The organism is Paraburkholderia sediminicola (assembly GCF_046027825.1).
Taxonomy (GTDB): domain Bacteria; phylum Pseudomonadota; class Gammaproteobacteria; order Burkholderiales; family Burkholderiaceae; genus Paraburkholderia; species Paraburkholderia sediminicola_D.
Map to the genome: position 1 here is coordinate 56,863 of NZ_JAQQDU010000023.1, position 48,767 is coordinate 105,629.

Here is a 48,767-nt window from a genome sequence, read left to right on the forward strand (position 1 = left end):
GCAAGGACCAGTTGATTCTCGGCATGACGATCATCAGCGACATGAAAAAGGACGGCGACGGCTGGGATCACGGGCAGATTCTCGACCCGGAAAACGGCAAGGTCTACAAGTGCAAGATGCACCTGGAAGAAGGTGGGAACAAGCTGGTGGTGCGTGGTTACATCGGCGTTTCGCTGCTGGGCCGCTCGCAGACGTGGGTTCGTCAGCAATAGTGAGCGCCTCGTTCAGGCGCCGATGCCTGACACGCTAAGGTAACGTTCCATCAGAGCCACACATGCTGCCCGGATGGAACCAGAAGAAACGGCCGACGACCACCATTGTCCGGCCGTTTTTTTGTTTGCGTCTGGCTGGTTGGCGTTGTCATGCAGCGTGCTTGAAGGGCGACGTATACGCGAACGGCGAAGACGGTAACGGCTTGACCGATGCCGGGCTATACGCCGCAGGTGCCGTGGCCGGAACCTTTTCTGCGTCAACGCTCTTCTGTTGCGCGCTCACATGCGTGCGCATGCGCCCTTCCATCATGCTACAGAGTTCTTCGCTCGCCTCGCCGAACAACTGATCCATGACGCGCTTGAGCACGCCGGATTCATACCACGCCTTGAAGCGGCGATGGCAGGTTTGATACGATGGATATTTGCGCGGCATGGCGGACCAGGTCGCGCCGCTATACATCACCCACAGCACGCCGTTGAGCACCGAGCGCGTATTGGCGAGCGGCCTGCCACGCAGTTCGGAGCGCGGACGCAGTTCAGGGAGCAACGGTGCAATGCGTTGCCATTCTTCATCATTGATATCACGGTACGGATTCATGGTTTCTCCTTTGTCAGAACCATGACAAAGAAGATATCCAGGCGCCCGCCGACGGAATATAAGACCAATCCGAATCTTGAAAATACGACTTCGGACACCGCCTCTTTGCTAAGCGGACCGTGATCTATCGCAAAAGCATCGGCGGCCGCATCACGCGACGACTTAAGTCAGCGACGTATCGACGATCCGGCGCGGTGAGTCCAGATATTCCTGCGATTGCATCTCGACGATGCGCGACACCGTGCGCGTGAATTCGTTGGCCATTGGCCCTTCGAGATACAGTTGCTCGGGCGGCACCGCGGCCGACATCAGCAGCTTGACCTTGTGGTCGTAGAACACGTCGATCAGCCACGTAAAGCGGCGCGCCTCCGAGGCCATGCGCACCGACATCTGCGGCACGCCGGACAGGATCACCGCGTGAAAACGGCTCGCCAGTTCCAGGTAGTCGTTCTGCGAGCGCGGACCGCCGCAGAGCGTCGCAAAATCGAACCATACGACGCCGTCAGCGCGCCGCAGTGCCTTCAGCTCCCGCTTTTCGATACGCAGGATAGGGCTCTCATCGGGAACCGCTGCAAGGCGCGAAAACGCGTCGCGCAACGCTTTGTCCGACGCCGCGCCGAGCGGCGTGTGATACACCTCGACCTGGGCCAGCGTGCGTTGCCGGTAATCGATACCCGCATCGACGTTGATCACGTCGAGCTTCGACTTGATCAGTTCGATTGCCGGCAACATACGGTCGCGATGCAGACCGTCCGGATACAGCGTGTCCGGATCGTAGTTGGAGGTCATCACGAACTGCACGCCGTTCTCGAACAGTTTGTCGAGCAGACGGTACAGGATCATCGCGTCGGCGATATCCGACACGTGGAATTCGTCGAAACAGATCAGCCGGTAGCGCTTGGCGATACGGCGCGCGAGTTCGTCGAGCGGATCAGCCGTGCCTTTCAGATCTTCCAGTTCGCGATGCACCTCACGCATGAACTCGTGGAAATGCAGCCGCGTTTTACGCTGCACCGGCACGATCATGTAGAAGCTGTCCATCAGGAAGCTCTTGCCCCGCCCTACGCCGCCCCACATGTACACGCCGCGCGGCAGGTCCGGGTGGATGATCAGCTTCTTGAACGCATTCGAGCGGCGCGATTTGTACTCGACCCACTCGTCATAGCACCGCTGCAGACGGTCAACTGCCGCGCGTTGCGCCGGGTCCGATTGATAACCCCGCGTCTGCAGTTCTTTTTCGTAGTATTCGGTGACGTTCATTGTGTTGCTGCAAAAAGAAAGGCGGGAGGGAGTGAACCCGCCCGCCTTTGTGGTGATGCCAGAGTTGCGTTCAGCCAGGCGTGCGCGTGATTACATGTTCAGCGCGCGCTTGTCCACGGCGAGCGCCGCTTCGCGCATGACTTCCGACAGCGACGGGTGCGGATGGCAAATACGGCCAATGTCTTCCGACGCCGCCTTGAATTCCATCGCCACCACGGCTTCCGCGATCAGGTCCGATGCGTTCGCCGAGATGATGTGCACGCCGAGCAGTTCGTCGGTCTTTGCGTCAGCGATCATCTTGACGAAACCATCCGCCTTGTTGATACCGAGCGCGCGGCCGTTCGCCATGAACGGGAACTGGCCCGTCTTGACTTCGCGGCCTTCGGCCTTCAGTTGCTGCTCGGTCTTGCCGACCCACGCGATTTCCGGTTCGGTGTAGATAACCCACGGAATGCAGTTGTAGTCGATATGCGGCTTCTGACCGTCGATGATTTCGGCCACCATCACGCCTTCGTCTTCAGCCTTGTGCGCGAGCATCGGACCACGCACCACGTCGCCGATTGCGTACACGTTCGGCACAACCGTCGCGCAGTGGTCGTCAACGTCGATGAAGCCACGCTCGTTGGCCTTCAGGCCGATTGCTTCGAGACCGAGGTTGTCGGTGTTCGGCACGCGGCCGATCGACACGATCAGGCGGTCGGCTTCGAGCGTTTGCGCGTTGCCGTCCTTGTCCGTGTAATTGATCGTGACGCTCTTGTCGGTCGTCGTCACTTCGCCGACCTTCACGCCGACGTGGATGTCCAGACCTTGCTTCTTGAACTGCTTGGCGGCTTCTTTCGCCAGCGCCTGGTCAGCCGCGCCGAGGAATTCCGGCAGCGCTTCGAGCACGGTCACGTCCGAGCCCAGACGGCGCCACACCGAGCCGAGTTCCAGACCGATCACGCCCGCGCCGATCACGGCGAGCTTCTTCGGCACGGAGTCGAACGTCAGTGCGCCTTCGTTGTCGGCAACGATCTTGTTGTCGACCGGAACGGCGGGCAGATGGCGCGCCTTCGAACCCGTTGCGATGATGACGTTCTTCGCCGTCACGACTTCGGTTTCGCCTTCGCCGCTCACTTCGATCTGCACGCCGGCGTCCGTCTTGCCGGTGAACTTGCCATGGCCCTTGAGCCACGTGATCTTGTTCTTGCGGAACAGGAATTCGATACCCTTGGTCATCTTCTCGACGATGCCTTCCTTGCGGGCCAGCATCTTCGAAATATCGACCGACACGTTTTCCACGGAGATGCCGTGGTCAGCAAGGTGGTGTGACGCGTTTTCAAATTCTTCCGACGACGCGAGCAGCGCCTTCGACGGAATGCAACCCACGTTCAGGCACGTGCCGCCGAGCTTCAGCGCGCCGGCCGGGTTCTTCCATTTTTCGATACATGCGACCGTCTTGCCGAGCTGCGCTGCGCGGATAGCGGCGATATAACCGCCGGGGCCGGCGCCGATCACGACGACGTCAAATTCTTTGGACATGACAATCCTTTTGATGACGGAACGACGCGCGACCACGCTTCGTGGCGCGCGTCGTTCCAGTACTGCGGAATGCTAAAGACGTGCTGCTTATATGGCGTCGACTTGCGCGATGACAAGCCGGCGCCAGCCGAGCCAGTGCTTACAGGTCGAGCAACAGGCGCGCCGGGTCTTCCAGCGCATCCTTCATCGCGACCAGCGACAGCACCGCTTCGCGACCGTCGATGATCCGGTGGTCGTACGACAGCGCCAGGTAGTTCATCGGACGGATCACGATCTGGCCGTTTTCGACCACAGCGCGTTCCTTCGTGGCGTGCACGCCCAGAATCGCGGATTGCGGCGGGTTGATAATCGGGGTCGACAGCATCGAACCGAACACACCACCGTTCGAGATCGAGAACGTACCGCCCGTCATTTCTTCGATCGACAGCTTGCCGTCCTTAGCCTTCTGGCCGAATTCCGCAATCTTCTTTTCGATTTCGGCGAGGCTGAGCTGATCTGCGTTACGCAGGATCGGCACCACCAGGCCACGCGGCGAACCGACCGCGATACCGATGTCGAAGTAGCCGTGATAGACGATGTCGTTACCGTCGATCGACGCGTTCACGAGCGGGAATTTCTTCAGCGCGTGGACAGCCGCCTTCACGAAGAACGACATGAAGCCCAGCTTCACGCCATGTTCCTTTTCGAACTTGTCTTTGTACTTGTTGCGCAGGTCCATCACCGGCGCCATGTTCACTTCGTTGAACGTGGTGAGGATGGCGTTGGTTTGCTGCGACTCGAGCAGACGCTCGGCGATACGCGCACGCAGACGCGACATCGGTACGCGCTGTTCCGGGCGGTCCTTCAGCCATTGGTCGGCCGATGCCGGCGCCTTGACGTCCGGCAGCGACGGCTTGGCAGCCTTCGGTGCGGCAGCCGGTGCCGGTGCAGCAGCCTTGGCGGCCGGTGCGCCCGCGGTCAGCACGTCACCCTTGGTGATGCGGCCGTCGCGGCCCGTGCCGGCGACGTCGCCCGCGCCCAGGCCCTTCTCGGCCATCAGCTTGCCGGCAGCCGGCGAAGCAGCGGTGTTCGCACCCGTTGCGGATGCAGCCTGAGCGGCCGGTGCCGGTGCCGGCGCGGCAACGGGAGCCGGCTTCACTTCGGCTTCGACAGCAGCAGCGCCTGCCGTGCCTTCGGTGTCGATCTTGGCGATCACCTGATCCGCGACGACGATATCGCCGTCGTTCGCGATCACTTGTGCAAGCACGCCGGCGGAGGGTGCCGGCACTTCGAGCACGACCTTGTCGGTCTCGATTTCGATGAGAATTTCGTCTTGAGCAACAGCCTCGCCGGGCTTCTTCTTCCACTGCAGCATGGTGGCTTCCGAGACCGACTCGGACAGCTGGGGAACCTTGACTTCAACAATAGCCATTATGAATATCCTGAATACGTATCGGGTGACGGCGCGCGATCCACGGACCCGCGACGACCGCCTGCGAACCTCGAATGCCGTGAATGATCTTTCAGACGCGGCACGGGAAAGCGCCTTGCGCTTTCCCGGTTCTAATATTTATTTAGCGATCGACGCGCTCTTGAGGCGGCCGAAAGCGCCTTCGATCAGCGCCTTCTGCTGCTCGTAGTGCTTCGCGTAGTAGCCGACTGCCGGCGAGGCCGAAGCCGGACGTCCGCTGTACGCCAGCTTCTGCCCTTCCTTCATGCCTTCCTTCAGGTGGTGCTCGATGTAGAACCACGGGCCCTGATTCTGCGGCTCGTCCTGCACCCAGACCACTTCGGTCGCGTTGTCGTACTTCTTCATTTCCGCTTCGAACTGCTTATGCGCGAACGGATAGAGCTGTTCGATACGGATGATCGCGACGTCGTTCGACTTCGATTCACGGCGATGCGCCAGCAGGTCGTAGTACACGCGCCCCGAGCAGGCCACCACGCGTTTGACCTTCTTCGGCTCGATCGCTTCGTCGATTTCGCCGAGGATCGGCTGGAACGCGCCCTTCGCCAGTTCGGACAGATCCGACACGGCTTCCTTGTGGCGCAGCAGCGACTTCGGCGTAGCGACGATCAGCGGCTTCCTGAACAGGCGGATCATCTGACGGCGCAACAGGTGGAAAATCTGCGCCGGCGTGGTCGGTTGAACGACCTGCATATTGTGATCTGCGCACAGTTGCAGGAAACGCTCGATACGTGCCGACGAGTGCTCCGGACCTTGACCTTCGTAGCCGTGCGGCAGCAGCATCGTGAGACCCGACACGCGGCCCCACTTCACTTCGCCCGACGAGATGAACTGGTCGATCACGACTTGCGCGCCGTTCACGAAGTCGCCGAACTGCGCTTCCCACGCGACGAACGTATTCGGTTCAGCGGTCGAGTAACCGTATTCGAAGCCCAGCACCGCTTCTTCCGACAACACCGAGTCGATCACCGTGAACTTCGCCTGACCTTCGGCGATGTTCTGCAGCGGCACGTAGGTGCCGTCGTTCCAGCGTTCGCGGTTCTGATCGTGCAGCACCGCGTGGCGGTGCGTGAACGTGCCGCGGCCCGAGTCCTGACCGGTCAGGCGCACTGCATAGCCCGATGCGACCAGCGACGCGAATGCCAGATGCTCGCCCATGCCCCAGTCGAGCTTCGCTTCACCACGGCCCATCGCGCGACGGTCGTTGATGACGCGCTCAACCAGCGGGTGAACCTTGAAGTTTTCCGGGATCGTGGTGACGCGCTCAGCGAGACGCTTCAACTCAGCCAGCGGCACTGCCGTGTCAGCTGCGTCGGTCCACTTACGGTTCAGGAACGGAACCCAATCCACCGCGTACTTGCTCTTGTAGTTCGAGAGCACCGGGTCGACCGTGTGATGGCCTTCGTCCATTGCCTTGCGGTACGCCTTGACGTATTCGTCTGCATCAGCCGCCGTGATCACGCCTTGCTGCACCAGCTTCTCAGCGTACAGTGCGCGCGTGCCCGGGTGCTTCGCAATCGTCTTGTACATCAGCGGCTGCGTGACAGCCGGCGTGTCCTGCTCGTTGTGACCCAGCTTGCGGAAACAGACGATGTCGACGACGACGTCCTTGTGGAACTGCATCCGGAAGTCGATAGCCAGCTGCGTAGCCAGCACAACCGCTTCAGGATCGTCACCGTTCACGTGCAGTACCGGCGCCTCGATCATCTTGACGACGTCCGAGCAGTACAACGTGGAGCGCGAGTCGCGCGGGTCCGACGTCGTGAAACCGATCTGGTTGTTGATGACGATGTGCAGCGTGCCGTGCGTGCCGTAACCGCGCGTTTGCGCGAGGTTCAGCGTTTCCATCACGACGCCCTGGCCCGCGAAGGCCGCGTCGCCGTGGATCTGCACCGGCAGCACTTGCAGGCCGCTGTCGTCGCCGCGGCGATCCATACGGGCCTTGGCCGAGCCTTCGACCACCGGGTTGACGATTTCGAGGTGCGACGGGTTGAACGCAAGCGACAGGTGAACCGGGCCGCCTTCGGTCGAAACGTCCGACGAGAAACCCTTGTGGTACTTCACGTCGCCAGCCGGCAGGTCGTCGACGTGCTTGCCTTCGAATTCGGCAAACAGGTCAGCCGGCATCTTGCCAAGCGTATTGACCAGCACGTTCAGACGGCCGCGGTGGGCCATGCCGATGACGATTTCCTGAACGCCGTTTGCGCCGCCGTGACGCACGACTTCGTCCATCGACGCGATGAAGCTTTCGCCGCCTTCGAGCGAGAAGCGTTTCTGGCCGACGTACTTGGTGTGCAGGAAGCGCTCGAGGCCTTCAGAGGCCGTCAGGCGATTCAGGATGTGCTTTTTCTTTTCATTGGAGAAGTTCGGCGTCGAACGGATCGACTCGAGCTTCTCTTTCCACCAGCGCTTCTGTTCCGGATCGCTGATGTACATGTACTCGGCGCCGATCGTGCCGCAGTACGTATCACGCAGGGCCTGGACGATCTCGCGCAGCGAAGCACGCTCGAATCCGAAATACAGATTCGTTGCGCTGAACTCCTGGTCCATGTCGGCTTCAGTGAAGTCGTAGAACGCGGGTTCAAGTTCGGGGATAGCGGGACGTTCGCGACGCTTCAGGGGATCGAGATTGGCCCATTGCGAGCCGAGGAAGCGATATGCGCCGATGAGGGACTGCACATAGACTTGCTTGCGGGAGGTAGCGAGATCTTCGCCGCCAGCCGCCGTGCGCGGGATAAAGGCATTAGCCTTGGCCCGTTGCGCAAACGATTCGACGATCGGGCCATGGGCCACGTCGTTGGCATTGCTGCCATCCGATGCAGGGACGTTCTGCAACGCGTCGAAATAGCTGCGCCAGTTCTCGGGCACTGACGCCGGATTATCGAGATACGCTTCGTACATTTCTTCTACGTACGGAGCATTGCCGCCGAACAGATAAGAGTTCGACTGGAATTGCTTCATCATTTTTACGCTCACCTTTCTTCGAGTTTCTCGAGAAATAGCGGGTTACAGAACCTTCCGCGACACGGCCTGACCGTTTAGCGGATTGCGCGAATCAAGTCTTGCTTGGAAGGACCTAAAACTTTGCACCCCGGGAGCATATCACAGAACGGATAGTGCAGATAGCAGACGGATTGCCGCTCAAGCCCATGGCGACGGGCTTTCAGCGACATTACCGCTACTCGCAACAGTCTTCTGCGGAAAACGGGGACAAACACCTGCAATCGGCCCGCCAACCGCGAACAACGGCGTGCAATGCAATTCGCACGACCCATACGGCCCACTCGACTGGTGGCTCAGAAACGGCAAAAGCCACCCGAAGGTGGCTTTTGCCTTGCCATCAACCTGGATGCCAGGCGGATGCTTAGTCCACTGCGCCCTTACGGCTGGCGCTGCGGCGCTCGTGCTCCTTCAGGTAACGCTTGCGCAGACGGATGGATTTCGGCGTGACTTCGACCAGTTCGTCGTCGTCGATGAATTCAACCGCGTATTCCAGCGACATCTGGATCGGCGGCACGAGGCGCACCGCTTCGTCCGTACCCGACGAACGCACGTTGGTCAGTTGCTTGCCCTTGATCGGGTTCACGACCAGGTCGTTGTCACGGCTGTGAATGCCGATGATCATGCCTTCGTACAGCGGCTCGCCCGGCGACACGAACATACGGCCGCGATCCTGCAGCTTCCACAGTGCGTACGCCACTGCCGCGCCGTCGTCCTGCGAAATCAGCACGCCGTTACGACGCTCGCCGACACCACCTTCCCGGACCGGCTGATACGAGTCAAACGTGTGGCTCATCAGGCCCGTACCGCGCGTCAGCGTCAGGAATTCGCCCTGGAAACCGATCAGCCCACGCGCCGAAATACGATACTCGAGACGCGTACGGCCGCGGCCGTCCGACGCCATGTCGAGCATTTCGCCCTTACGGCGGCCCAGCTCTTCCATCACACCACCCTGATGGCCATCTTCCATGTCGACCGTCAGGTTTTCGTACGGCTCGTGCTTCACGCCGTCGACTTCCGTCATCACCACGCGCGGACGCGACACGGCCAGCTCGTAGCCTTCACGGCGCATGTTTTCGACCAGAATGGTCAGGTGCAACTCGCCGCGGCCTGCCACTTCGAACGTGGTTTCGTCGCCCGTTTCTTTCACGCGCAGCGCCACGTTGTGGTTCAGTTCCTTCATCAGGCGGTCGCGAATCTGACGGCTCGTGACGAACTTGCCTTCGCGGCCGGCCAGCGGCGACGAATTGACGAGGAAGTTCATCGTCAGGGTCGGTTCGTCGACGGTGATCATGGGCAGCGCGTCCGGCTGTTCCGGTGCGCAGATGGTCACGCCAATACCGATTTCTTCGATACCGTTGATCAGCACGATGTCGCCGGCTTCAGCCGAGTCAACCTGCACGCGCTCCAGACCCTTGAACGACAGCACCTGGTTGATCTTGCGGTTCAGGATCGCGCCATCGGGGCCCGAACGCACGGCGACGGACATGCCCGGCTTGATCGTGCCACGCGTAATGCGGCCCACGCCGATACGGCCGACGTACGACGAGTAATCCAGCGAAGTGATCTGCAGTTGCAGCGGCGCTGCCGGATCAGCCGGGCGAACCGGCACGTGTTGCAGCACGGCTTCGAACAGCGGACGCATGTCGCCTTCGCGCACGTCCGGCGCCAGGCCGGCGTAGCCGTTCAGACCCGATGCGTAGACGATCGGGAAGTCGAGTTGCTCGTCCGTTGCACCCAGCTTGTCGAACAGGTCGAAGGTCTGGTTGATCACCCAGTCGATCCGCGCGCCAGGCCGGTCAACCTTGTTGATCACAACGATCGGCTTGAGACCGAGCGCCAGCGCCTTCTTGGTCACGAAGCGCGTTTGCGGCATCGGGCCTTCGACTGCGTCGACCAGCAACAGCACCGAGTCGACCATCGACAGCACGCGCTCCACTTCACCGCCGAAGTCGGCGTGGCCCGGGGTGTCGACGATGTTGATGTGCGTGCCTTCGTACTCGACCGCGCAGTTCTTCGAAAGAATCGTGATGCCACGTTCCTTTTCGATGTCGTTCGAGTCCATCACGCGCTCGACAACCTGCTGGTTATCGCGGAACGTGGCCGTCTGGCGGAGGAGCTGGTCGACGAGCGTGGTCTTGCCGTGGTCGACGTGGGCGATGATGGCGATATTGCGTAGGGCGCGAGTCATAGGAACCTGGAGACAGTTGAGTGCGCCAGCAGCAGCATTTGTGTACGAAGCCAACAAAGCCCAAAGCGCACTTTTGGGAACCCAACATTATAGCACGCCCAAATGAAGCTTTCTGGTATTCCCTGATGGGCCTACCCTCTTTCATGTGAAGGCCCGTAGGAAGAAAGCCCGCCAAACGTCAGCAATACCCTACGCAAACCCGCGCACATTGTGCCTTGAGCAGAAAAAGTTCCTTGCCTAAGCTGTAATAACGCTTGCCGCGTCAATCAACCGCTGCCTATAATCCTGCCTAGTCAACCATTGCATTCGCACGAGAATCATGACGGATCCGTCCTCAATCCCGGACTCAGACATCAGCGAGTACCAGCTAGGCGAAAGCGTTGGCTATCTGATCTCACGAGTGAAATCGACCCTGTCCAACCTGGTCACCCAACGCAGCATGGCGGAGCTGGGCATCACCAGCCAGCAAGGCAGCATCCTGTTCATGGTGGCGAGCGGCAAGTGCCTGCTGGCAGCCGAACTGGCGCGCGAATACGGCATTGACGCAAGCGCCGTCACGCGCCTCGTCGATCGACTGGAAAAGCGCGGCCTGCTGACAAGAGTGCGCAGCAACGAAGACCGGCGGGTCGTACGGCTCGCGCTGACACCGGAAGGTCATGCGATCGCGGCCAAAATGCCCGCCATTTTCAACGGTGTGCTGGACAGCCTGCTGGGCGGATTCACCCCGGAAGAAGTGGGCTTCCTGAAGAGCATGCTGCGTCGCGTACTCGTCAATTCCGGCGAACAACCACCGGGGCTAACCCGTGATGCAGCAAGCAATTTTGACAGCAAATCGTAATAAATTGCTTGCAGTGTCCATCATTACATTCCACTCAAAGAGTCGAGCGATGAAATCCCTTTCCCTGTCCGCGCCCGCGCTTTCGAGCCGGGCCGCTGTCGCCGCTGCGGTGACGGCGCTCGCCCTCACGGGGTGCGCGAACTACTTCGGTATGAAGAGCGACAAGCAGATCTCGTCGCCGGCTCAGTACGAAGCCACCCAGAGCCTGCCCAGCCAGGGCGGCCAGTGGCCGTCGCTCGACTGGGCCAACCAGTTCGGTGACCCGCAACTGCCGAAGCTGATCGCGGAAGCGCTGGAAGGCAGCCCCTCGATCGCGCAGGCGCAGGCACGCCTCGCCAAGGCTTCGTCGTACATTGAAAGCTCGCGCTCGGCGCTGTACCCGAAGATCAACGGCAGCTACTCATGGATTCGCGAGCTGTTCTCGGCTAACGCGCTCTACCCGCCTCCGTACGGCGGCACCTGGTATAGCGAAAACAACGTGCTGGCCAGCGCATCGTGGGATCTGGACCTGTGGGGCAAGAACCGCCAGCGCCTCGGTCAGGCCGTGTCGCAGGAAAAGGCCGCGGAAGCCGACATGCAGCAGGCGCGCGTGACGCTCGCCGCATCGGTGGCGAGCACCTATAACCAGCTCGCCCAGTTGTACGCATTCCGCGACATCGCCGCGCGCGAAATCGCCAACCGCCAGGACATCGGCCGCATCACCAACGGCCGCGTCGCCGCCGGGCTCGATACCAACGTCGAACGGCAAACCGCGAACGGCAACATCGCGACCAGCCAGGCGAACCTGACCGATCTCGACGGCCAGATCACCGTGGTGCGCTATCAGTTGGGCGCGCTGCTCGGCAAAGGTCCGGATCGTGGCCTGCAGATCGCCAAGCCGGTTCTGACCACCGGCGACACCGTTGCGCTGCCGAACAACTTGCCGGCCGACCTCGTGGCCCGCCGCGCGGACATCGTCGCCGCGCGCTGGCAGGTCGAGGCCGCGATGCACGACGTCAAGGAAGCGAAGGCTGAGTTCTTCCCGGACATCAACCTCGCCGCCGGTTTCGGTTTCGACGCGTTCGGCTGGGGCCGCTTCTTCAAGTCGGGCAGTCGTCAGGTGCAATTCGGCCCGGCGATTCACCTGCCGATCTTCGACGCCGGCGCGCTGCACTCACAGTTGAAGGGCCGCTTTGCCGATTTCGACCTCGATGTGGCGAACTACGACCAGACGCTGATCAATGCCCTCTCGGATGTCGCGACGCAAGTGTCTTCGATCCGTTCGATCGACCAGCAATCGGGCGATGCCCAGCGTGCGCTCGACGCGTCGACCAAGGCCTATCAGTTGGCGGTGATCCGCTACAAGGCCGGCCTGTCGGAACAACTGCAGGTGCTGACCGCCGACCAGAACCGCCTTGCTGCCGAACAGACGGTGACGAGCCTGAAGATGCGCCGCCGCGATCTGCAGATTGGCCTCATCAAGGCGCTCGGTGGCGGTTTCGACGCCACGCAGACCGGCCTCGTGGTGCCGACCGATGCCCCGGCATCGGCCACCGCCGCGACCGCCGCTGCAAACTGAGTGCACAAGCGAACGCACAAGCCGAACCCGCAGCGAAGCCACACTGAATCCGCACGAACATCCGAATAAACGACGACGCTTGAGAGAACCCGGAGCACATCAATGAGCACCCCCCAGCAGCCCGCTGCCCCCGCACAATCGGCGAACAACGGCAAACGCAAGCGCATGATGACGTTGCTCGTCATCGTGATCCTGATCGCCGCGGTCGCCTACGGTCTTTACTACTTCCTCGTCGCGCGCTTCCATGAAGACACCGACGACGCATATGTGAACGGCAACGTCGTGCAGATCACGCCGCAAGTCACCGGCACGGTCATCGCCGTGAACGCGGACGACACGCAAACCGTCAAGGCCGGCGACCCGGTCGTCGTGCTCGATCCGGCCGACGCGCGCGTCGCGCTCGAACAGGCCGAAGCGAATCTTGCGCAGACGGTTCGCCAGGTGCGCGGCCTGTTCGCCGACGACAACCAGTATCAGGCGCAAGTTGCCCAGCGCCAGTCCGACCTGTCGCGCGCGCAGGACGACCTGAAGCGGCGCATGGCGGTCGCGCAAACCGGCGCCGTGTCGCTGGAAGAAATCTCGCACGCCCGCGACGCCGTGAAGAGCGCACAAGCGTCGGTCGACGCCGCCGAGCAACAACTGGCATCGAACCGCGCGCTGACCGCGAACACCACGATCGCGAATCACCCGAACGTGCAGGCTGCCGCCGCGAAAGTCCGCGACGCTTACCTGAACAACGCACGTAACAACCTGCCGGCGCCGGTCACGGGCTACGTCGCGAAGCGCTCGGTGCAGGTCGGCCAGCGCGTCTCGCCGGGCACCCCGCTGATGGCCATCGTGCCGCTGGGCGGCGTATGGGTCGATGCGAACTTCAAGGAAGTGCAGCTGAAGTACATGCATATCGGCCAGCCGGTCGAACTGACCGCCGATGTGTACGGTTCGTCAGTGGTGTACCACGGCAAGGTCGTCGGCTTCTCGGCGGGCACGGGTTCGGCGTTCTCGCTGCTGCCCGCGCAGAACGCGACCGGCAACTGGATCAAGGTGGTGCAGCGTCTGCCGGTGCGGATCGCGCTCGACCCGCAGGAACTTGAAAAGCATCCGCTGCGCATCGGCCTGTCGATGCAAGCTGACGTCAGCATCAAGGATCAAAGCGGCGGCCAGCTCGGCGAAGCACCGAACACGGTCTACGAGACCAACGTGTTCGAGAAGTATGGCGACCAGGCCGACGCTGAAATCGCTCGCATCATTTCGGAAAATGCAGGTCCGAACGGCGGCTCGCAGAAGTCGGCTCAAGCCGGCGCGGCCAAGCCCGCCGCGAAGCTGATGTAAGCGGCGCGACGATTCATAAAAGAAGGCTTTTTTAATGGCTCAGGCTCAGGCGCAAGTCCCTCATCCGCCGCTCGAGGGCGCGCAGCTGGTGATCGGCACCATCGCGGTGTCGCTCGCCGTGTTCATGAATGTGCTCGACACCTCGATTGCGAACGTGTCGATCCCGTCAATTTCGGGCGACCTCGGGGTGTCGGCTGACCAGGGCACGTGGGTGATCACGTCGTTCGCGGTGGCGAACGCGATCTCCGTGCCACTGACCGGCTGGCTCACTGACCGTGTCGGCCAGGTGCGCCTGTTCATGGCGTCGATCATTCTGTTCGTGATCTCGTCATGGATGTGCGGTCTCGCGCCCACCCTGCCGTTCCTGCTTGCCTCGCGCGTGCTGCAAGGCGCCGTGGCCGGTCCGATGATTCCGCTGTCGCAAACCCTGCTGCTCGCCAGTTATCCACGCGCCAAGGCGCCGATGGCGCTATCGATGTGGGCGATGACCACACTGATTGCGCCCGTGGCCGGGCCGATTCTGGGCGGATGGATCTCAGACAACATCTCGTGGCCGTGGATTTTCTACGTCAACATTCCAGTCGGCGCGATCGCCGCAGGAGCGACGTGGATGATCTTCCGCAAGCGCGATTCGGTTATCAAGAAGGCACCGATCGACGGCGTCGGTCTCGGGCTGCTGATCCTCTGGGTCGGCTCGCTGCAGGTGATGCTCGACAAGGGCAAGGACCTCGACTGGTTCTCGTCGACCACCATTGTCGTGCTGGCGCTGACAGCGGTGATTTCGCTCGCGTTCTTTATCGTCTGGGAATTGACGGCCGATCATCCGGTGGTCGATCTGTCGCTCTTCAGGCGACGTAATTTCACGAGCGGCACGGTTGCGTTGTCGATCGGCTATGGGCTCTACTTCGGCAACCTCGTGTTGTTGCCGCTGTGGCTGCAAACCGACATCGGTTACACGGCCACCGAAGCAGGTCTCGTGATGGCGCCGGTGGGCCTGTTCGCCGTGCTGCTGTCGCCGATCACCGGCAAGATTTTGCCGCGCACCGATCCGCGCTATATCTCGACCTTGTCGTTCCTCGTGTTCGCCTTGTGTTTCTGGATGCGCTCGCGCTATACGACCGGCGTCGATACTTATTCGCTGCTGGTGCCGACGCTGATTCAAGGCATCGGCATGGCCGGGTTCTTCATCCCGCTGGTGTCGATCACGCTGTCGGGTTTGCCTGGCAACCGGATTCCGGCTGCGTCAGGCTTGTCGAATTTCGTGCGGATCATGTGCGGCGGGATTGGCACGTCGATCTTCCAGACCGCGTGGGATCACCGCACCATCATGCATCATGCGCAACTAGCCGAACAGGCGAGCGCGTACAACCCGGTGTTCGATCAGTCGATCCGACAGATGGGTGCGGCGGGCTACAGTCAGCCGCAGGCGTATGGTCTGTTCAATACGATGGCGACGCAGCAGGCCGCGCAGTTAGGCGTGAACGATCTGTTCTTTGTATCGGCGGGCATCTTTGTCGCACTGATCGCGCTGATCTGGATGGCAAAGCCGGAACGCGCCGGGGGTGATGCGGGTGCGGCGGCCGCGGCAGCGCATTGACGGTTTAGCTTCCGTCCGCGATGCGGGCTGTAGGTGGGAAAAAAGGCGGGACCGCTGTCGAGCGGTCCCGCCTTTTTCGTTGTTGCTGCTGATGTTTCTGCCTAGCTCTCTGCGGTGACGACCAGCCGCTCGGGCGCCAATACGCCCTCGCCTTGCTTCGCGACCCCAAGCAGACGCCCTTCTGCTGCATACACGCGCACTCGAGGCGCATTCACTGCGTCGCCGGTGATCGTCAACTCGGAGAGCTTCAGACGTTGACCGTGCAGGAAGCGACGGGTCGCGTCTTCGTCCAGGGTGATGAGCGGGAATGTGGACAGCAATGCGTCGACCGGTTGCAGCCACGTATCACGTTCGGTCTCCGTCGCATCGGACAACGCGTCGAGCGTCACCGCATGCTCCAGCGTCAGTGCGCCGACGCCGGTACGCCGCAGCGCAACCAGATGCGCACCACAACCGAGTGCTTCGCCGATATCCTCGGCGAGCGTGCGCACATACGTGCCTTTGCTGCACGTCACGCGAAACGTCACATCGGGCAACGCAGAGGCCAGCATGTCGAGCGCGTGAATCGTCACCTGACGCCCTTCCCGCTCCACCGTTTGACCTGCGCGCGCATATTCGTATAGCGGTTTGCCGTCGCGCTTGAGCGCCGAATACATCGGCGGGACTTGAATGATGTCGCCGAGAAACGTCTGCATGGCCGCCTGAACGGCAGCCTGATCGCACGTCACCTCGCGCGTGTCGATTGCTTCGCCTTCGGCGTCGCCGGTGGTCGTGCGGATACCGAGGCGCATGGTCGCCTCATAGGTCTTGTCGGCTTCGAGCAGATCTTGCGAAAACTTGGTGGCTTCGCCGAAACAGAGCGGCAAGAGACCCGTGGCAAGTGGATCGAGCGTGCCGGTATGGCCCGCCTTTTTAGCCAGATAGAGACGCTTCGCGCGAATCAGCGCGTCGTTGCTCGACAGGCCGAGCGGCTTGTCGAGCAGCAGTACGCCGTCGAGCGCGCGACGCGGCACGCGGGGGCGTTGAGGTGCGGTCATGTCAGAAAGACAGAGTCTTCGAAGTAGTCGGAAACAGCGCTAAATGAATGGCCACTGAGGCAGTGCAGCCAGAAACGCGAACCGCGCGCTCAGTCTTCTTTCGCGCGATTGGCGTTCGCCTCGTCGATCAGACGGGACATTTCGACGGCTCGTTCGATCGTCTGGTCATAATGGAAATGCAGCGTCGGCACGGTATGGATGTGCAGGCGCTTGAACAGTAGATTGTGCAGATGACCGGCCGCGTGCTGAAGTGCTTCGAGCGTCTGTTGCGGGTCGCCAGTCAGCGTCGTGAAGTAGACCTTCGCATGCGCGTAGTCGGGCGTCAGTTCGACGCTTTGAATCGTGACGAGGCCGATGCGCGGATCCTTGACCTCGCGCAGCAACTCGGAAAGGTCGCGCTGGATCTGATCGGCGATCTGCACGTTGCGATTGGGAGATGAACGTTTCTTAGGCATGATGTTTGTGTGATCCGCTCAGACGGATGCAAAAAAGTTGTTCGCGCGAGCCGTGGCGGTTGTTGCCCGGGCAGTAACGAAGCGCGGCGACGAAGCAGCTTGATAGCGACTGCAATCCACCGCGGTGCGCAATACGCGAAATGCGCAGGCCCAAAAACAACGGGCGGAGCGGGCGCTTAAGCCCGCTCCGCCCGTTGAGCCAATGCCGCGTGAATTACAGCGTACGCGCGACTTCGGTAACTTCGAAGACTTCGAACTGATCGCCTTCGACGATATCGTTGAAGTTCTTGATCGACATACCGCACTCGAAGCCCTGACGGACTTCCTTCACGTCGTCCTTGAAGCGTTTGAGCGAATCGAGCTCGCCCGTGAAGATGACGACGTTGTTGCGCAGCACGCGCACCGACGACGAGCGCTTGACGAAACCGTCCGTGACCATACAGCCGGCCACCGCGCCAATCTTCGGTACCTTGAAGACCTGACGCACTTCGACCGTACCCGTCACGACTTCGCGCTTCTCCGGTGCCAGCATGCCCGACATCGCGGCCTTCACTTCATCCACAGCGTCATAGATGATGTTGTAGTAGCGAATATCGACGCCGTTGGTTTCCGCGAGCTTGCGCGCCTGTGCATCCGCACGGGTGTTGAAGCCGATGATGACCGCCTTCGAAGCCGTAGCCAGGTTGACGTCCGACTCGCTGATACCACCCACGGCGCCGTGCACGATCTGCACGCGGACTTCGTCGGTCGACAGCTTGAGCAGCGACTGCACCAGCGCTTCCTGCGAACCTTGCACGTCAGCCTTGACGATGAGCGGCATGTACGCCACTTCGCCTTCGCCCATCTGTTCCAGCATGTTCTCGAGCTTCGCGGCCTGTTGCTTGGCCAGCTTGACGTCGCGGAACTTGCCTTGACGGAACAGCGCGACTTCACGCGCCTTGCGGTCGTCCGGCATGACGATGACTTCTTCGCCAGCTTGCGGGACTTCCGACAGACCTTGAATCTCAACCGGGATCGACGGGCCTGCCGACTTGGTCGGCTTGCCGGTTTCGTCGAGCATGGCTCGCACGCGACCGTAAGCGCTACCTGCCAGCACCACGTCACCGCGGTTCAGCGTACCCGACTGGACCAGGATCGTTGCAACCGGACCCTTACCCTTATCGAGCTTCGCTTCAATGACCAGACCCTTGGCCGGCGCTTCGACCGGTGCCTTCAGTTCCAGCACTTCGGCTTGCAGCAGCACGTTTTCCAGCAGTTCGTCGATACCCGCGCCGGTTTTCGCAGACACCGACACGAACGGCGAATCGCCACCGTATTCTTCCGGCACGACGCCTTCCGCGACGAGTTCCTGCTTGACGCGATCCGGATTCGCATCCGGCTTGTCGATCTTGTTGATTGCGACGACGAGCGGCACGCCGCCTGCCTTCGCGTGGGCAATCGCTTCCTTCGTTTGCGGCATCACGCCGTCGTCGGCTGCGACCACCAGAATCACGATGTCGGTTGCCTTCGCACCGCGAGCACGCATGGCCGTAAATGCTTCGTGGCCCGGCGTATCGAGGAACGTGATGACGCCACGCGGCGTTTCAACGTGATAGGCGCCGATGTGCTGCGTAATCCCGCCCGCTTCACCCGCTGCCACCTTGGCGCGGCGGATGTAATCGAGCAGCGACGTCTTACCGTGGTCGACGTGGCCCATGACCGTGACGACCGGCGGACGCGGCAGTGCTTCTGCGTCCGTGATTTCGCCTTCGACCAGCATCGCTTCCGGATCGTCCAGCTTGGCCGCAACCGCATGGTGGCCCAGTTCCTCGACGATGATCATCGCCGTTTCCTGGTCCAGCATCTGGTTGATCGTGACCATCTGGCCGAGCTTCATCATCGACTTGATGACTTCCGAGGCCTTCACCGCCATCTTGTGCGCCAGATCGGCGACCGTAATGGTTTCCGGCACGTGCACTTCACGCACGATCGGTTCGGTCGGCGCCTGGAACGTGGTGTTCTGATCCTGATGCTTGCCGCGACCCTTCGGGCCACCGCGCCAGCCGCGATCAACACCGCCGCTCGAATCGCCACGCGTCTTGATACCGCGGCGCTTCGCTGCGTCGTCCTGCCAGCCGCCCTTGCCACCGCCCGGCTTCTTCTTGTCGCCGGCCGACGGCGTGGTCGTAGCAGCCGGAGCCGCAGCAGCCGGCTTCTTGGCTGCCGGACGTGCCGGTGCTGCGCCTTCCGGACGCGCCGGCTTGTGCAGCGTGCCCTTGGCTTCCACGGCCTTGACCGGCTCAGCGGGCTTCGGTGCCGGTTCCGGCGCCTTGACCTGCGCCTTGCGCGGCGTGTTCATCATTTCCCGAATCGCACGTGCTTCGGCTTCTGCCGCCGCACGGCGCTTGCTGATTTCTTCCTGCTCGGCGCGCGTTTTCTCGGCGGCCTGACGCGCTGCGTCTTCCGCTTTCTTCGCCGCTTCGCGTTGTGCCGCACGTTCCGCCGCAGCGCGCTCGTCGTCCTGCTCGCTTTCCTTGGCAGCCGCCGGCTCCGCAGCCTTGGCCGCTACCGGTTCAGCCTTCGCAGCCGCCGGCTGGGCAGCCTGGGCCGGTTTCGCAGCCTGAGCCTGCTCGCGAGCCGCCGCTTCGGCCGCAGCCGCCGCGCGCTTCTTCGCCGCTTCTTCTTCCGCACGACGACGCTCGGCTTCAGCAGCCTGCTCGCGCGCCTGACGTTCGGCTTCTTCGCGTTCGAGCTGTTCCTGACGCGCCTTCAACTCCTGAGCCTGCTTCTCGAGCAGTTCGGCTTCGTGACGAGCTTCCTCTTCACGACGCTGGAGTTCGAGATCATCGACGTCGACGTCGGCCTCGGCCACATGATTCGATGCATCGCCGCCTTCAGCGGCGGATTCGTCGCGGCGGACGAAAGTGCGCTTCTTACGCACCTCGACCTGAATGGTGCGAGCTTTACCCGTCGCGTCGGATTGCTTGATCTCCGACGTATGCCGCTTGGTCAGCGTGATCTTGCGCTTGTCCGCATCAGTCGAGCCGTGAGACTTGCGCAAGTGGTCGAGCAGACGCGCCTTGTCCGTTTCGGACAAGCTGTCGTCTTCGCTCGCTTTGGTGACGCCTGCTGCCTGAAGCTGCTCAAGGAGCACGCCTGCAGGCATTTTCAGTTCCGCGGCAAATTGGGCTACGTTGTTACTCGCCATTCATTCCTCTTAATGCAAGGACCGATTCCTTGCGGTTAGCATCTTGTCATGCGGCCTGACGGCCGCTTCAATTTAGTGCGCCATGGTCATTTCTCACTGGAACCAATGTTCACGTGCTTTCATGATCAACGCCTTAGCGGCATCCTCTTCCATTCCGGTCATCTCGACCAGTTCATCCACAGCCAGTTCGGCGAGTTCGTCGCGCGTCTGGATCTGATGTTCAGCAAGCTTGGCGAGCAGGTCGGCGTCCATGCCGTCCAGGCTCTTCAGGTCGAGTGCAACATTCTCGACCTTTTCTTCATTCGCGATCGCCTGCGTCAACAACGCGTCGCGCGAGCGATTACGCAGTTCGTGAACGGTGTCTTCGTCGAATGCTTCGATTTCGAGCATCTCGTTGAGCGGCACATAAGCGATCTCTTCGAGGCTCGTAAAGCCTTCGTCGATCAGGATGTCGGCAACTTCTTCGTCGACATCGAGACGCGCCATGAACAGGTCACGCAGTACACCGCGTTCCTGATTCTGCTTTTGCGCAGATTCGTCCGGCGTCATGATGTTGATCTGCCAGCCGGTGAGTTCGCTGGCAAGACGCACGTTCTGGCCGCTGCGGCCGATCGCGACCGCCAGTTCGTTTTCGTCTACGACGACGTCCATCGAATGCTTTTCTTCATCGACGACGATCGACTGGACGGCTGCCGGCGCGAGCGCGCCGATCACAAACTGAGCGGGATCTTCCGACCATAGCACGATGTCGACGTTTTCGCCACCGAGCTCGTTACGCACGGCCTGTACACGCGAACCGCGGATACCGACGCAAGTACCGATCGGATCGATGCGCTTGTCGTAAGCGACCACGCCGATCTTGGCGCGCACGCCCGGATCGCGGGCCGCCGCCTTGATTTCCAGCAGGCCCTGTTCGATTTCCGGCACTTCCATTTCGAACAGCTTCATCAGGAATTCGGGCGCCGTACGCGACAGCTCGATCTGCGGACCGCGAGCGGTGCGATCGACCTTGGCGATATAGGCGCGCACGCGGTCGCCCACGCGCAGATTTTCCTTCGGAATCAGCTGGTCGCGGCGCAGCAGCGCTTCGACACGGCCGGTTTCGACGATGAAGTTGCCCTTATCCAGGCGCTTCACCGAGCCGGTCATGATGTGCTCGCCGCGCTCGAGGAAATCGTTCAGGATCTGCTCGCGTTCAGCGTCGCGCACCTTCTGCAGGATCACCTGCTTGGCAGCCTGCGCGCCGATACGGCCGAATTCGATCGACGGCACCGGTTCTTCGATGTATTCGTCGAGCTGGATTTCCGGCTTCTGTTCACGTGCTTCGAACAGCAGGATTTCCTGATCGGGTTCCTGCAGGCCGGCTTCGTCCGGCACGACTTTCCAGCGGCGAAACGTTTCGTGCTCGCCGCTTTCACGGTCGATCTGGACGCGAATATCCGCATCTTCTTCGAAGAGTTTCTTGGAGGCCGAAGCGAGGGCCGCCTCGAGCGCGGCAAATACCACGTCTTTATCGACGTTCTTCTCGCGTGCCAGCGCATCCACCAGCATCAACACTTCGCGACTCATTGTTTGCGGCTCCTAAAGTCAACGTTCGGAACGAGGCGTGCCTTATCGATATCCGCGACGGTGAAATCGAGCATCGCGGCGCCTTCCTTCCCTTCAAATTCCAGACCGATCGTCTCGCCTTGCGGAGCATGCAGGATGCCCCGGTACGATTTCCGTCCGTCCAATGGCTTTTTCAATGTGATTACCACTTCGCTGCCTGCGAAGCGTTCGAAATCCGCCAGTTTTTTCAGCGGGCGGTCGAGACCCGGCGACGACACTTCAAGCCGCTCGTAATCGATATTTTCGACCGTCAGAACGTGCTGGAGCTGACGCGTGACTTTCTCGCAGTCCTCGATCGCGATGCCGGCCGGCTGGTCGATATAAATACACAAACTGCCGCGCCCGGTGCGCTCGAGATCGACAAGCTCGTAGCCAAGTCCCACGACCGTGGTTTCAATCAGTTCCGTCAGTTGCACAGTGCCCTCTAAGATGTTCGCGCGGCGAGACCTGCCGGGTTTGTCTGCAAACACCAATGCGGGCCGCGCGCCAAGCCGGCGCACGTTCGTGCTACCCGAGATGCCGAACCACTGAGAACTGAGCGGCAAAAAAAAATGGGCTAAACGCCCATCATCTTATTGCCGGTGGTCGCACCTGAGCCGCACATGAAAAGCCGCACGCCCAGCGACTCCGCGATTGTAGCCATTTTTCGGGACAAACGCAAACCGCAGAACGCCGCGCGAAGCGCATTTCCGCTTGATTTCATGGGAATCTTTCAACGATATGGCGGCGCTGCGGGCCTTTTGCAAGGCGGCTTGCGCCGCCCAAGACCCGCGCCGGACAAGCGGGGCCAGGAAACTCTGCCCCTACTTATGCACGCACCGCGGTTTTATGCGTTAGATGAAATCCGCGATGCTCGTCGATCGATTCCGACGGTGGCGAGGTGTGAATCGTTGAGAACCGATCAACCGCCCGCCGCCATGCTTACAGCGCTTGCTGCTTAACGGCCACGTGAGCGGCCGCGCGGCGCGCCGCCGCTGCGATTGGCGCCGCCCGCGCCGGCGTTGCCGCCACCCGCGCGGTTGGCGTTACCGCCACGATTGCCGCCCGGCCCGCGGCTGCCACCGCTGCCCGGATTGCCGCCGGGGCCGCCCGGACCGCCAGCGCGCTTACCACCGCCAGCCGCACGGTTGCCACCGCCCGACGGCGCGCGATTGCCGTCGACGTCACCACGGCCGCCACGCGGACCCGGCGCGCCGCCGCCCATCGGGCCGCTGAAGCCACCAGCGCTACGCCCAGCGCCGCGATTGCCGTAGCCGCCGGCGCCAGCGCCGCCAAAACCACCACCCGCACCGCCACCGAAGCCACCGCCCGCCGCACCGCGACGGCCTTGACCGCGCGGCTGCTGCTGGTCGAAACGGCCATGCGACATCAGCACCGGTTCGCGGCTGATGAAGCCCATCGATGTTTGCATCGGATCCGGCTGCTTACGCTCCGGCGCCTCTCTGCGGCTGCCCTTTTCTTCCGACGGGGCCTTCAGGCCGACCGACGCCATCAGCGCGCGCACCTGATTGTCTTCGAGTTCTTCCCAGCGACCGCGCTTCAGGCCCTTCGGCAATGAAATCGGGCCATGACGCGTGCGGATCAGGCGGCTGACCATCAGGCCGGCCGCTTCGAACATACGGCGCACTTCGCGATTACGCCCTTCGGCGAGCGCGACGTGATACCAATGATTGGTGCCCTCGCCGCCGCCATCGCGGATGCGCAAGAAATTTGCCGGGCCGTCTTCCAGCTCAACGCCGTGCAACAGCTTCTGACGCATGCCTTCTGCCAGCTCGCCGACCACGCGCACCGCATATTCACGCTCGACGCTGTAACGCGGATGCATGAAACGGTTCGCCAGATCGCCCGAGGTGGTCAGCATCAGCAGACCTTCGGTGTTGAAGTCGAGGCGGCCGACCGCGAGCCACTTGGCGGTCTTCATGGCCGGCAGCTTGTCAAACACTGACGGACGGCCTTCCGGATCGGCGTGGCTGACGATTTCGCCAGTCGGTTTGTGATACAGCAGCACGCGCGGCGGCTTGTTGGCCAGCTTGCGCTTGACCGGCTTGCCGTTGATGCGAACCTGGTCGGTCGGCATGATGCGCTGGCCGATGTGGGCCGGCTCGCCGTTCACCGACACGCGGCCGGCGACGATCAATTCTTCCATGTCGCGGCGCGAGCCCATGCCGGCTTCGGCCAGCACTTTGTGCAGCTTCGGCGCGTCGTCGTCCGCGGCGAGGACACGCTTGGGCGCGACCGGCTTGCCACGGCGCAGCATCGGGGCGCGCACGCCGCCGGTGGCGCTGTTGTCCGCATCGAATGCGGGCGAGGTGACGTACGAGAACAGATCGTCCGGGCTCGCTTCGGTCGCGACTGCCACCGGTGCTTCGGCGCCCCGGCGATTCTGACGCTGACCGCCTTCGCGCGGCTGACGCTCGCCGCGGCCTCCTTCACGTTGCCCTTCACGCTGCCCTTCGCGAGGACCGCCCTCGCGGGGCGCCCCTTCACGTTGACCGCCCTCACGCTTCGCGCCGCCCGCATTGCGGCGCGGGCCCTTGGCGCCGGCTTCCTTGCGCGGCATGCGCACTTGCGCCACCACCTCGCCGTCCGGCGGCGCTTCGGTGACGACCGGCGCGCCTTGCGCGGGCGCACCATCCGCGCCCTTCGTCTTCGCTCCGGCGCGGCGGCGCGCGATCAGGCTGCGCGGTCCGCGACGCAGGCCGCGGCGCGGACGGTCTTCACCGTCTGCTTCCGTGGTCTGCGCCGGGCGCTCGCCCTCGCCTGCCGACGCTTGCGTGGTGCGCGCTTCGTCGGCGCGTGCCGACGGCACGGCGCGCTCGGATTCGGACGAATCGGTGTCGTGGGTATGTGTCAAAACAACCTCAAAATGTCAGGTCGCGCGCGCCCATTGCGGGCGCGGCAAAAAAAGTTCGGTTACGTCAGGCGCTGCGCGACTCGGGTTCGTCGTCGGTCAGAATGCCTGCGTCCTGCGCCGCATCGCGACGATCCTCAGGATCGCCGTGCGCCGCCGTGGTCGGGTTCGGCTCGGCGGCGTGCTCCGTATCGCGGAGTACGCCCGAGTCGTGCGCGGGTAATGCCAGATCGGCCTGGGAGACCGGATCGTGATTCAGTGCAGGCTCGGCAATGCCGGCCTGCGGCTCAACTTGCAGCTCAACCTGTGGTTCAACGTCAGCCGCTTCGGCATGTTCTTGCCCGGCCGGGGCTGCAGCAGCATCCTGATGCGGCTCGGGTGCCGACGCGACATCCGTCGCGCCATGCGAGGCCTCGGCAGCTTCAGCCTCGCCAGCTTCGGCTGCCCCGCTTGCCTCGGCCGACTCCGCGTGCTGCGCCTGATCGGCCGGCGCGTGAAGCTCTTCAGCATGTTCGCCAGCGATTTCCGTTCCTGCGGCCTCGCCTGCTTCTTCGACGTGACCACTATCCGTAGGCTCGCCGAGCGATTCGCCCACTGCGGCAGCGTCCGTCGCCCCTTCAAACGGCCCTTCTTCGCCCGAAACCACTGTCTGTGCGGTCTCGATTTCGGAAAATTCGATCGCATGCTGACCGAGCAGATCCGCGTTCAGCTGCGCCGACGGATCCGCGAGCGGCGGCAATTCGTCGAGCGCCTTCAAACCGAGGTCGTCGAGAAATTGCCGCGTGGTCGCGTACAGCGCCGGGCGGCCTGGCACATCACGATGGCCGATCACTTCGATCCAGCCGCGATCCTCGAGTTGCTTGACGACCTGCGTATTCACCGTGACGCCGCGAATCTCTTCGATATCGCCGCGCGTGACCGGTTGCCTGTACGCAATGATCGCGAGCGTCTCGAGCACCGCGCGCGAATATTTCGGCGGCTTCTCAGGATGCAGACGATCCAGGTACGAACGCATCGCGGGCTTGCTTTGAAATCGCCAGCCCGACGCCAGCCCGACCAGCTCCACACCGCGCCCAGACCAATCCTGCTTGAGGTCTTCGAGCAAATTCCGAACAGTGTCTGCCGACACGCCGTCGGCAAAGAGCTTGCGTAAGTCGCCGAGCTTTAACGGCTCCTGCGCGCAGATCAAGGCAGTCTCGAGGACGATCTTCGCCTCTTGGGTATTCATGCAGCTAGGTCAGACCCTGTGGTCAAAGAACCGGATCAAACAGACGATGTGGAACTGAAGACGCGCTCGCCCGATTCTGATCGGTCATATTGATGGGAGCACGCACCGGGGGGAGGCGAAACAGGCAATCGAGCCAAACCCAGCCGGACGGAGCAGCGATGTTCCTGAAAGGAATCGCGTGACTGAGCGCCATATTACGCAAAAACAATCGGTGCGTAAAGACGAAATCCCCGGCGCATTTTTCAGCTTTGGCTTCCCCCGCTGGCTTTCGCGGAAAAGTAGGCGGAAATGCACGAGAATCGGGCTGAAATGGCCCCTAAATCCGGGCCGCCTTCCCGTTCCGCCACCATTCAATGCGTGCCGTGTTGCGCGAGAAACCGCTTCAGACGCTCGACACCGGCGTCGAGCCGCGCCGTGTCGCAGGCATAGCACCAGCGCACGAAGCCCTCGCCTTGCGGGCCAAACGCGCTGCCAGGCGCCACGCCCAGGCCCACTTCGCGCACCATGGCCTTGCATAGCTCGAGACTGCGCGACGCACCCGGCATCGAGAAAAACAGATACATCGCCCCGGGCGGCGCCTTCACGTCGACACCCGGCACGGCGGACAGCGCCCGGACCAAATGGTCACGAGACGCCTTCAGGTCGAGCACCAACTCCTGCGTGAAGCGCTCGCCCTGCTGGACGGCCGCGATACCTGCCTGCTGGACGAAATCCGGCGCGCACGACGTGTTGTATTCGACCAGTTTGCCCAGATCGTCCATCAGCGAGGCCGGCGCGACAATCCAGCCGAGCCGCCAGCCGGTCATCAACCACGCCTTGGAAAACGAATTCACGCAGATCACACGCTCGTCGCGCGCGGCCAGATCGAGAAACGACGGCGCCGTGCGCGAATGGGCGCCGCGCGCGCCGGGTTCAGCGTCCGCATAATAAAGACGCTCGTAGACTTCATCGGCGACGATCCAGATGCCGTGGCGACGGCAATGCGCCAGCACGGCGCGCTGCTCGTCGCGGCTCATCACCCAGCCGGTCGGATTGTTCGGCGAGTTGATCAGCAGCATCTTCGTGTCCGGCGTCAGCGCTGCCAGCAACTGCTCGAGATCGAGTTGCCAGCCGCGTTCGCCGTAGCCCAGCGCGACGGTTTCCACATGCGCGCCCAGAATCTTGGGAATCTCGACCAGATTCGGCCACAGCGGCGTCACCGCGACGACGCGGTCACCCGCGCCCACCACCAACTGCGAGGCCAGCATCAGCGCGTTGACGCCGGCACTCGTCACCGCGATGTGATCGGGCGACGTCGTCCCGTGCAACTCGCTGACGTAGCCCGCGAGCGCCGCGCGCAGCGGCGCAATGCCCAGGTTATGCGTGCAGAAGGTAGCGCCGGCGGCCAACGCGGCGCTGGCGGCGTCGCGAATGAAGGCCGGGGTCACCCGGTCGGACTCGCCGAACCAGAACGGCAGCACGTCTGCAACACCGAAACCGGCATTGGCGACTTCACGGATCTGCGAAGGACGCAGTGCGCGCACAGCATCGCGCGCGTTGGGGATGGTGGGTACAGGCAGATCCGATTCGCTCATCAAGGCTTCCAGACGGGTGATGGACGGGTTATGGGTCAAGACCAGGTCAAGACCAGGTCCAGGCTGACCAAAGGCTGACTCAAGGCAGACTCAAGGCAGACGCATTGACGGAGGCGACAGTTTAGCGCGGCGCCTGTTTTTGGGACGGCGAAGTCACCGGGCGACGACACGTGCCCGGGCCATCAGTTCAAATCCTCAGCGCGCGCCGGCAATTGACGAATCAGGCTCCATACCGCCTCCGCCGCCGGCGAAAGAGAGCGGTCGCGCCGCCGCACCAGTTCGACCGTGCGCTCCGCGCGCGGCACGAGCGGCCGCGCCACCAGCGAGGCGCCCGCCGGCAGCGGCAGCGCCAGCCACGGCAGCACGCTCACGCCGACACCCGCCTCGACCAGCCCAAAAACGGTCGCAGAATGCCCCAGCTCCTGCACCACGGTGGCGTTCACGCCGTACTCCTGCATCACGGCGTCGATGATCGGCCGGCTGCCTGACGCGTAATCGAGCATGACAAGCTGCTGGCCCTCGAGGTCCGTCCATGCCACCTGCCGCTGTGCCGCCAGGGGGTGGTCGTCACGCGAAACGACGCAAAACGAATCCGTCATCAGCGATTCGCTGAGCAGGTCATCCGCGGAAAACGGGCCAATAATCACGCCGAAATCGACTTCGCCCGACTTCACCTTGCGCACCACGTCGCTTTGCACGTCGTCGCGCAAACCCAACGTGACGTACGGGAACTGGCGTCCACACGACGCCACCACGCGGGGCATCAACCGGCAGGCGACCGTCGGGCTCGCGGCCACCACCACGCGTCCGCGGCGCTGCTCGCCGATTTCGCGGATCTCACGCAATGCGTCGTCGAGGTCCGTCAGCAGGCGTGACACGCTCGAGACCAGGTTGCCGCCGACATCCGTCAGCTGCACCTCGCGCGTGGTGCGGTCGATCAACTTCAGACCGATCTCCCCCTCCAGTTCGCGTACGCAGCGACTCACCGCCGATTGCGTCAGGCCGATCTCATCGCCGGCTCGACTGAAGCTCTGCAAGCGGGCGACCTCAATGAAAACCCTTAGCTGGCGCAGCGTCACATTCATTTACCGACCTCATCAATAACCTCATTTGATGCGCATTGTATGGCGAAATGCCGCACCACAGCGCTATTTAGCGATCTCGCTGCAATGCAGCAATAAGGCGCAAACGCACGCTGGCCGGGCCTAATTGCACAAGATTGGTGATTGTCCCGATTTGCGGGATGGGTTTTTTGGATTCTTATACGCCCCTAGCTAGCGCCCGCGCTGGCCCGCTGTCACAGGGCTTTCAGGTAGTTGGACTCAACTTGGCACACTTCCTGCATTTACATGCACACAGGGTCGGCGCCATGACTTCTGACTGAATAGCAGCTCGTGGCAAGCCCGACCCCCCTTGGCACTCGCCTATCGAGTGCATGGAGAGTGCGCGGCGCGGGGCAGCGCACCGGAGTTAGCTTCGCTGAGGTGAAACATGATGCTGTTCGACGATTTGAGAGACAACGAGTGGGCGCTGGTCGAGGCGTTGTTCTGTGCGGAGCCCGCACGGAGCGAACGGCGCGGTCGGCCACGCGTGGAAGCACGCGCGGTTGTCAACGCCGTGCTTTGGGTACTGTCGACGGGCGAAGGCTGGTCGAAACTGCCGGGCCGCTACCCGTCGCCGCCGACTTGCCGCCGTCGCTTCGACGAATGGCAAGCCGATGGTACGCTCGCCGAAATAGTTAAGCGACTCGGCACAAGCGGCCGTGAAATTTCGCTGCGCGGGCGCATTGGCGCGACCGCGGCGAAACCGCCGGCACCGCCGAGCCGCGACCGCCTGCGTGGCGCATTCTGGACTAATCCGGAATCGTGGCGCGCGCCGGTCAAAATGGCCTGACGCGAATAGTTTTGCCTCCGGGCGCCTGCGGGCGCCCGGCGTGTATCTGGGCCGGGGTGCGCCGACTGTCGACGCTCGCCTGGCCGGCATGGGCACCGCTCTTCGGCGCGCCCAGCGTAGCCGTCCCTTCCCGCTTCGCCGACCTCTGTATCGGCTCGCTTCAGTCGCCTGAAGCGGCTCGATTGTTGCCGGTGAAACATCCATTTACTATTGCTTACAGCGTGCTTTCGCTACTCGGCATACCTTATGTGTATGCAAACAGGCCGTGAGTTGATCGGCTTGAAGGGAGCTCAGCATGAAACCAATGTCACTGCTTCTGTGCGGCATTGTCGTTTCATCAATGGCCGCACCGGCGCTCGCACAGCAGCGCCCACAAGGCTCGAACTGGCGGCCGGATCACACGGCCACCGTTGAAGCCTCGCAGCAAGGCGAAACACGCAACCGCGACTTCACGCCGCCCGTGCCGCGCGGCGACTTGCGCGGCGATATCGCGAGTAATGTTCGCGCGCGGCCGGAACCGCCGCACGACGATCCCACGCACCGCCGCTAGACATGCGCCGACGCACCTATGGTGCGTGACGTGCGCTGAAATCGTGCAAATCGTGGGTATTGGGACGGGTGCTGTGGTTGTGGTCCGCTGCAGGTAAAGTTTTACCGTCGCTGCGAAACAACGCGCTGCACGGCGAATTGAACAATCGGGGAACCACCCGGCGCTGCGCCAGTCTGATTTAACGCCATTAGCACAGCGTGGCAGTAGTAATTCCGGTATGCCCGTATCCTTGCGATACGGGCTTTTTTTTGCATGAACAGGCAGGCGGCGCGTACGGTGCCCAGGCGCATAAGCCCGGGCAATAAGCACAGCAATTAAATCACCGCCAGCCGCGTCAAGCGGCCGGAAACAAACAACGCCAGGTCCCGCCGCCGTCCCTAAGGCCGGGCTTCGAGCGCGGCCGTGGGCCGGGCTTCGGCTGTCGCAACGGCGTAGTCGTTCATTCGCTGTACGGTCCAGCTCAACAGGCGTTCGTCATGCGCGAGTCTCGCGAACTCGGCCCTGCCGCGCTCGGTGAGCACGGCGATATCGACAGGCGCGTGAAAACCCGGAGCCGGTGCGACAGTGCGCTGCCGAACGGTGTCCATCAGGCCTAGCGCGCGAAGATATTGGAAAACACCCGGCCTTCTGGCCCATGGGACCTGGCGATATTGCGCCCGCCGCAGCGCTTCAAGTACCGCTTCGTTGGAATACGTGGTCATCTCACTTCTTTCTTAAAGTGCAGCTATGACACATCTATGCCCAACACGTCACCGCGCCACCAGTGACGCGCATAGCACCCGCCCTTGGCTGGAAGCTGGCCGCATGTCATGCGGTCGAAGTCCGCCAGGTGCTGCCTGGTCTCGTTTTCGGAACCCCCGTCTGAACGGCATGTTAGCGTTCTGTCTACGGGCCGACGATGCAACCGCTGCGGCGCGATAGCAAGCCCGTAGATTTGTCCCGAAAGTCATACGTTACCCCATTTAAATTGATTCTATTCACTTTATTAGCGCTTTTTTTTGCAGCAATCGTGCTATGGAAAAGGGCCCGCCGCCCGCTTGCCATCGGCACGATCGCCCTGTTCTGGCTGCTCGCCGCCGGCTGGCTCACTGCTCCATTGCTGGAATTGGCGCAGCCGCATCGGCAGACCGACACGCCTGCCAGCTTTGCCCCACGCACCGCGATCATCATGCTCGGCGGCGGCACCATCTACGACGACGACAACGTGCTCGTCCCACCGCGCGACGTGCTCGCGCGCATTGCGGTGAGCGCGGACAACTATGCGGCCTGCAAGCGTACGGCAGCCACGTGTCAGGTGATCGTGAGCGGAGGCAATCCGCAGCGGCATGGCGCAACCGAAGCGGACACCTATCTGCCCTACCTGTTGCGCAAGCAGGTGCCGCGCGCGGACATCGTGCTGGAAAACAGCAGCCGTACGACTTATGAAAACGCGCGCAACGTCTCCGCTATTCTCGACCGGTCACAGTACGATTCCTTGATACTCGTCACCTCCGCGTATCAGATGCCACGCGCACTGCTCGACTTCCACCGTTTTGGCCTCACGCCGCAGCCACTGATCTCCAGCGCGCGGCGCGCAAGTCTCGGTGTACTGCCGCGCTATGACAATCTGGTGAACGCGGAGCTTGCGCTGCACGAACTGATTGGAATTGCGCAATTTCATGTCTATCGTGCAATAGGATGGTTCTGAATCTCGTGTGCCGTGACGAGGCAATTTATTTAGAGATGCGAATATTTTCTATGCCGGCAACGCGCTATCGAGTTTGACGCAAGCTCATCTTCGGCAGCGACTGTGGATCGAACGTAACAAGATGTAACGAATTGTCATTGCCGTTACAAAACGTCCGCTGGAGCAGATATTGCTGGCTAGAATGCATTGTCTTTCCGATTGGACAGGCAAATACTCGGGTCCATAACCACTCTGCGGAGGTAACAATGAAGAAAGTGTCCCTGGCGATCCTGATTTCCCTCGGTGCCGTAACGGGCGCGGCCTATGCGCAGGACAACGGCGTCATGATGAGCACCGATCCGGCCAAGGCCGCCGACGTCGAACAGCGTGCGCAAGATTTGCAAAACCGCCAGCAGGCAATGGAAAGCGCACCGCCCATGCACGAGAAACATCACAAGATGGCCCCGCATCACAAGAAGGCCGCCAAGCCGATGGCCGCCAGTTCGTAAGCGTCACTGGGCGCATCACCAGCGGCCGCGCCGCGAAGGTGAAAAGCCGAAGCCGGCACCGCCGGTTTCGGCTTTTTTGTTGTCTAATGGACTTGCTACAGGCCCGCTGCGCCCGGCTGACGTTATGCTAAAGTCGCGCACCGACCGGCGCCTGGCGACCGTCGCCCGGCCGGACTCCCCCTAACCTGTGCGCACCTTGGTGCGGAGGACAGCATGAGCAACATCCAGCTAGATATCGAATGGACTGAAGCAGCATCTCGCAAAATCGAAAAACTGATGCCGCGCGGCGGTCAGGAAGCGTTCCTCGCGCTGCCGCCCGTCGAGTGCCTGCCGATGGAAGGCGACGTGCTGTTTCTTGGTCCGGACGGCAAGCAGCAACCGTTCATCGTCGCGGAGCGCCAGTATCACCACGATGGCGATGCCGACTGGACCATCATCCTGATCCTCGACGTCCCGCAAGCCACGCACTAAAGAGAAACGGCGAGCGCCGCACAGGCCGGTTCCGGCCTGGCAGTTGACTCGCCGCTGTATGATCCTCGTTGTTCGGGCCTCGTTGTTCGGGCCTCGCTGGTCAGCCCTCGCTGCCGCCTAAACGCTCACGCGATCTTCGATACGACGCGAAGTTCCGCGTGTTCGACCCAATCCGCCGCTGCTTTCTTAAAAGCCGCAATGTGCGCGGATCTGGCATGCGCCGCCAGCGCTTCCTGGCTTTCCCACCGCTCGACAAACACGAACCGGCGCGGCTCCTGCACATCACGATGCAGATCGTATTGAAGCGCCCCCTGCTCCTTGCGCGTCGGCCCGACGATACCTTCGAGCGCTTCGCGCAGTTGCTCTTCATAGCCCGGCTTTGCCACCGAGATTGCGACCACCGCGATTTCCGCCATGCCTGTCCTCTGTTGGTTCACGAAAAGCAGCAGCATACCCGTCGCCCGCCAAACCTGCAGACGCTCACGCACACCGGGCAGGCTCACGCGGCGACGGCCCGCTTAGCCTGACAAATGACCGCCCGCGGGCGCAAAACATCGGAGCACCGTCCTTGCCTGGAGTTTGGCGGGCGGCCACTTACCGCCCTGATACCCTCGGCTTCATACGCCTGATTGATCGCGTTTGAACGATCGGTCTTGCACGAGGCAAACGCGTGCGAAGCTGACGCGAGACGCCCGCAACACGGGAGCCGGCCACCGCGCCACGGCCGGTTTGCCGGGCATTCGGCCACGTCCCGCGTCTGTGATAACCCGCACATTCATGCGAAGTGCGAACTGCTAGACTGGTTTTGACTAAATCCGCCGGAGTCCAGCATGGCTGGCATTGCTCTCCGCGTTTCCGGGTTTTGCCCGCCTTACCCTGCCGGCGCCTGGGCTGGGCATCCGTCGCGCGCTAAATCTGTCTGCGCGCCCCGTCACCCGATCGTCGCGATGTCACTATGCCCGCACTCATGCCCGCCTTTATGCCGACCGTCAGAGAATTGACCCTGAGCGGCCTGCTCCCGCATCTGGTCCGGGACGAGTCCGGCTGGACCGCGACATGGCGCGCCCTGACCCTGCACAGCGTGTTCCAGCCTGTGCTGTCCGTCACGCATCAGTGCGTGGTCGGCTATGAGGGCTTGCTGCGCGCCTTTGATCCGGTCGGCTTGCCGGTATCGCCGGAAGTGCTTTTTTCCGGCACACGCTCGGCCGCGGACGCACGCGAACTCGACCGCATCGCACGCTGCCTGCATGTGGCGAATTTCATGGAACAGGGCATCAGCACCGGGTGGCTGTTTCTGAATACACGTCCGCAGGTATTCGAAACCGGCTGGCCACAGCGCACCTTCATCGACGAGCTCTCGGCGCACTTCGGCCTGCCGCAGGAACGCATCGTCATTGAAGTACTCGAACAACCCGCCGACGATGAATCCGCCGTCGCCAGCATGCTCGCGGCGTCGCAGCCACGCGACTTCCTGATTGCAATCGACGATTTCGGCACCGGTTTTTCGAACTTCGACCGGGTTTGGCGCTTTCGCCCCGACATCGTCAAGCTCGACCGCTCGCTGGTCGCGCGGGCGGGCAAGCGCGAAGGCGACGATTCGATGATCAGCCACCTGATCGCGATGCTGCATCAGTCCGGTACGCTGGTGCTGGCCGAAGGCGTCGAAACCGATGAAGAGTTGATGATTCTGATGCAGGCCGACGTCGATTTCGTGCAGGGTTTCTGGCTCGGCCAGCCGCAGAATTCGGTGCAGGCGGCGTGCGCCAGGGTGCCTGCGCTGATTGAGACGATGTGGACCAAGTTCGCCGCCTATGAACGCGCCCATGCCGGCCATCAGCGGCTCGGCTTCGAAGGGTTCGCCGAAGCCGTGCTCGCCGCCGCCGACACCTTCAAAGCCACCGGCGATCTGCGGCAGGCGGCACAACAGATCTGGCATTTGCCCGAAGCGCGCCGGGTGTTCATCACTGACGGTCAAGGTGAACAGACTGAAGCGTCGGTCACGGCCGCCTCGGTGCCGCCACCGCCGCTACGGCTCGCGCCGCTCTACACCAATGCGTGCAGCAACTGGTCACGGCGCGCGTATTTCAAGCATGCGCTTGCCGCGCCGGGGCGCGTCGCCATGATGGGACCGCACTATTCGCTCGCGGACGGCCAGGACTGCTATACCGCGGCAATCGCATTCGAGCGTGACGGCACGCATGTGCTTTGCGTCGACTTTGTGCCGACTACCTCGCCGGCCGATACGCGTTCTGGCGGACGCGGAAGCAAACGCTCAGCCTGACCGGCTTCGCCTTTAATCGTCCACCCGCCCGCGGCCGGATTTGATCTCACTGCGCTTGGCCTTGCTGTCGAGGCGACGCCGGTTCGACGCGCGCGTCGGCCGGGTCGCCACGCGTGGCTTGCGCGTCACGCTGACGCTTTCGATCAATTCATCGAGCCGCGCCAGCGCCGCCGCGCGGTTCATCTCCTGAGTGCGATGCTGCTGCGCCTTGATGATCACCACGCCGTCGCGCGTGAGGCGATGATCCGACAGCGCGAGCAGGCGCATCTTCAGCACCTCCGGTAACGACGAGGCATGCACGTCGAACCGCAGATGGATGGCGCTCGAGACCTTGTTGACGTTCTGACCGCCCGCCCCTTGCGCGCGCACTGCGGTCAGTTCGATTTCGTTCGGCGGGATCGGATAACGGGATGTCATGACTGGATTGGGCTAAGAGACGCAAGTGTACACAGGGCGCAGCCGGTTACGGGCTAAGGGCTATCGGGCACGGCCGCCGATGCGAAAAACTATTTGCATCGACACCACCAGTTCACCGATACTGCGGTTTTCGCTTACAGCGTAAATTAATATGAAACTCCGTCCGGGTTTTGTGCTGGAACTGGCCGTCAACTTCCTGCTGCCGTGGCTTGCTTACCGTCTAGCGCGGCCGCACATGGGCGAGACCGGCGCGCTGATCGCGTCCGCCGTGCCGCCAATCGTCTGGAGCCTGATCGAGCTGGCACGCTTTCGACGTGTCGACGCGCTCAGCGTGATGGTCGTAGCGGGCATCGTGCTGTCGATCGCGGCGATGGCGCTGGGCGGCAGTCCCCGCATGCTGTTGCTGCGAGAGTCGCTGGTGTCCGGCGCGGTGGGCGTGGTGTTTCTGCTGTCCTTGCCGATGCGCCGCCCGCTGATCTTCTTTCTCGCGCGCGCCACCGTCGCCCGTGAAATGGAAGGCGGCGCCGCGCGCTTCGAAGCGTTGTGGCGCGAGCGGCCAACTCTCGTCAGTGCCATGCGACTCATGACGCTCGTCTGGGGCGTCGGCCTGACCGGTGAAACGGCGCTGCGTGCATGGATGGCGCTCACGTGGCCGATCGAGCGCTTTCTGGTGGTCTCGCCGTTCATCGGCTATGGCATTTACGGCGCCTTGACGCTGTGGACGGTGTGGTATCGCAAGACCCTGCGCAGCCGGGACGAGGCGCGCGCGCAGCCGGACGGAATCGCGAGCTGAACACGGCTTAGGCGCTTTGGGATATTCGCCCAGGTAATCTGCTCGAGTTGCCCGGAGCGCCTGAGCCCCTTAAGCAGACCACGAACGACTATGCTCGTTGCCCGCGCGCCATGCTACCGGTCGACGCGCCACGCCTCCGCAATTCGAGCGGCGAGGCCCGAGTCGCGCTGTGTCGGCGTCGCGATGGCCTGCGCCAGCACCGCGCGCGCGCCAATCACTTCCACCCGCTCGCGCGCGCGGGTAATTGCCGTGTACACGAGTTCGCGCGACAACACGCGGCTGAACACCGACGGCAGCATCAACACCGCATGCTGGAACTCCGAGCCTTGCGACTTATGAACCGTGAGCGCGAATGCCGTATCGTGCGGCGGTAACGCTGCAGGCGATACGGCTCGCAGCGCGCCATCACCCGTGCGGAAATACACGCGCAACGCGCCACCCGCTCCAGGAAGCGCAATGCCGATGTCGCCATTGAACAGACCAAGCGCGTAATCGTTGCGCGTGACCATGACGGGGCGTCCGGCGAACCACTGCGCGCCGACAGCCTGCGTCACGCCCGCCGAGCGCCGCACCTGCGCGGCCATCGCGGCATTCACCTGATCGACGCCGCGTGGCCCCGAACGCGTCGCACACAGAATTCGAAAACGGTTGAGCGCATCGAAGAGCGGCAATGGATCCGGCGTCTCGGCGGCTAGCGCTTGCGCAAGCGCATCCGCGTACGGTGCAAAACCTGCGGCGAGCCGCACGATGGTGCGATCGGCAAGCGTCGCATGGGTGTCTTCGTGCAGCGCCGCTGCGCAGGGTTCCGCGGGGTCGATGCGCAGAACTTCGAGTGCCGCGCCGGCTGCGCCGTTGCGAATCGCGAGCGACAGGCGGCCGATCGGCGATTCGAGGCCAAATCGATAGTTACGCTCGAGCCAGACGACGCAGTCGGCGAGCGGGTTGTGAGCCGGCGAAGGCGATGCGGAGCCGAACAGGTCGTCAGGCGGCGTATCGAAATCGTCCGGCGCACCCGCATGTGTAAAGAAATCGTCAGGCCCCTGGTCGTCGTCGCTCGATGCGTCAGGCAATGCTTGCGACAAGCGCGCCGCTTCAATGCCAAGCGCCTCAGCGATCCGCTGCAATCCGTCTTGCGTAAAAGCAGGCCGCGCGCTGAGTTCGGCGAACACCGCACCCGCCTCGACGGCAGCGAGTTGGTCCTTGTCGCCCAGCATCACGAGTCGCGTGTGCGGCGCAATGGCATCGAGCAGATGTGCCGCCATCGCAACGTCAATCATCGACGCCTCGTCGATCACGACGACGTCATAAGGCAGCGGATTGTCGCGATGATGCCGGAAGCGCCCGCCCGGCCCGGAACCGAGCAGCCGATGCAAGGTGTACGACGTCTGCGGCAAGCGCGCGGCGAGTTCGGGAGGTAAATCGCCGGCACGGGCGAGCAAGGCTTCCTGCATCCGCTGCGCGGCTTTGCCGGTCGGCGCCGCGAGCGCAATTCGCAGATCGGCCCGCGCATCGAGCAAGCAGGCGAGCACACCGACCACCGTCGTCGTCTTGCCGGTACCCGGTCCGCCGCTGACGATGGTCAACCGCCCGGACAGCGCCATGACGGCCGCGACACGTTGCCAGTCGACCTCGTCGTCCTGCGGCGGCCCGAAGTAGCGCAGCAGACGCGCGTGCAGCGTTTGGGCGGTGGTGACCGCGTTTGCTCCAGCACCGACATCCGCACCGACACGTGAAGCTGTACTGGCGTTGGCATTGCCACCTTCGCCGGCATCCATCTGCGTGTTTGGAGTTCCATCTGCACCGGAGTTCATACTCGCACGGGCATTGGCATCGGACGCAGCCCGCGTGTGCTCGCGAGCCCTCGCATCCTCCGCCTGCCCTCCGACCGCATGCATTACCAGCGAGCGCGCGAGACGCCGCTCGTAATCGTAGTAGCGCGCCAGATACAGCCGCCCTTGCGCATCGATCACCAGCGGCCGCAACGCTGCCGCGCTCGGCGAACCGTCGCTGGCCATACCACTTGCGAACAGCGCCGCGCGCACTTCCGCGCTCGACGCATCGAAGCGTCGCGCCAGCACGGCAAGCGGCAGGCATACGTGCCCTTCGGTAGTCGCGCGGCTCGTGGCAAAGGCCGCTCGTGCCGCCCACTTCACCGCCTCGCCCGACGCACCGCCGCGCCGCGCCAGCGTGCCGATACGACGCGCGAACCCTTCGGCAAGCGCAGTGCTGAAATCGGCCGGCGCAGGTAAATTCACCCCGATGTCATCGAGCTCCGGCGGCGCGGAAGCGTTCCGCTCGAACGTGCTCATGCGACACCTCCGATCATCGCCGCGTCGAGCAGCGCCACCAGTTCGAATGCGGGCCGCCGCATGTGCACACCCGCCGCCCCGTCGGCATCGCGCCACTGCGGACGAACGCCGCGCACGAACAGATAGAGATAGCCGCCGATGTGCGTGTCGTACGCATAATCGCGCACCCGCGTTTTCAGATAGCGATGCAGCGCCACCGTATAGAGCAGCGCCTGCAGGTGATAGGCGTGGCTCGCCATGGCCGCTTCGAGCGGCGCCGCGGCGTAGTCGGCGGCGGTGTCGCCCAGATGGTTCGACTTCCAGTCGACGATCCAGAAACGTCCGTCGTGCTCGACGATCATGTCGATGAATCCTTTGACGAAACCGCGCAACACGCCGGGTTCCAGCGCGACGTCGGGATAGCCGTGTTCGATCAGCAGCTCGCGCAAGGCCGGAAAATCGAGCGAAGGCGCGGCAAACAGAAATTCGAGTTCGTTCAGGCGCCGCCGCGGATTCAGTCCGGCGAGCGCCATGCCGGGTACAAGCTCGGTGGTCACGACGTCCGCAATCAGGTTATGCATCATGGAGGGCAAACGTGCCGCGAGTTCGGGCACAGCCGGCGCCGGACGCTCGCGCAACGCGCCCCGGATAGCATCCAGCCAGGTATCCGGATCGGTGAAATCCGCGAGTTCGAACATGCGATGCAGACACTCGCCCGCTGCCGCGCCGCGAGGAAAGGCAAGAATGTCGTCCTCAGCGTAGGACGGTGCTTGCGGCACCGGCAACGGCGTAGGCGCGAGCGCGTCGGCGATCTCATCGTGATCGGGGCGCACGTCTTCCAACGGCGTATGCGCTTCCTCGGCCTTGCTGCCGGCGGCGATCAGGCCGCTGAAGCTCGCCATGCGCCATTGATCGCGCAACGGCCGCCGACTGGCGCGCGCCTGCATCCGCGCGCCGCTGTCCTGGAGGCTTTCCAGCGGCACGCGGCGCTCCACCTTCGGCAACGCCTGCAACGTGATCGGGCCGCCTGCTAGCGCCTGCCAGCACGAGGACAAGGCGGCCTCGTCGGGCGGATCGGTGAGCCAATCGTCAAAGGTATGACCGCTACCGCCCACCAGCCAGTTCAGCACACTGCGGCGCGACTCCTTGGTGGAACGCGACGAAAGATAAGTCCCGGCAACCAGATAGCAGCGATACACCGCGCGCGTCAGCGCCACATAGACGAGACGTGCCCGCTCTGCCGCCTGTTCGCGCGCCGCGTCACGCGATGCGCGTTCGGCCTCTTCGTCATCGCAACCGTAGTGCAGCACCGCGCCGCCCGCTTCATCGTGATACTCGCGCGCATCGGGCAAGCCGGAGGATGGCGGCTCGCGCAGCGCACCGTCGTTCAGAAACGGACAGAACACGACCGCATATTCCAGCCCCTTCGATTTGTGGACGGTGACGATCTGCACGAGGTTGCGATCCGACTCGAGCCGCAACTGCGCGTCTTCGCCGCCACCTTGCGTGCGTTGCGCGGCGAGCCAGCGCAACGTCGGCGCGATGCCGGGTTGCGTGGCGGCACGCGCCTGCACGAGTTCGGCCAGATGATTCACGTTCGTCAGACGGCGCTCGCCGTCCGGCCCAGCCACCAACCGTTGTGCAACTCGCAGCTCGCGCATCAGTGTGCGCCACATCAAGGCGAAACCGCGCTCGTGCCATAGCGTGCGATAACGCGAGAAACGTTCGACCCACCCCATCGCGTCCGCGGCATGCGCGGGATCGCCGGCGGGCGCCGGGGCATCGGCGACCTGCTCGAGGCGCCACAGCGCGGCGGCGTCGAGGCCGAGCCAATCGGTGGCGAGCGCCGCGCGCAAACGGCGCAGGTCGCCGGGCGTATCGACCGCAGCCAGCACGCGTTCGATCTGCTCGGCGTCGAGCGTCGCGAACACCGAGGCCTGCGCCAGTTCCACGCTGCCGACGCCCCACGACGCCAGCACACGCTTGATCAGACTGCCCTGCTTATGCGTTTGCACGAGCACCGCGATATTGCCCGGCGCGAGCGGCGCATCGCCGATCGTCACCGACCCTTCGCGCGCGCCGCGCAGGAGCCGTACGATCTCGGCGGCGCAGGCTTCGCTCGCCGCGCGCTGCGCTTCGCGTTTGGTCAACGCGGCGTCGCCTTGCGGCAGGGTCCAGATGCGGAAGTCACCCGCGCTCGCGTCGGGTTCGGAGAACGGCGGACGACGCCGCTCGCCAGCCCGCACCGGCTGATAGTCGAGACCGTCGAGCACGAACGCCTGTGGGTTGGCTTCGAACAGCCGGTTGCAGGCCTCGACGATCGGCGCGGTCGAGCGCTGATTGACCGCGAGCGTGTAACACGCCGAAGCCGCCGCGCGCGCCGCCAGATACGTATGCAGATCCGCCGCGCGGAAACTGTAAATCGCCTGCTTCGGATCGCCGACCAGAAACAGCGGACCAGCCGGCGCGAAGATGCGGCTGAAGATCGCGAACTGCAACGGATCGGTATCCTGAAACTCGTCGATCAGCGCGGCGGGATAACGGGTACGCAAAGCATCGGCAAGCCAGGGGTTGGCCGCGAGCGCGCGATACAGGTTGGACAGCAGATCGTCGAACGACACCACCCTGCGCGTGCGTTTGCGCGCCACCAGTTCGGCGGGCGCGTAGTCGAGCCAGGTTTCTACGAGCGAGAGCCAGCGCGCGCGTTGCGCGGCTTCGGCCGCGATCACGGCTGCAGCCAACGCTTCAGCGTGCTCGAAGAACAGATGCTCGGGCGGTTCGAATTTGACCTTGGTGGCCTTCTTCAACGCCGAAGCCGTCAACTTCAACGCAGCCCTGGGCGGTGGCGCATGGCAATCGCCCTTGGCAAAGTACTCGGTCCACGCGGCGATCGCGGCGCTCACGAGCTCAGGTTTGTGCGAGGTCTTGCTCAAGCGGTCTTGCGCGCCTCCGAGCAGACTGACGATCGCGTCGCGCTCCGCCTGCCAGACTGCGCAGGCAGCATCGAAACCCGCCTGCGGATCGGCATCGTCTCCCCTAGCATCGACCTTGCCCCAGCGCAACTGCGCCAACGGCTTCTTCAGCCGCCGCGCGAGTTGCTCATCGAGCGATGCGGGACCGGCGCGTTTGGCCACCAGCCATGCAGCGAAAGCAGGATATGCATAGGCCTCCGGCTCCACCTGCTCGCGCCAGAAATCGGCCGCCATTTCGAAACGCAACGCAGCGTCGTCGGCTTCCATTTCGAACGCGAATGGCATCGCCGCGGCGAACGGCGCCTCCTGCAAAGCACGCTGACAGAATGCGTGGATGGTGTGAATCGCGGCCTGGTCGAACGTACGCAGCGCTCGGCGTACGACTTTCAACGCGGTCTCGCGATCGATGCCGCGCTCCGGCGCGAGGGTCGTTTCAAAGAGACGCTGGATGAACGGATCGCCGCCGCCGTCGTCCGTATCGATAGCCCGATCCAGTTCCGCAAGCCGCCCGCGAATCCGCTCGTGCAACTCCGCGGTCGCCGCCTTCGTAAAGGTCACGACAAGAATCTGATCGGCGTTCAGGTTCTTTTCGAGCAGCAGCCGCACGTACAACGCACAGATGTTCCAGGTCTTGCCGGTTCCCGCTGATGCCTCGATCTGATTGACGCCATCGAGCGAACAGGCGAAGACGTCGAGCTCTTCCGCGACCAGCGCGTGATGGTGAACGGCGCCGCTCATGACGCGCTCCGCAGATGCTGCACAAGCGGTTTGAAGACGATCGAGGCGAGACTGCCGAACGGTTCGTCGAGCGTAAGCGGCGTGCCGCGCAGCGCGATGCGTAAAGCAGGGTCGTCGGATTCGCCGCGCACACGGTCATTGATCCATAGGCCCTGCGCCGCGGAATCACTCTCGCTAACCTTCGCCCACGCGCTCTTCGGGAAAAAGCGCAGCGGCAGCATGCGCCCTGCTCTGAACAACGCGGCAAGCTGCGCCAGTTCATCGAGTGGCGCGGCGACCGGCGTGAGCTCAAAGCTCTCGCCGCTGCCATGCCAAACCGTGCGGCGCGGGCCGTTCGGCTGCGCCGCGCAATAGACCAGATGCGCAAGCCACGCCGACAGATAGTCACGTGCAGTAGGTTTGGCGTAGCGGAAAATCACCTGTCCTATTTCGGTCAGCAAATTCAAGGTGCCGTGCAATTGCAGCGGTGCTTCGGCCGCTTTGCGGAGCGCTGCGTCGTGAGTGCCGAAGAGCGTATCGGCGATGTCGGCACGATCGGGCCAGCGCGGCACGATATCGAGCACGAACGGCAAACGCTCGACACCTGAAGCGACTTCGCGGCGCACGCTATCGGCGAGTTGGCGCAGCGCGCCGAGTTCGCGCGAGCGCCATACCGCGCCGGTCGCACCGCCCGGCAACTCGGGACTGGCCGCGGCGACGCGGCGCACGCGGTCGAACATGCTGTCGTCGTCTTCGGTATCGCTGTTCAACAGGACCGGCAGAAGCCGTTCCGCCAAGGCATCGCGGCCGGCCCAGTCAAGTTCGAACGGCTCGGTGTCGAGCAATTCGCCCTGCGCATCCGACAACACGATACCCAACCGGTCGCGCAACAACGCACGCGCCGGATGACGCCAGAAGCGCACGAATTCGTCGAAGCCAACGGACGCTGTCTCCTCGGCGGGCAACGGTTGATCGAAGAACGGCGCGGCAGCCGGATGCTGCGGCGCGGCCAGCAAACTCGCCAGTTCCGCGCGATCCATGTCGTAAGTGAAGAGGCCGCATCGCGATGAGAAATAGTCCGACGCGAACGCCTGCAGCGGATGATCGATGATGAACGCATGCCGCGCGGCTTCGATTTCCGCGGGACTCGCCCCTTCTCCCGCCGACACTTGCGCGAGGTAATCGAGCAATTCGTCGACCAGCGCAGCCGGCGGCAACGGCGCATTGTCGCGAATGCTGCGGCCCGTATAGGCGATAAACAGCCGGTCGCGCGCGGCCAGCAGCAAATCGAGGAACAGATTGCGCTCATCGTCGCGGCGTTGCCGGTCCCCTGCTTTACCGAACGCGGCCATCAGGTCGAATTCATCGGCGCGGGCGAGACTCGGTAGCACGCCGTCGTCCATGCCGAGCAGGCAAACGATGCGATACGGCAATCCGCGCAAGCTGGTCAGCGACGAAAACGTCACGCTACCCCAAGGCACGCCGCCGCGCGCCGGGTCATCGAGCGCCTCGGTGAGTGCGCCGCGCACCACGGCGGCCGGCAATACGACGTCCTGCGCACCCGCTTGCATCGCGTCACCCATCTTGTCGATGGCGTCGCGCACCGTCGCCAGCGAATCGGCAAACTCGACCCCGCCGTCGAAACACTGCGCGAGCGTCTCGAGCAGCAGTTGTGTCCATTCGGCAGGGGTCTGTTCGACCGCGCAGCGCTCAGCAAAGGTTTCGATATCGTCGACGAAACGTGAGAGGCGGCCGAGAAGCTCAGCATCCGACCCATCAGCGCCTTCAACGGGCAGCCACGCATCGACTGGCTCGCCGCCATCCGGCATCGCGTAGCCGAGGTAGAGACGGGTCAGCGCGTCGGCAAAGGTATGACGCGCAACAGGCACGTGTTCGCCCGTCGGTTCGATGGGCACCAGCCCTCGACGCGCACCGGCAGCCGCGAGCCATTCCTGCGCGGCTTCGAGCGCACTGGCATCGATCCCGTAACGCGCGGCGATCGCATCGACTCGCAGCCACTCGATCAGATCCGGCGCGCCCACGCTGCGCTCAGGCAAGGCCAGCCAATCCAGCAGCAAACGCGCCACCGGATTAGCCTGCGAGGGCGGCAAGCCGGTGATCCGATACGGAATGCGGCGCGTATCGCCCAGGGGGGCGGTGCCGAATACCGCATCGATCAATGGCCCGGCGGTCGCGAGATCGGACACAGCAACCAGCACGTCGGACGGCTGCAGATCGTCGAACTCATCGAACCAGCCGAGCAGGCGGTCATGCAGCACTTCGAGCTGCCGTGACAGGCTGTGACACACATGGACTTCAATACCGTTCTCGATCGGCAAATCGTCGGTGTCCGCGTCTGTTCCCGCTTCCGCCCGCAGATCGAGGATGCCGTTCTGCACGGCGGCCAGCCAGCTCGGTTCCGGATTCTCGGTGAAGTCGCCCGTCTCGCCGGATGCGGCGCTCTCGGTCAGCTCATGCAGCATGTGCAGTTGCGCCTGGGTCTGGCGGCCCCACTCGGCCAGAAGCGGATGGCCCACTTCCTGATAGTCGAGGTGGCCGGCGGCGTCGAGCGCCTCGACCCGGCCCGCACTGACCACGTCGAACCAGAATTCGCGGCACGGGTTCATCACGTACAGACGCACGTCGACCCAGCGCGACAGCGCGCGCAGCAACGCGACGTGCAGCGGCGGCATGGTCGGCAGCGCGAACACGCTGACTGCTTCGGGCCACTGCGCGTTCGAGATGGCTTCCAGATCGAGCGTGCCGATTTCTTCGAGAAAGCGATAAGCAGGCGGCAGGGCTGTCGCGGGTGTTTGCGCGTCGCCCGCCACTTCGGCAAGCACGGCGCGCCACAGTGCGGCTTGCCAACGCTCGTCCTCACGCGCCGCCTCGCTTGCGCCGACGAGACGCGGACCGTTGTCGTCCGCTGCGCCGCTCGCGAAGATCGAACCGCCCTTCTGCCATTGCAACAGCCATTCCGGGCGATAGGTCAGATAGTGGTCGAGCACGGTGGCCACGCGGCGCGCCAGTTCGTAGCGCATCGACGCATCCGCCGCATCGAGATAGGTACGCAGACGCGGTGAAGCATTCCAGGGCAGGCCTTCATCCGTCTCCCCCAGCAGCCGGTAGCACCGCCAGACGAGCCGGTCCGGCGCAAATGGGGAATGCTTCGGCACTTCGATCACGCCGCCGATTTGCGCCCACAGCCACTGCGCAAGATAACCAAAGTTAACATTCGCGCAGATGCCCTGGCGCGCGGCGATGTCGAGCTCGAGCCGGCGTCGCACCGCCGCGCTCGGGACGATCACGGGCTGCGCGGTCCAGGGGTCGGACGGCGCTTCTGCCAGGTCGTCGAGCAGCGCGCCGACAAGGGTTTCGTAGCGGTTCGAGTAGAAGAGTTGGAGCATGGATCCCGGAGAAACAGGCGACGCGAGCGGAACGACCGGGCCGCGACAGACATTGAAGCGACAGCATAACAAACGCGCTCCCAGGGCAGAACCTGGCCGAACGGACGAGGTCAGATCAGGCACAAAATCAGTTAGACTCGACGGCAGTTTGGGTCTGCCCCCGGGGTTGGCCCCTTCAACCGCGTTTTCTCAGTGAATGGAAGAATCCAGGCAGTCGATGCGCTATTCGGTTGAAATAAAAAAATTCCTCTACAGCCAGTACTTTTATGGCGGCCTGCGCATCGCAGTCGGCGTGTCGTTACCGGCCATATTGTGTCTGATCGTATTTCACGATCGCGACCTCGGCTTCACGATCGCGACCGGCGCACTCGGCGCATGTGTGGTCGATATGCCGGGTCCGCTCAAGTACAAGCACAATGAGATGCTGGCGTGCACGGTGATCGGCTTTCTGTCCGCGCTCGCCACCGGTCTCGCCACGGTCAACCCAGTGGCGCTGTGGTGCACGGTCGTGCCGCTCACCTTCGTGCTCTCACTGATCGTCGTGTATGGCAACCGCTGGCCGCAGATCAGCTTCGCCACGCTGTTCATGATGATCATGACGCTGGAAGAGCATTTCACGCCGATGCAGGCACTCGTCAATGCGTCGTGGATTCTGGTAGGCGGCCTCTGGTACACCTACTGGTCGACCTTCGTGAGCCGCTGGATGATGCACCGCATCGAACAGCAGGCGCTCGCCGAAAGCGTGTTCGCGTGCGCGGACTATCTGCTCGCGCGCGCCGCCTTTTATGATCTCGATAACGATCTCGACGAGTGCTATCGCAACCTGGTCGACAAGCAGATCGCCGCGGTCGATCGTCAGGATGCCGCGCGCGACATCGTGCTGCGCAATCTGCCGAAACTGAAGAGCGGCCGGCTCGAACCGCGCCGGGCGATGCTATTCAATCTGTTCATCAATACCGTCGACCTGCACGAACTGTTTGTCGGCACGCATGTCGATTACTCGCTGGTGCGCAGCACCTTTGGCGGCTCCGACCTGCTGGTGTTTTACCGCGATCTGATTCGCAAATCCGCAGCCGATCTCGAAGAGATCGGACTCGCGGTGTTGCAAAACCAGCCGCCGCGCACGCACGTGAATGTAAAAGCCGAATTGCGCGCCATCGAGTTCGAGATTGACCTGATGCGCAAGCAGGACCTGCCAGCCAGGAGCCCTGAGGCTTATTCGGCCGTGTCGTCCACCTTCCGGCGTATCTGGAGCGCCACGCGCCTGATCGACAAGATGCACCAAAGCCTGTCGAACGATCCGGGCGCGAGCGAGACCGAGACCGAACTGCGCCTCGACAAGGCGCTCTCCCGCTTCGTATCGAGCCGCCGCGTGCCATTCGGGCAGATCTTCTCGAATCTGACCATGGCCTCGCCGAGCTTCCGCCATGCGCTGCGTGTGACGATTGCGGTCGCCGTGGGGTTCTGGCTCGGCCGTTTGCTGCCGCTCACCAACGCATACTGGATCGTGATGACCACCGTCATCATTCTGAAACCTGGCTATTCGCTGACCAAGCAGCGCAACGGACAGCGGATCATCGGCACGCTGATCGGCTGTGCGGCGAGCATCGCGTTGATGATCTTCGTCAAGGAGCCGCATATCCTGCTGGTCGTGATGTTCGCGTCGATGGTGATGAGCTATAGCCTGTTGCTGTTCAATTACACGGCGAGCGTGGTGTTCACGTCCTCGTATGTGCTGCTCATGTTCCATCTGCTCGCGCCAGGCAGCATGCGCATCATCGGCGAACGCGCGATCGACACGGTAGTGGGTTGCGCGATCGCGATTGCGGCGAGCCACCTGTTCCCCTACTGGGAATACCGGTTGATGGGCAAGCTCGTCAACAGCATGATCAATGCAACGCGGCAGTATCTGGAAGCGAGTTGGTGGTGGAGCGGCAAGCCGGCTGCTGCGGTCGTCGCTACGGTGACTGAGGCAGGCGCGTTTGCGCCCGCCGCGGCGATGGCGGATCCGGCGATCGAAGCTGGCAAGCCGTCGCTAGTGATGGCAAACGCCGGAGCGAATGCGAGCGGCAACGCTGCGTCAAAGTCCGGCGCAAGCGCCGGTGCGACTGCTCTTGCAACCGCTGGTACCGGCGCGGGAACAACCGCCGACGCAAGCAGCGCCGGCGCCGCACCATTCAGCAACGCGGCCGCCAAACCGGTCAGCGGTGCGTCCGCTGCCGCCGTGGCCGCTGCGACAGCGCTCGATCGCGATTATCGCTACCGGCTCGCGCGCAAGAATGTCCACGTGGCGTTCGCCAATCTGGGGCAGGCGTTCCAACGCATGATGCTCGAGCCGAAGTCCGCGCAGAAGTTCGTGCCGGAATTGAACGACCTGCTGGTGCGCAGCCACGTGCTCGCCTCACAGATCACGGCGGCCGCGCCGCTCTTGCGCACTTCCGCACAGCAAGCCGACAGCGTCTCGCTACAAGCGTTGCAGCGCGCCCTGAGTGCGGTCCGCGACAATCTGACCGAAGCCGAAGCCGGTAGCGCGCCGCCCGCCGATCAGGGCGAGCAGGTCAAACAATTGGCGCGTGAGTTGGATGCGATGGTGGTCGAGACGGAGAAATCGCCGGACTACTCGGCGGACGCCGTGCACGACATGAAACTGCTCGCCCATCAGTGCAAGCAGATGCTGACGGCGTCGGCGCAGATTCGCAAAGATGCGAGCGTGATTCGCCTGCCGGAAGAGTGAAACGATCCCGTCGTCTTATTGCGCGGCGCCGCTTGCGGGCTTCGCTGCGGCAGCGGTAGCCGCAGCCGCCGCGTCCGATGAAATCGTCGGCGCCGAGGCGTTCTGGCGGTCGAATTCGCGCTTTTCCGTGATGGCGTTATAGAAGAGCGTGGCGATCACCAGCAATACCGCGACCACGATGAAAACAGCAATGCCAAAGGTCGGGTTCTTCTTGCGCGGCGGTTTGTTCATGAGGCGGGCTCGGTTCGCGAGGCAATCGCGGATGGTGTCTGGGAAGGCGGCATTCTACGCCCACTGAGCTTGCACACCGCTTGCAATCAGCACCCCTCTGCGATTGCCGAAGGCCGCGCCGGCAGCGCCGTCGAGTGTCTGGTCGGCTCGATCTCATCAAAACGCCCTTTCGGATCAATTACCTGGGCTTGTGACTCGCGCATGGCACCGTCCTTCCCCGCCGCGGCATGAACCGTTCGGCGGCAATCGGCCAGCATTGGCCGATCGGTTTTCGTCGGAGCGATCATTCGGTGTTACCCGAGTTGACGCAGAAGGTCGCTCGATGCCATATCTTCGGACGGCGGATA

General features: G+C 63.0%; 35 protein-coding genes and 1 pseudogene (1 of these 36 running past the window's edge). 14 read left to right on the plus strand and 22 right to left on the minus strand.

Going from position 1 to position 48,767, the window contains the following annotated elements; genetic code table 11:
- A protein-coding gene (locus tag PQQ96_RS15190; protein ID WP_408293045.1) for a DUF2147 domain-containing protein crosses the window boundary here: on the plus strand, window positions 1–212 show its 3' portion. It extends 274 nt beyond the left edge of the window; only the last 212 of its 486 coding nucleotides appear in the window; the start codon falls outside the window, past its left edge; the stop codon is at window positions 210–212.
- 148 nt (window positions 213–360) lie between these two features.
- Here PQQ96_RS15190 and PQQ96_RS15195 read toward each other — a convergent pair whose 3' ends face one another.
- From PQQ96_RS15195 to typA, 6 genes are all read right to left on the minus strand, one after another.
- The gene (locus tag PQQ96_RS15195; RefSeq protein WP_408293048.1) at window positions 361–810 is read right to left on the minus strand and encodes a transposase; all 450 of its coding nucleotides are present in this window, start codon (window positions 808–810) and stop codon (window positions 361–363) included.
- A 162-nt stretch (window positions 811–972) separates the two neighbouring features.
- The gene (gene zapE / locus PQQ96_RS15200) at window positions 973–2,070 is read right to left on the minus strand and encodes a cell division protein ZapE (protein ID WP_408293051.1); all 1,098 of its coding nucleotides are present in this window, start codon (window positions 2,068–2,070) and stop codon (window positions 973–975) included.
- 90 nt (window positions 2,071–2,160) lie between these two features.
- Window positions 2,161–3,591: a dihydrolipoyl dehydrogenase gene (gene lpdA, locus PQQ96_RS15205; protein WP_408293054.1), complete on the minus strand. Its 1,431-nt coding sequence runs from the start codon at window positions 3,589–3,591 to the stop codon at window positions 2,161–2,163.
- Window positions 3,592–3,730: 139 nt separating this feature from the next.
- Window positions 3,731–5,002, minus strand: coding sequence for a 2-oxoglutarate dehydrogenase complex dihydrolipoyllysine-residue succinyltransferase (gene odhB, locus PQQ96_RS15210; protein ID WP_408293057.1), 1,272 nt, complete (start codon window positions 5,000–5,002; stop codon window positions 3,731–3,733).
- A gap of 138 nt (window positions 5,003–5,140) precedes the next feature.
- The gene (locus tag PQQ96_RS15215) at window positions 5,141–8,002 is read right to left on the minus strand and encodes a 2-oxoglutarate dehydrogenase E1 component (RefSeq protein WP_408293060.1); all 2,862 of its coding nucleotides are present in this window, start codon (window positions 8,000–8,002) and stop codon (window positions 5,141–5,143) included.
- Window positions 8,003–8,402: 400 nt separating this feature from the next.
- On the minus strand, window positions 8,403–10,229 hold the full coding sequence (gene typA / locus PQQ96_RS15220) for a translational GTPase TypA (protein WP_408293063.1): 1,827 nt from the start codon (window positions 10,227–10,229) through the stop codon (window positions 8,403–8,405).
- A 319-nt stretch (window positions 10,230–10,548) separates the two neighbouring features.
- On the opposite strand from typA, the gene PQQ96_RS15225 reads away from it, so the two are divergent.
- From PQQ96_RS15225 to PQQ96_RS15240, 4 genes are all read left to right on the plus strand, one after another.
- Window positions 10,549–11,067 carry a MarR family winged helix-turn-helix transcriptional regulator gene (locus tag PQQ96_RS15225; protein ID WP_408293066.1) on the plus strand — a complete coding sequence of 173 codons (519 nt, stop codon included), beginning with the start codon at window positions 10,549–10,551 and terminating at the stop codon, window positions 11,065–11,067.
- Between the two features lie 49 nt (window positions 11,068–11,116).
- A complete protein-coding gene (locus tag PQQ96_RS15230) occupies window positions 11,117–12,625 on the plus strand; it encodes an efflux transporter outer membrane subunit (RefSeq protein ID WP_408293069.1) in 1,509 nt (502 codons plus the stop codon).
- A 102-nt stretch (window positions 12,626–12,727) separates the two neighbouring features.
- Window positions 12,728–13,954, plus strand: a complete 1,227-nt coding sequence (locus PQQ96_RS15235) for an HlyD family secretion protein (RefSeq protein WP_408293071.1) — start codon at window positions 12,728–12,730, stop codon at window positions 13,952–13,954.
- 34 nt (window positions 13,955–13,988) lie between these two features.
- Window positions 13,989–15,551 (plus strand): DHA2 family efflux MFS transporter permease subunit, encoded by a 1,563-nt coding sequence (locus PQQ96_RS15240; protein WP_408293074.1) that lies wholly within the window; start codon window positions 13,989–13,991, stop codon window positions 15,549–15,551.
- A 101-nt stretch (window positions 15,552–15,652) separates the two neighbouring features.
- Here PQQ96_RS15240 and truB read toward each other — a convergent pair whose 3' ends face one another.
- From truB to rimP, 5 genes are all read right to left on the minus strand, one after another.
- Complete coding sequence (truB, locus tag PQQ96_RS15245; RefSeq protein WP_408293077.1) at window positions 15,653–16,588, minus strand: tRNA pseudouridine(55) synthase TruB; 936 nt, start codon at window positions 16,586–16,588, stop codon at window positions 15,653–15,655.
- Window positions 16,589–16,677: 89 nt separating this feature from the next.
- Window positions 16,678–17,043, minus strand: a complete 366-nt coding sequence (gene rbfA, locus PQQ96_RS15250) for a 30S ribosome-binding factor RbfA (RefSeq protein ID WP_408293080.1) — start codon at window positions 17,041–17,043, stop codon at window positions 16,678–16,680.
- A gap of 214 nt (window positions 17,044–17,257) precedes the next feature.
- Window positions 17,258–20,230, minus strand: coding sequence for a translation initiation factor IF-2 (gene infB, locus PQQ96_RS15255; RefSeq protein WP_408293082.1), 2,973 nt, complete (start codon window positions 20,228–20,230; stop codon window positions 17,258–17,260).
- 93 nt (window positions 20,231–20,323) lie between these two features.
- Complete coding sequence (gene nusA, locus PQQ96_RS15260) at window positions 20,324–21,799, minus strand: transcription termination factor NusA (RefSeq protein WP_028199737.1); 1,476 nt, start codon at window positions 21,797–21,799, stop codon at window positions 20,324–20,326.
- On the minus strand, window positions 21,796–22,254 hold the full coding sequence (rimP, locus tag PQQ96_RS15265; protein WP_408293085.1) for a ribosome maturation factor RimP: 459 nt from the start codon (window positions 22,252–22,254) through the stop codon (window positions 21,796–21,798). Before rimP ends, nusA begins: the two co-directional genes overlap by 4 nt.
- 186 nt (window positions 22,255–22,440) lie before the next feature.
- Here rimP and PQQ96_RS15270 point away from each other — a divergent pair, with 186 nt between their 5' ends.
- Entirely contained in the window at window positions 22,441–22,779 is a 339-nt protein-coding gene (locus tag PQQ96_RS15270; protein ID WP_408293088.1) for a hypothetical protein, read from the plus strand.
- Here the strand turns inward: PQQ96_RS15270 and rluB are convergent.
- The 4 genes from rluB to PQQ96_RS15290 all read right to left on the minus strand — a co-directional run bounded on the left by rluB (window position 22,776) and on the right by PQQ96_RS15290 (window position 28,576).
- Complete coding sequence (gene rluB / locus PQQ96_RS15275; RefSeq protein WP_408293091.1) at window positions 22,776–24,692, minus strand: 23S rRNA pseudouridine(2605) synthase RluB; 1,917 nt, start codon at window positions 24,690–24,692, stop codon at window positions 22,776–22,778. The genes PQQ96_RS15270 and rluB overlap by 4 nt on opposite strands.
- A gap of 64 nt (window positions 24,693–24,756) precedes the next feature.
- Entirely contained in the window at window positions 24,757–25,917 is a 1,161-nt protein-coding gene (gene scpB / locus PQQ96_RS15280) for an SMC-Scp complex subunit ScpB (protein WP_408293094.1), read from the minus strand.
- Window positions 25,918–26,267: 350 nt separating this feature from the next.
- A complete protein-coding gene (locus PQQ96_RS15285) occupies window positions 26,268–27,491 on the minus strand; it encodes a pyridoxal phosphate-dependent aminotransferase (protein ID WP_408293097.1) in 1,224 nt (407 codons plus the stop codon).
- A 182-nt stretch (window positions 27,492–27,673) separates the two neighbouring features.
- Window positions 27,674–28,576, minus strand: a complete 903-nt coding sequence (locus PQQ96_RS15290; RefSeq protein WP_408293099.1) for a LysR family transcriptional regulator — start codon at window positions 28,574–28,576, stop codon at window positions 27,674–27,676.
- A 409-nt stretch (window positions 28,577–28,985) separates the two neighbouring features.
- Between PQQ96_RS15290 and PQQ96_RS15295 the strand changes: the two are divergent.
- Both PQQ96_RS15295 and PQQ96_RS15300 read left to right on the plus strand, forming a co-directional pair.
- Window positions 28,986–29,381, plus strand: a pseudogene (locus PQQ96_RS15295) (transposase); the annotation flags it as partial.
- Between the two features lie 298 nt (window positions 29,382–29,679).
- Complete coding sequence (locus PQQ96_RS15300) at window positions 29,680–29,934, plus strand: hypothetical protein (protein ID WP_408293102.1); 255 nt, start codon at window positions 29,680–29,682, stop codon at window positions 29,932–29,934.
- 377 nt (window positions 29,935–30,311) lie between these two features.
- Here PQQ96_RS15300 and PQQ96_RS15305 read toward each other — a convergent pair whose 3' ends face one another.
- Window positions 30,312–30,635, minus strand: a complete 324-nt coding sequence (locus PQQ96_RS15305; RefSeq protein ID WP_074284527.1) for a hypothetical protein — start codon at window positions 30,633–30,635, stop codon at window positions 30,312–30,314.
- 266 nt (window positions 30,636–30,901) lie between these two features.
- Here PQQ96_RS15305 and PQQ96_RS15310 point away from each other — a divergent pair, with 266 nt between their 5' ends.
- From PQQ96_RS15310 to PQQ96_RS15320, 3 genes are all read left to right on the plus strand, one after another.
- Window positions 30,902–31,621, plus strand: a complete 720-nt coding sequence (locus PQQ96_RS15310) for a YdcF family protein (RefSeq protein WP_408293105.1) — start codon at window positions 30,902–30,904, stop codon at window positions 31,619–31,621.
- Between the two features lie 245 nt (window positions 31,622–31,866).
- Window positions 31,867–32,109, plus strand: coding sequence for a hypothetical protein (locus PQQ96_RS15315; RefSeq protein ID WP_408293108.1), 243 nt, complete (start codon window positions 31,867–31,869; stop codon window positions 32,107–32,109).
- Between the two features lie 213 nt (window positions 32,110–32,322).
- The gene (locus PQQ96_RS15320; protein WP_007182306.1) at window positions 32,323–32,580 is read left to right on the plus strand and encodes a hypothetical protein; all 258 of its coding nucleotides are present in this window, start codon (window positions 32,323–32,325) and stop codon (window positions 32,578–32,580) included.
- Between the two features lie 125 nt (window positions 32,581–32,705).
- On the opposite strand, the gene PQQ96_RS15325 is transcribed toward PQQ96_RS15320, so the two are convergent.
- A complete protein-coding gene (locus PQQ96_RS15325) occupies window positions 32,706–32,996 on the minus strand; it encodes a putative quinol monooxygenase (RefSeq protein ID WP_408293129.1) in 291 nt (96 codons plus the stop codon).
- Between the two features lie 539 nt (window positions 32,997–33,535).
- Between PQQ96_RS15325 and PQQ96_RS15330 the strand changes: the two genes are divergently transcribed.
- Window positions 33,536–34,861, plus strand: coding sequence for an EAL domain-containing protein (locus PQQ96_RS15330; protein WP_408293111.1), 1,326 nt, complete (start codon window positions 33,536–33,538; stop codon window positions 34,859–34,861).
- Between the two features lie 12 nt (window positions 34,862–34,873).
- On the opposite strand, the gene arfB is transcribed toward PQQ96_RS15330, so the two are convergent.
- The gene (gene arfB / locus PQQ96_RS15335; protein ID WP_201075239.1) at window positions 34,874–35,278 is read right to left on the minus strand and encodes an alternative ribosome rescue aminoacyl-tRNA hydrolase ArfB; all 405 of its coding nucleotides are present in this window, start codon (window positions 35,276–35,278) and stop codon (window positions 34,874–34,876) included.
- A 151-nt stretch (window positions 35,279–35,429) separates the two neighbouring features.
- Between arfB and PQQ96_RS15340 the strand changes: the two genes are divergently transcribed.
- Window positions 35,430–36,071, plus strand: coding sequence for a VC0807 family protein (locus PQQ96_RS15340; RefSeq protein WP_408293114.1), 642 nt, complete (start codon window positions 35,430–35,432; stop codon window positions 36,069–36,071).
- Between the two features lie 113 nt (window positions 36,072–36,184).
- On the opposite strand, the gene PQQ96_RS15345 is transcribed toward PQQ96_RS15340, so the two are convergent.
- From PQQ96_RS15345 to recC, 3 genes are read right to left on the minus strand one after another with little or no spacing between them, the layout of a single operon-like run.
- Window positions 36,185–38,380 (minus strand): AAA family ATPase, encoded by a 2,196-nt coding sequence (locus tag PQQ96_RS15345; RefSeq protein WP_408293117.1) that lies wholly within the window; start codon window positions 38,378–38,380, stop codon window positions 36,185–36,187.
- Window positions 38,377–42,069: an exodeoxyribonuclease V subunit beta gene (gene recB, locus PQQ96_RS15350; RefSeq protein ID WP_408293120.1), complete on the minus strand. Its 3,693-nt coding sequence runs from the start codon at window positions 42,067–42,069 to the stop codon at window positions 38,377–38,379. Before recB ends, PQQ96_RS15345 begins: the two co-directional genes overlap by 4 nt.
- A complete protein-coding gene (gene recC, locus PQQ96_RS15355; protein WP_408293123.1) occupies window positions 42,066–45,455 on the minus strand; it encodes an exodeoxyribonuclease V subunit gamma in 3,390 nt (1,129 codons plus the stop codon). The genes recB and recC overlap by 4 nt, the downstream gene beginning before the upstream one ends.
- A gap of 217 nt (window positions 45,456–45,672) precedes the next feature.
- Here recC and PQQ96_RS15360 point away from each other — a divergent pair, with 217 nt between their 5' ends.
- The gene (locus PQQ96_RS15360; RefSeq protein ID WP_408293132.1) at window positions 45,673–48,189 is read left to right on the plus strand and encodes an FUSC family protein; all 2,517 of its coding nucleotides are present in this window, start codon (window positions 45,673–45,675) and stop codon (window positions 48,187–48,189) included.
- Between the two features lie 15 nt (window positions 48,190–48,204).
- Here the strand turns inward: PQQ96_RS15360 and PQQ96_RS15365 are convergent, their stop codons facing one another.
- Window positions 48,205–48,420, minus strand: a complete 216-nt coding sequence (locus PQQ96_RS15365) for a hypothetical protein (protein WP_408293126.1) — start codon at window positions 48,418–48,420, stop codon at window positions 48,205–48,207.
- Window positions 48,421–48,767 lie beyond the last annotated feature (347 nt).

Excerpts from the sequence above, each read along its gene's own strand:
- PQQ96_RS15195 (WP_408293048.1), bottom strand. The coding sequence starts at position 810 with ATGAATCCGTACCGTGATATCAATGATGAAGAATGGCAACGCATTGCA.
- zapE (WP_408293051.1), bottom strand. The coding sequence starts at position 2,070 with ATGAACGTCACCGAATACTACGAAAAAGAACTGCAGACGCGGGGTTAT.
- lpdA (WP_408293054.1), bottom strand. The coding sequence starts at position 3,591 with ATGTCCAAAGAATTTGACGTCGTCGTGATCGGCGCCGGCCCCGGCGGT.
- odhB (WP_408293057.1), bottom strand. The coding sequence starts at position 5,002 with ATGGCTATTGTTGAAGTCAAGGTTCCCCAGCTGTCCGAGTCGGTCTCG.
- PQQ96_RS15215 (WP_408293060.1), bottom strand. The coding sequence starts at position 8,002 with ATGATGAAGCAATTCCAGTCGAACTCTTATCTGTTCGGCGGCAATGCT.
- typA (WP_408293063.1), bottom strand. The coding sequence starts at position 10,229 with ATGACTCGCGCCCTACGCAATATCGCCATCATCGCCCACGTCGACCAC.
- PQQ96_RS15225 (WP_408293066.1), top strand. The coding sequence starts at position 10,549 with ATGACGGATCCGTCCTCAATCCCGGACTCAGACATCAGCGAGTACCAG.
- PQQ96_RS15230 (WP_408293069.1), top strand. The coding sequence starts at position 11,117 with ATGAAATCCCTTTCCCTGTCCGCGCCCGCGCTTTCGAGCCGGGCCGCT.
- PQQ96_RS15235 (WP_408293071.1), top strand. The coding sequence starts at position 12,728 with ATGAGCACCCCCCAGCAGCCCGCTGCCCCCGCACAATCGGCGAACAAC.
- PQQ96_RS15240 (WP_408293074.1), top strand. The coding sequence starts at position 13,989 with ATGGCTCAGGCTCAGGCGCAAGTCCCTCATCCGCCGCTCGAGGGCGCG.
- truB (WP_408293077.1), bottom strand. The coding sequence starts at position 16,588 with ATGACCGCACCTCAACGCCCCCGCGTGCCGCGTCGCGCGCTCGACGGC.
- rbfA (WP_408293080.1), bottom strand. The coding sequence starts at position 17,043 with ATGCCTAAGAAACGTTCATCTCCCAATCGCAACGTGCAGATCGCCGAT.
- infB (WP_408293082.1), bottom strand. The coding sequence starts at position 20,230 with ATGGCGAGTAACAACGTAGCCCAATTTGCCGCGGAACTGAAAATGCCT.
- nusA (WP_028199737.1), bottom strand. The coding sequence starts at position 21,799 with ATGAGTCGCGAAGTGTTGATGCTGGTGGATGCGCTGGCACGCGAGAAG.
- PQQ96_RS15270 (WP_408293088.1), top strand. The coding sequence starts at position 22,441 with ATGAAAAGCCGCACGCCCAGCGACTCCGCGATTGTAGCCATTTTTCGG.
- scpB (WP_408293094.1), bottom strand. The coding sequence starts at position 25,917 with ATGAATACCCAAGAGGCGAAGATCGTCCTCGAGACTGCCTTGATCTGC.
- PQQ96_RS15285 (WP_408293097.1), bottom strand. The coding sequence starts at position 27,491 with ATGAGCGAATCGGATCTGCCTGTACCCACCATCCCCAACGCGCGCGAT.
- PQQ96_RS15290 (WP_408293099.1), bottom strand. The coding sequence starts at position 28,576 with ATGAATGTGACGCTGCGCCAGCTAAGGGTTTTCATTGAGGTCGCCCGC.
- PQQ96_RS15300 (WP_408293102.1), top strand. The coding sequence starts at position 29,680 with ATGAAACCAATGTCACTGCTTCTGTGCGGCATTGTCGTTTCATCAATG.
- PQQ96_RS15305 (WP_074284527.1), bottom strand. The coding sequence starts at position 30,635 with ATGACCACGTATTCCAACGAAGCGGTACTTGAAGCGCTGCGGCGGGCG.
- PQQ96_RS15315 (WP_408293108.1), top strand. The coding sequence starts at position 31,867 with ATGAAGAAAGTGTCCCTGGCGATCCTGATTTCCCTCGGTGCCGTAACG.
- PQQ96_RS15320 (WP_007182306.1), top strand. The coding sequence starts at position 32,323 with ATGAGCAACATCCAGCTAGATATCGAATGGACTGAAGCAGCATCTCGC.
- PQQ96_RS15325 (WP_408293129.1), bottom strand. The coding sequence starts at position 32,996 with ATGGCGGAAATCGCGGTGGTCGCAATCTCGGTGGCAAAGCCGGGCTAT.
- PQQ96_RS15330 (WP_408293111.1), top strand. The coding sequence starts at position 33,536 with ATGCCCGCACTCATGCCCGCCTTTATGCCGACCGTCAGAGAATTGACC.
- arfB (WP_201075239.1), bottom strand. The coding sequence starts at position 35,278 with ATGACATCCCGTTATCCGATCCCGCCGAACGAAATCGAACTGACCGCA.
- PQQ96_RS15340 (WP_408293114.1), top strand. The coding sequence starts at position 35,430 with ATGAAACTCCGTCCGGGTTTTGTGCTGGAACTGGCCGTCAACTTCCTG.
- PQQ96_RS15345 (WP_408293117.1), bottom strand. The coding sequence starts at position 38,380 with ATGAGCACGTTCGAGCGGAACGCTTCCGCGCCGCCGGAGCTCGATGAC.
- recB (WP_408293120.1), bottom strand. The coding sequence starts at position 42,069 with ATGAGCGGCGCCGTTCACCATCACGCGCTGGTCGCGGAAGAGCTCGAC.
- recC (WP_408293123.1), bottom strand. The coding sequence starts at position 45,455 with ATGCTCCAACTCTTCTACTCGAACCGCTACGAAACCCTTGTCGGCGCG.
- PQQ96_RS15360 (WP_408293132.1), top strand. The coding sequence starts at position 45,673 with ATGCGCTATTCGGTTGAAATAAAAAAATTCCTCTACAGCCAGTACTTT.
- PQQ96_RS15365 (WP_408293126.1), bottom strand. The coding sequence starts at position 48,420 with ATGAACAAACCGCCGCGCAAGAAGAACCCGACCTTTGGCATTGCTGTT.